The sequence below is a fragment of the Haematospirillum sp. H1815 genome (assembly GCF_012102705.1).
In the GTDB taxonomy this organism is placed as follows: Bacteria; Pseudomonadota; Alphaproteobacteria; order Rhodospirillales; family Rhodospirillaceae; genus Haematospirillum.
The window spans coordinates 57,672-115,342 of the sequence record NZ_JAAVTA010000005.1 but is presented as its reverse complement, the minus strand read 5'-3'; the positions used below and the strand labels follow the sequence as shown (position 1 = coordinate 115,342).

The 57,671-nt window shown below is 52.4% G+C and carries 46 protein-coding genes and 1 riboswitch (2 of these 47 cut by a window edge); of the genes, 22 read left to right on the top strand and 24 right to left on the bottom strand.

The window, feature by feature from the left end; translation table 11 throughout:
- The 6 genes from HEQ60_RS06145 to HEQ60_RS06120 all read right to left on the bottom strand — a co-directional run.
- Positions 1 to 211 carry the start of a glutaminase gene (locus HEQ60_RS06145; protein WP_168070622.1) on the bottom strand. It extends 704 nt beyond the left edge of the window, so 211 of the gene's 915 nt are visible here — the first part of the coding sequence; it begins with the start codon at positions 209 to 211; the stop codon falls past the left edge of the window.
- A gap of 50 nt (positions 212 to 261) precedes the next feature.
- Positions 262 to 885: an HAD family hydrolase gene (locus HEQ60_RS06140; RefSeq protein WP_168070620.1), complete on the bottom strand. Its 624-nt coding sequence runs from the start codon at positions 883 to 885 to the stop codon at positions 262 to 264.
- 167 nt (positions 886 to 1,052) lie between these two features.
- Positions 1,053 to 1,868, bottom strand: coding sequence for an ABC transporter ATP-binding protein (locus HEQ60_RS06135; RefSeq protein WP_168070618.1), 816 nt, complete (start codon positions 1,866 to 1,868; stop codon positions 1,053 to 1,055).
- Entirely contained in the window at positions 1,865 to 2,860 is a 996-nt protein-coding gene (locus HEQ60_RS06130; RefSeq protein WP_322099301.1) for an iron ABC transporter permease, read from the bottom strand. Before HEQ60_RS06130 ends, HEQ60_RS06135 begins: the two co-directional genes overlap by 4 nt.
- Complete coding sequence (locus HEQ60_RS06125) at positions 2,851 to 3,726, bottom strand: ABC transporter substrate-binding protein (protein ID WP_168070614.1); 876 nt, start codon at positions 3,724 to 3,726, stop codon at positions 2,851 to 2,853. Before HEQ60_RS06125 ends, HEQ60_RS06130 begins: the two co-directional genes overlap by 10 nt.
- Positions 3,727 to 3,736: 10 nt before the next feature.
- Positions 3,737 to 5,671, bottom strand: a complete 1,935-nt coding sequence (locus HEQ60_RS06120; protein WP_168070611.1) for a TonB-dependent receptor plug domain-containing protein — start codon at positions 5,669 to 5,671, stop codon at positions 3,737 to 3,739.
- Between the two features lie 82 nt (positions 5,672 to 5,753).
- A riboswitch (cobalamin riboswitch) is annotated at positions 5,754 to 5,980 on the bottom strand.
- Positions 5,981 to 6,119: 139 nt separating this feature from the next.
- Here HEQ60_RS06120 and HEQ60_RS06115 point away from each other — a divergent pair.
- Positions 6,120 to 6,518 (top strand): YbaN family protein, encoded by a 399-nt coding sequence (locus HEQ60_RS06115; RefSeq protein WP_168070609.1) that lies wholly within the window; start codon positions 6,120 to 6,122, stop codon positions 6,516 to 6,518.
- A 22-nt stretch (positions 6,519 to 6,540) separates the two neighbouring features.
- On the opposite strand, the gene HEQ60_RS06110 is transcribed toward HEQ60_RS06115, so the two are convergent.
- The 10 genes from HEQ60_RS06110 to HEQ60_RS06065 all read right to left on the bottom strand — a co-directional run bounded on the left by HEQ60_RS06110 (position 6,541) and on the right by HEQ60_RS06065 (position 17,239).
- Positions 6,541 to 7,824 (bottom strand): trypsin-like serine protease, encoded by a 1,284-nt coding sequence (locus HEQ60_RS06110; RefSeq protein WP_168070607.1) that lies wholly within the window; start codon positions 7,822 to 7,824, stop codon positions 6,541 to 6,543.
- A gap of 332 nt (positions 7,825 to 8,156) precedes the next feature.
- A complete protein-coding gene (locus tag HEQ60_RS06105; protein WP_168070605.1) occupies positions 8,157 to 9,920 on the bottom strand; it encodes an efflux transporter outer membrane subunit in 1,764 nt (587 codons plus the stop codon).
- 136 nt (positions 9,921 to 10,056) lie between these two features.
- Positions 10,057 to 10,401 carry a RidA family protein gene (locus tag HEQ60_RS06100; protein WP_168070603.1) on the bottom strand — a complete coding sequence of 115 codons (345 nt, stop codon included), beginning with the start codon at positions 10,399 to 10,401 and terminating at the stop codon, positions 10,057 to 10,059.
- 181 nt (positions 10,402 to 10,582) lie between these two features.
- Complete coding sequence (locus HEQ60_RS06095; RefSeq protein WP_168070601.1) at positions 10,583 to 11,881, bottom strand: hypothetical protein; 1,299 nt, start codon at positions 11,879 to 11,881, stop codon at positions 10,583 to 10,585.
- Positions 11,882 to 12,338: 457 nt separating this feature from the next.
- Positions 12,339 to 13,481, bottom strand: coding sequence for a ribosome-inactivating family protein (locus HEQ60_RS06090; protein WP_168070599.1), 1,143 nt, complete (start codon positions 13,479 to 13,481; stop codon positions 12,339 to 12,341).
- 96 nt (positions 13,482 to 13,577) lie between these two features.
- Entirely contained in the window at positions 13,578 to 13,889 is a 312-nt protein-coding gene (locus HEQ60_RS06085; protein WP_168070597.1) for a hypothetical protein, read from the bottom strand.
- Between the two features lie 17 nt (positions 13,890 to 13,906).
- Positions 13,907 to 14,242 carry a hypothetical protein gene (locus tag HEQ60_RS06080; protein WP_168070595.1) on the bottom strand — a complete coding sequence of 112 codons (336 nt, stop codon included), beginning with the start codon at positions 14,240 to 14,242 and terminating at the stop codon, positions 13,907 to 13,909.
- A 14-nt stretch (positions 14,243 to 14,256) separates the two neighbouring features.
- The gene (locus tag HEQ60_RS06075; protein ID WP_168070593.1) at positions 14,257 to 15,294 is read right to left on the bottom strand and encodes a ribosome-inactivating family protein; all 1,038 of its coding nucleotides are present in this window, start codon (positions 15,292 to 15,294) and stop codon (positions 14,257 to 14,259) included.
- 582 nt (positions 15,295 to 15,876) lie between these two features.
- Positions 15,877 to 16,230: a hypothetical protein gene (locus tag HEQ60_RS06070; protein ID WP_168070591.1), complete on the bottom strand. Its 354-nt coding sequence runs from the start codon at positions 16,228 to 16,230 to the stop codon at positions 15,877 to 15,879.
- Between the two features lie 199 nt (positions 16,231 to 16,429).
- Positions 16,430 to 17,239, bottom strand: a complete 810-nt coding sequence (locus HEQ60_RS06065) for an oxepin-CoA hydrolase, alternative type (protein ID WP_168070589.1) — start codon at positions 17,237 to 17,239, stop codon at positions 16,430 to 16,432.
- Between the two features lie 310 nt (positions 17,240 to 17,549).
- Here HEQ60_RS06065 and HEQ60_RS06060 point away from each other — a divergent pair, with 310 nt between their 5' ends.
- Positions 17,550 to 18,308, top strand: coding sequence for an SDR family oxidoreductase (locus HEQ60_RS06060; RefSeq protein WP_168070587.1), 759 nt, complete (start codon positions 17,550 to 17,552; stop codon positions 18,306 to 18,308).
- Positions 18,309 to 18,354: 46 nt separating this feature from the next.
- Here HEQ60_RS06060 and HEQ60_RS06055 read toward each other — a convergent pair whose 3' ends face one another.
- Entirely contained in the window at positions 18,355 to 19,866 is a 1,512-nt protein-coding gene (locus HEQ60_RS06055) for an aldehyde dehydrogenase (RefSeq protein ID WP_168070585.1), read from the bottom strand.
- Positions 19,867 to 20,066: 200 nt separating this feature from the next.
- Between HEQ60_RS06055 and speB the strand changes: the two genes are divergently transcribed.
- The 15 genes from speB (at position 20,067) to HEQ60_RS05980 (ending at position 42,413) form a co-directional block, all read left to right on the top strand.
- Positions 20,067 to 21,044, top strand: coding sequence for an agmatinase (gene speB / locus HEQ60_RS06050; RefSeq protein WP_168070583.1), 978 nt, complete (start codon positions 20,067 to 20,069; stop codon positions 21,042 to 21,044).
- Positions 21,045 to 21,047: 3 nt separating this feature from the next.
- Entirely contained in the window at positions 21,048 to 21,767 is a 720-nt protein-coding gene (locus tag HEQ60_RS06045; RefSeq protein WP_168070581.1) for a type 1 glutamine amidotransferase, read from the top strand.
- Between the two features lie 803 nt (positions 21,768 to 22,570).
- Entirely contained in the window at positions 22,571 to 23,902 is a 1,332-nt protein-coding gene (locus HEQ60_RS06040; protein ID WP_168070579.1) for a helix-turn-helix domain-containing protein, read from the top strand.
- 85 nt (positions 23,903 to 23,987) lie between these two features.
- Positions 23,988 to 25,868, top strand: a complete 1,881-nt coding sequence (locus HEQ60_RS06035; RefSeq protein ID WP_209315436.1) for a helix-turn-helix domain-containing protein — start codon at positions 23,988 to 23,990, stop codon at positions 25,866 to 25,868.
- Between the two features lie 137 nt (positions 25,869 to 26,005).
- On the top strand, positions 26,006 to 27,532 hold the full coding sequence (locus tag HEQ60_RS06030; protein ID WP_168070576.1) for a VWA domain-containing protein: 1,527 nt from the start codon (positions 26,006 to 26,008) through the stop codon (positions 27,530 to 27,532).
- 1 nt (position 27,533) lies between these two features.
- Complete coding sequence (locus HEQ60_RS06025; protein ID WP_168070573.1) at positions 27,534 to 28,940, top strand: SrfA family protein; 1,407 nt, start codon at positions 27,534 to 27,536, stop codon at positions 28,938 to 28,940.
- A 57-nt stretch (positions 28,941 to 28,997) separates the two neighbouring features.
- A complete protein-coding gene (locus HEQ60_RS06020; RefSeq protein WP_168070571.1) occupies positions 28,998 to 32,006 on the top strand; it encodes a virulence factor SrfB in 3,009 nt (1,002 codons plus the stop codon).
- A gap of 12 nt (positions 32,007 to 32,018) precedes the next feature.
- Positions 32,019 to 34,703 (top strand): putative virulence factor, encoded by a 2,685-nt coding sequence (locus HEQ60_RS06015; RefSeq protein ID WP_168070568.1) that lies wholly within the window; start codon positions 32,019 to 32,021, stop codon positions 34,701 to 34,703.
- An 18-nt stretch (positions 34,704 to 34,721) separates the two neighbouring features.
- On the top strand, positions 34,722 to 35,759 hold the full coding sequence (locus tag HEQ60_RS06010) for a tetratricopeptide repeat protein (RefSeq protein ID WP_168070565.1): 1,038 nt from the start codon (positions 34,722 to 34,724) through the stop codon (positions 35,757 to 35,759).
- Position 35,760: 1 nt separating this feature from the next.
- A complete protein-coding gene (locus HEQ60_RS06005) occupies positions 35,761 to 37,758 on the top strand; it encodes a vWA domain-containing protein (RefSeq protein ID WP_245183793.1) in 1,998 nt (665 codons plus the stop codon).
- Positions 37,755 to 38,465, top strand: coding sequence for an ABC transporter ATP-binding protein (locus HEQ60_RS06000; RefSeq protein ID WP_168070562.1), 711 nt, complete (start codon positions 37,755 to 37,757; stop codon positions 38,463 to 38,465). Before HEQ60_RS06005 ends, HEQ60_RS06000 begins: the two co-directional genes overlap by 4 nt.
- A complete protein-coding gene (locus HEQ60_RS05995; protein ID WP_168070559.1) occupies positions 38,465 to 39,658 on the top strand; it encodes an ABC transporter permease in 1,194 nt (397 codons plus the stop codon). Before HEQ60_RS06000 ends, HEQ60_RS05995 begins: the two co-directional genes overlap by 1 nt.
- Positions 39,651 to 41,174, top strand: coding sequence for a formylglycine-generating enzyme family protein (locus HEQ60_RS05990; RefSeq protein ID WP_168070556.1), 1,524 nt, complete (start codon positions 39,651 to 39,653; stop codon positions 41,172 to 41,174). The genes HEQ60_RS05995 and HEQ60_RS05990 overlap by 8 nt, the downstream gene beginning before the upstream one ends.
- Before the next feature lie 20 nt (positions 41,175 to 41,194).
- Entirely contained in the window at positions 41,195 to 41,902 is a 708-nt protein-coding gene (locus tag HEQ60_RS05985; protein WP_168070553.1) for a hypothetical protein, read from the top strand.
- Between the two features lie 16 nt (positions 41,903 to 41,918).
- The gene (locus HEQ60_RS05980) at positions 41,919 to 42,413 is read left to right on the top strand and encodes a hypothetical protein (RefSeq protein ID WP_168070551.1); all 495 of its coding nucleotides are present in this window, start codon (positions 41,919 to 41,921) and stop codon (positions 42,411 to 42,413) included.
- 7 nt (positions 42,414 to 42,420) lie between these two features.
- Here HEQ60_RS05980 and HEQ60_RS05975 read toward each other — a convergent pair whose 3' ends face one another.
- Positions 42,421 to 43,314, bottom strand: coding sequence for a S1 family peptidase (locus tag HEQ60_RS05975; protein WP_168070548.1), 894 nt, complete (start codon positions 43,312 to 43,314; stop codon positions 42,421 to 42,423).
- Positions 43,315 to 43,695: 381 nt separating this feature from the next.
- Here HEQ60_RS05975 and HEQ60_RS05970 point away from each other — a divergent pair, with 381 nt between their 5' ends.
- Positions 43,696 to 44,451, top strand: coding sequence for a 5'-methylthioadenosine/adenosylhomocysteine nucleosidase (locus HEQ60_RS05970; protein ID WP_168070545.1), 756 nt, complete (start codon positions 43,696 to 43,698; stop codon positions 44,449 to 44,451).
- Positions 44,452 to 44,453: 2 nt separating this feature from the next.
- On the opposite strand, the gene HEQ60_RS05965 is transcribed toward HEQ60_RS05970, so the two are convergent.
- The 4 genes from HEQ60_RS05965 to HEQ60_RS05950 form a co-directional block, all read right to left on the bottom strand.
- Positions 44,454 to 45,566 (bottom strand): HDOD domain-containing protein, encoded by a 1,113-nt coding sequence (locus HEQ60_RS05965; protein WP_168070542.1) that lies wholly within the window; start codon positions 45,564 to 45,566, stop codon positions 44,454 to 44,456.
- Positions 45,563 to 47,272, bottom strand: a complete 1,710-nt coding sequence (locus HEQ60_RS05960; RefSeq protein WP_168070539.1) for an ATP-binding protein — start codon at positions 47,270 to 47,272, stop codon at positions 45,563 to 45,565. The genes HEQ60_RS05965 and HEQ60_RS05960 overlap by 4 nt, the downstream gene beginning before the upstream one ends.
- 17 nt (positions 47,273 to 47,289) lie before the next feature.
- Complete coding sequence (locus HEQ60_RS05955) at positions 47,290 to 47,907, bottom strand: response regulator (RefSeq protein WP_168070537.1); 618 nt, start codon at positions 47,905 to 47,907, stop codon at positions 47,290 to 47,292.
- 204 nt (positions 47,908 to 48,111) lie between these two features.
- A complete protein-coding gene (locus HEQ60_RS05950) occupies positions 48,112 to 48,879 on the bottom strand; it encodes a hypothetical protein (RefSeq protein ID WP_168070535.1) in 768 nt (255 codons plus the stop codon).
- 937 nt (positions 48,880 to 49,816) lie between these two features.
- Here HEQ60_RS05950 and HEQ60_RS05945 point away from each other — a divergent pair.
- The gene (locus HEQ60_RS05945; protein ID WP_168070533.1) at positions 49,817 to 51,832 is read left to right on the top strand and encodes a methyl-accepting chemotaxis protein; all 2,016 of its coding nucleotides are present in this window, start codon (positions 49,817 to 49,819) and stop codon (positions 51,830 to 51,832) included.
- Positions 51,833 to 51,898: 66 nt separating this feature from the next.
- Here HEQ60_RS05945 and HEQ60_RS05940 read toward each other — a convergent pair whose 3' ends face one another.
- Complete coding sequence (locus HEQ60_RS05940) at positions 51,899 to 52,723, bottom strand: SapC family protein (protein WP_168070531.1); 825 nt, start codon at positions 52,721 to 52,723, stop codon at positions 51,899 to 51,901.
- Between the two features lie 173 nt (positions 52,724 to 52,896).
- Here HEQ60_RS05940 and HEQ60_RS10870 point away from each other — a divergent pair, with 173 nt between their 5' ends.
- Genes HEQ60_RS10870 through HEQ60_RS05925 form a run of 3 tightly spaced genes read left to right on the top strand, consistent with a single transcriptional unit; the run spans position 52,897 to position 56,227 of the window.
- Positions 52,897 to 53,496, top strand: a complete 600-nt coding sequence (locus HEQ60_RS10870) for a GDP-mannose 4,6-dehydratase (protein ID WP_322099300.1) — start codon at positions 52,897 to 52,899, stop codon at positions 53,494 to 53,496.
- Complete coding sequence (locus HEQ60_RS05930) at positions 53,400 to 54,854, top strand: NAD-dependent succinate-semialdehyde dehydrogenase (protein ID WP_322099302.1); 1,455 nt, start codon at positions 53,400 to 53,402, stop codon at positions 54,852 to 54,854. Before HEQ60_RS10870 ends, HEQ60_RS05930 begins: the two co-directional genes overlap by 97 nt.
- Complete coding sequence (locus HEQ60_RS05925; RefSeq protein ID WP_168070526.1) at positions 54,851 to 56,227, top strand: aminotransferase; 1,377 nt, start codon at positions 54,851 to 54,853, stop codon at positions 56,225 to 56,227. Before HEQ60_RS05930 ends, HEQ60_RS05925 begins: the two co-directional genes overlap by 4 nt.
- On the opposite strand, the gene betA is transcribed toward HEQ60_RS05925, so the two are convergent.
- A protein-coding gene (gene betA, locus HEQ60_RS05920) for a choline dehydrogenase (protein WP_168070524.1) crosses the window boundary here: on the bottom strand, positions 56,136 to 57,671 show its 3' portion. Its footprint extends 210 nt past the window's final position; 1,536 of the gene's 1,746 nt are visible here — the last part of the coding sequence; its start codon lies beyond the right edge, outside the window; the stop codon is at positions 56,136 to 56,138. The genes HEQ60_RS05925 and betA overlap by 92 nt on opposite strands.

Sequence of the window (57,671 nt, the reverse complement as noted above, 5' to 3'; positions counted from 1 at the left end):
GAGAAAACAGTTTGGATATACTCTGGATTGAGAAAGGGGAGAAGGCGTCGCCGGCTGTTGCCAGGCGTCCATCCAGCATTTGAAGCGCGATACCGAATCGATCCGGCGCAACACAGGCCAAGGCTGGTATATAATCAGCGACCTTGCCTTCCAGGGGTTCTGCCAGAATGCGATTATAAACGCGGTCAACAACGACCTGAAGCTCATCCACCGGATATGCTCCTGCCAAGGGGGCAAAGCCTCCCGCGATAGCGCCTTGTCCTAGCCGACAGAATTCCCTGCTGATAATTGAATGCGCAGCAATGACTCAAGGGCAGACTCAAGGGCTTCGGGAGAGGTAAAGTGGATGGCATGCATGCCAACCCGACGGGCCCCGTCAACATTATGCTGGTTGTCATCAATAAAAACGCAATCCTCTGCCTTAAGGTCGTTTCGCTGTAGCAAGACCTGATAAATTTCAGGATCCGGTTTTACCTGATGTTCCTCTCCAGATACAACAATGTCCCGGAACAGATCCATGAACGGATAGTTCTTGCGCGTTGTTTCAAAAGTGTCTGCTGCCCAGTTGGTAATGGCATACAAAGGAATATTGGCTGCATGCAGACGTTCAAGGATGGAAACCGTGCCCGCAATTGCCCCGGTTATACTGATATCAAAATTATCATGGTACTGACCTATGATATGAGCATATTGTGGATGGTTCTCGCGGAAGTTTCGCTCGGCTTCTATCCACGAGCGACCACGGTCCTGCTCCATATTCCACGATTCAAAGTCAACATCGTTCAGAAAAGACCGCGTTGCTTCCTTATCCCCCGAGAAAGCCGGAAGAAAGGCACGCGCAGGGTCCCAGCCGATCAGCACGCCCCCCAAATCAAAGACAACCACCGAAGGTCTTTTCTTTTTTTTAGGCTTACCTGAAGACATGCACAGCCTCATAATCGATCATTGTCCCAGATTATGACGTCATCAGTGCGGAAACAAGACCCGTTTTCCCAAGATATGTCATGGGGTAATGTGATCGTGTGATGAGGCACTCCTAACCCGGGCGTTTGTTATTTCTGCGAGGAATCATCACCAATAATATTCGGCCCGCTCTGCGTCGTCAGGCTTCCTGCCAGGATGACCGGGAACGTTCCTATTTTTATGTTCGTGAATGAAACGCCGTAAACAGAATCTATGACAGATGGAACAAGAACATCTTCAGGAGTTCCTGAGAGGCCAAGGCAACCTTTGTCCATAATGGCAATGTGGTCACAAAAACGGGCCGCCAGGCACAGGTCGTGCAGAACAATGGTGACAGAGCGATTCTCGCGTCTTGCCAAGTCGGCCAGAAGCTCGCACACAGCAATCTGGTGCGCTGGGTCCAAGTTGGCTGTTGGTTCGTCGGCCAAGATAACAGGGGTCTCTGTGGCTAAAACTCGCGCCAACATGACCTTTGCCTTTTCTCCGCCGGACAAGGTTGTTGCATCACGTTCGCCAAGACCTTGGATTCCCATGCGCTCCATCGCACTGTCAACCGCTTTGCAATCGGTTTTGCCGGATCTCCAGCGACCGGCCCACGGCAGGCGCCCCAATTCAACAACCTGCCGCACACTGAGTGACCAATGCAGGGTATGGCCCTGCGGTAAATACCCGACAAGACGTGCGCGTGACCTGGTTTCTGGTTCCGGTAATGATATACCACCCAGCGTAAAGGCTCCGCGGGCAGGAACAATGCCGGCGATGGCTTTCAGCAGTGTGCTTTTGCCAGCCCCGTTCGGGCCAATCAAACCGGTTAGCGCCCCTTTTGGTGCCTCAAATTGGTCAGCTTGTATTGTGACAGTGTGCCCCGGGGTGACAAGGACGGAGCAAGCCAGAAGGGATGTCATGCCTGAGAAACACCTTGCCGATACCGTAAGACAAGCGCGATGAAGAAGGGTGTCCCGACCAAGGCTGTCACAACGCCGATCATCATTTCCTGACGTGTTGGTATAATCCGGACCAAGCAGTCAGCAAGAACCAGCAACAAGGCCCCGCCAAGAGCCGAAGGAAGAAGAAGGTGGCTCGGTTTGCGGGATACCAAAGGACGAAGGAGATGGGGCACAACAAGGCCAACAAAGCCAATAGCACCCGTTACAGCGACAGCACCACCGACAGATGCAGCAATGCCGATAATAACAAGAGTATGAAGCCGTGCTATTTTTATACCCAAGCTTGATGCTGTTTCCAGCCCCAGAGAAAGAGCATCAAGTGCTCGACCGGTTGACAGGGCAATCAGGGATCCAACCAGAATAAATGGCGTACACAGAAGTACGTCATCCATCGAGCGATCTTTCAGGGATCCCATCAGCCACAGCACCATTTCACTGACAGCCCATGGATTGGGAGCCAGATTCAGGGCAACAGCCGTCAGGGCAACCGCAACACCGGAAATGGCCATGCCGCCCAGAACCAGATCCGTTCCATCCCGCCCTTTGCGGGCCAGTAAAGCCAGTACCAATGTCGCAATAGCCGCTGCTCCCAAGGCAAATAGGGGCACAGCCCATCCAGATGCAGACGACAGGCCATGGTAGAGGGCGACAACGGCACCGAGCCCTGCCGCTGGTGAAATACCTGTCAAGCCGGGTTCTGCCAGTGGATTGCGTAAAAGTCCCTGTAGTGTTGCCCCCGACAAACCAAGAGCGGCCCCAACCTCCAGCCCAAGCAGGAGTCTGGGGACTCGTATATCCTGAATCACCATGGTGATGCGTGGATCTCCCTTCCCAAGTATCCCTGCAAGGACATCGGCTAATGGCAACGATGTGGATCCGATACATAGACTGATAAGCGAAACAACGCCCAGAAGAACAGTCAAGGTGACAGAGAGTGGGATTATTCGCACTGTCCATCCTCCACTGTCCGGGGTGGCAGTGTCAGTAGCGCAGATGAAAGGTGTTCCGCTGCTTCCATGACGGTCCAGGTTGAACATGCCCACATGGCTCCGGGAACTGTAATGGCGGGAATTTTCTTCTCTCCTGACAGGTGTTGTAATTGCCGTGATGAAATATCCATTCCCCGCGAGTAATAGGGGGCATCGAAAAAGCTGGCCAGAAGAAGATCTGGGGGATCAAGCAGAAGGAGCTCGGGATCATGACGTGGCCATCCCTCAGCTTGTGTGACATTACGCAGGCCATTGAGAGCCATGATCGTATCAATGATGGTGCCCGGACCCGCGCTGTATCCACCCGGCGTTTGGTACAGGGCACGGCGATCAGCCCCGTTCCGTTGGTAGGCAGCAGCATCCAAGGAACGCTTCATGGCCTGTTTCAGCATCGTACCGCGCTCATGCTGACCAAGAGCCTCAGCGGCAAGATCAATTTGGTGGTCTATGCCTTCTACTGTCTCTGTCATGGGAAGGCGGACCACGCGAACGCCCGATCTTTCAAGGAGAGAGGCCATACGGTGATGGCTCCAAGCGTCTGTTATAACGACATCGGCACCAAGCTGGATGTAGGCTTCTGCCGACGGGGTTGGCCGCGGATATCCGGCACCTTTCCGGGCCATCCAGGATACATGAGGATCCGCCGCATCAGGCGATACAGCAACAATCTGATCTGGATCAGCCAGTTTCAGAATAACCTGATCGGCACACAGGGTGGCTGAAGCCACATGGGGTTTATGTGCAAAAACCCGCAAGGGAAAGCAGAACAAAAGGACGCTGACGGCCAATACAAGCATGCTGCTGTTATTGGGACGAGAAAAGGTCACCGGCGTATCCTCAATACTGAACCGTTAGACCAGCAAAGACAGAGCGCCCTGGTGTTCCGCGCCCATATTGTTCTTCATAACGACGGTTCAGCACATTCTCCATACGGCCATGTATGCGGAGGGTCTCGTTTACGGTCCACGCCAGTTTTAGGTCTGTAGCCCAATATTCACTTGCCCGCTGTCCAAACTGTGAAGCTTGGTCGCGGTACCGGAGGTTTGTTTGGGCATGCAGGGCAGGCGTTATGGCCCAGCCCAGTGACCCTGTTGCTTGATGAAGGGGCACGTCGCGCAGGCGTTCCCCGGTCAGTTGGTTTTCACTGATTTGCCATGTATGTGTACCACGTGCAGTCAAGGTGCTGGACAACTGCCATGAAAACTCGGTTTCTATACCGCGGGTTCGTACACGTGCCGTGTTTTCATAGCCGTCACTGTCAGAGCAGCCGGGACGGGTACCCTTCTTGGATGGCATGATCTGGTCTTTGATCATATTGTTGAACCAGTCCACATTCAGGATCACACGACCTGAATTCAGACGTTGCTGGACCCCTGCATCCCATCCTCTCAAACTTTCCGATGTGAGGTTTGGGTTGCCGCGACATGTATCATAACGCTCGTACAGACTAGGTGTTTGCCATGCTGTACCATAACTGCCGCGCACGGTTGTTTCGGTAAGAGCAATATGATACGCGGTTCCCAATTTCCAGTTTTCGTCACCGCCATGATGCGTTTGATTGTCGGTGCGGCCAGAGGCTGTAAAATCCAGATTATCGAGCGGGGTTATCCCTAACGTTACAAAGGCCCCATGCTTGCGCATTGATACATCGGTATTGGGCGATGGCGAGGTATAGTTCGGTGCAGAAAGATTGATCGAATCACGGCCCACATCAGCGCCAAACTGGATGTTGACAGATGGGTTCAGTGTCCACGTTCCAAGATAGTCCAAGCGACTTCTTTGGCCCTCGTACGTATCAGGCAGAGGAAAGTCACGGACGATCGCGTGTTCCGTTTTGCTGTCTGAAATGGCAATGACCTGCGTCAGGCCAAGGGATGGGGTCTTGTGTGTACCGGCCAACCTAGCTTGGTGACTGGTAAGATCGACGCTGTCAAATCTATCCTGCGTATTCCAGTCATAAAAACGATCCTCACGGGTATAGCGGACGAAGCTGTCAGCTCGTGCTTGCTCTGTTGCCTGAATACCCAAGCGGGCTGCTCCTCCCCACTGACGGTATCCATCACGCTCTGTGCCACCCCTGCGCCTATTATAGTCGGAGTAACCGCCCCTGTTCTCACCATGCAAGGACACACGGTAGTCTATGGGGCCAGACAGACCGGATATCATGGATTGTCCCCTACGAGTCTTATAGCTACCCAACTCCACAGCAGATTTTCCACTGAAAGGGGTATTCGCGCGCTTTGTTGTGATATTGATGACACCTCCGCCGGTATCAGCACCAAAACGTCCGGCCTGTGGGCCTCGCAGAACATCCACACTCTCAATATCGTCCATGTTCATACCAGAAACATAGAACTGGGACTGGGCCCTTGATGTGTCACTTACCTCTATCCCGTCGATAAAAACCCGTACGTTGCGGGCGCCTGCACCACGTAGCCTTAACTGTGCTTGGTCACCATATCCATTGGTATGACTGAGCGACAAGCCCGGTATGTGCTGGAAGACTTCATCCAGACGCGTGATCTGGTTACGCTGAATGTCTTCGGCCGTTACTGTGGACTGGCTGATGGTTGTCTGTTCTTGGGGAACGCCTGCCATGGCCGGAATTGTTTCACTGACCGTCAGCTGGGGAAGGGTGGATGATGCCGCTGCCAAGGTTGCCGGAAACAAGCATGAAATACTGAAAACAAGGAGACATGCTTTCAAAACGTTGCCCTCGATGTGGCGGGCACACCGTTCCCGGAGCAAGCCCGACAGAAAACCCGGCGTCACCAAGGAGCACCCCTGGTGACACTTTTCTTGGTGCTGCGCCACAACAACGAAAAGCTGCCACCGATACTACCCCGGTATCGGATGACGTGACGCTGTCTGTGGCAGGTCTCCTGGCTTGCGGGTCAACATCCTGTGCCACCTTCCCATCAGGCAAAACGCCGCCCTGACAGTGGTATGTCGGCACAGACTCTCCGCTTACAGTTGCGGGGACAGCCACATCAGGGAAGACCCCATAGAGAGGTTTTCCATCCGTTGTTCCCTTTTCATCCGGATACACGCGCATCCGGAACCACAGACGCAATGAAATCGCTAAACAAATGACACGTTTCTGTCAAGGGATGACGTTGAGCATCACCGGACGATTATGCCATCAGATTTTGAATTACTGTGTATGAAGATCTCTTTTTATGGGACATATAAGAGCATGTCTGTATCAGGGAGGAGCAGATTGCTGCGCTATGTTTGGATTGTTATCGGCATCCTGATGATAGGGATTGGTGCTGTTGGTATCCTGCTTCCGGGGGTACCAACAACCGTTTTCGTCTTGGTTGCCGTCTGGGCTTTTACGAAGGGCAATCCGGAATGGGCTGCACGTCTGGAAACCCACCCTGTTTTTGGTCCCTTGATCGAAGATTGGCGCCGGCACCGTGCCATTCCGTTATCAGCAAAGATAATGGCGGTTTCAATGATGGCAACCTCTCTTCTTGCTCTCTTTTTATGGTCACCCCTGCCATTTTACGGCATCGTCTTTATTGGTATTGTCATGGGACTTGTGGCTGCCTGGATTTTGTGCTGCCCTACGGCCCGCCCCTCAGATCGTTCTGCGGCGTCCGATCATCGGTCATGATGTCGGACACCGCAGAGTACGATCAGGCCAATTCGTTCCCCATCGTGAACAAGGCCGTCGTGCTGATTGCCGGGGATGGGGATGAACCTTGGTAAATACCTGTTTCAAGGTAATGAGTTACCGGATCAAGGCCGGCTTCTGCAAGTTGTGGATTCTGTTCTACGTACCACGAAACATCAAATAATGGATTGGGATCACGACCTTCCATCCATCCCTGTTCCTGAAAATGAGTCCATGGGTCGATACCAGCAGCGGCAACATCCGGATTCTGTTGCAGATAGAAACCAGCATCAAAACCAATGTTCATACTGGCCATGACCGTTGGATCACTTGTGATCTCAAGACTGGTGTCAAGGAATACAAGTCGTTCAATATCAAAGGCGACAATTTTCCCTTCAGGTGTATCAATTCGAATGCCAAGCCCGAAGTTTGTTACCTGAACATCTGACAGCGGGACGACAAAGGCTATGGAGTCAACGCCCTGCCCACCAACGACAAGATCAAAACCATGCGATGCATGAAATACATCATCTCCATCGCTTCCGTAGATCGCATCACTGCCGGATGTGCCAGCGATGATATCAGAGCCATCTGTACCACGAATAACTCTGGCATCTGATTTATTGACAAAAATAACACGGTCTGGCTGGCTAGCATCTTTGTAGGTGCTGTAATTATTTCCTTCCATCCAGTTCTTTATGGAGCGGAAATTGGTACCAATATCTGCCGCAGCCATACGCGTAGATACAACTCCGACCACATGCGGATCATCATCGCCTCCGCGCCACAAAGGTCCCCCGCTGTTGCCTGGGTACACCGCGTGTTCGTTGATATTGATGAAGCTGGTCGCGAAATTGTAGCTTGCCTTTGCGACGTTATCGATCATTTCCCCGTGGTATACGTCCGGGAAACCCGTGACATGCGTTAGGCCTTGGTAGAAAGTGTGGTCCATCTTCATGGTATCGCCCACGGAGGATACTTTCTGTTCGAATCCAAGAATGGCAACATCACGCCGCATTTCTTCGTAACCCATACGGCCGTCACCATCATCATCCACTCTGTTGCTTTGTACGGATGATGCCTTGAAAAACCCGAGCGGTGCACGGCCGGTGTCATATCCTGGTGCAACGCGAACCTCCGTCGCATAGCCTAGTTCTCCTCTGTATACGCAGTGAGCTGCTGTGAGAACATCATTTTCACCGACAATGACGCCGCTTCCCGTTGCGGCTACCCCTCCCGGCCATTTGGAATATACAAAGACAACCGATTTCCAAGGGGCATCTGTTGTGTTGTAGACCCTGGACATTTCCACCTCCCCCGAATTGTTCTCTCCAAGCATCCAGTCTTGTTGGTATACATACAAGATGCGTTCCGTTGGTGGGGCGATAAAATATTCGTGCAAGAGTCATATATGCCTTGTATAGGCGGGCTCAAGGCAACAGAGGCAGCAATATATATCAACAGATTATAACTATAAGCACTTGATAACCATATTTTTATTGTATGTTTACGTCTATTGCATATGGATGTATCTGTCCGGCGAACAAATAGCCTTTCGGGCGATAAGTTATGCGAAATATATTTACCCAGAGTTGACGTTTTATCTTTCGGAAGGCGTCATGCCAGAGACCTATTATTCTAATCTACCTTACAACGTAGACCTGCCTTGCGTAGGGTCTGACAGACGGCTTCCGCCTTGTCCTTGTCAGGAAACCCGCCAAGGCGGGCCCGGAACCAGTGGCGCTGACGTTTCCCCTTTTTCAGTTTTCCTGTTTCCTTTGGCCATAACTTGACTGTGTCTGCATCCACAAGGCGTTCGCGGGTCAGGCGGCGCCACAGAGCATCCAGTGCCGGTTTCTCGTACAGGCCTGCAAGGATAATCAGATATCCCTCTGGCTTCTCATCCGTATCCAGCATAATACCGGCAGGAATGGCTGGTCTTTTTCGTGCCAATGCGGGGAGGGTTTCTTCAACCGTCAGGCCGCCGCCCAAGGCGGAGAACAAGTCAATAACATACCGCGCTTGGTCAAGGCGGGCTTTGTGAATCTCATCCTGATCCCGCCGAAAGGTTCTTTCTGTATCGAGAAGAGTCATATAGTCGCTGGCACCAACAGTATATGACTGCTGGCTGAATTCCCAAGCGGTTCGTGAGGCATTCAGGGCTGCCTCTTGCGCCTTGTATCGCAGGGCACTGAAGTAAATTCCCGAAAGGGCATCTTCAACATCCCGCACGCCATCAACAAGAGCCTGGCCATAATTCTCGATCAACTCTTCATGACGTGCCTTTGCTAGATCGATCTGGCTGTTACGTTTGCCATAATCAAACAAGGTTGCCGTCAGATTGGCCGCCGCATTCCACATCAGGGTGTGTGGCCTGAACAGCGTGTCCATCGTCTTGCTTCCCGTACTTCCGCCAGCTGAAAGGTCAAGAGAAGGCAAGAGCCGTGCGCGGGCTGCATCGATATCGGCTTCCGCAGCAAGGAGTTCGGCCTCAGCTGCTTTTATGTCGGGACGCAGCAACAAAAGTTTTGGTGGTACGGCAGGAATATCTGCCGGGATAACCACATTATTCAGGCTGCTGGAAGACAGGGGAAGTTTGTCCGGTGTTGTACCGATCAGCCGTGCCAAACGGTGAACAAGCTCTGCCCTTGCCAACTCAAGAGATGGGATGGTAGCCCGCACGCTGCTGACAGCTGCTCGTTGCTGCTGGACTTCTATACCGGATGCGTCCCCTTCCTGTTGGCGCTTCAAAACAGAGGCAAGCAGCCTGTCCAGTGCTCGTTCAGTATCAACGGTAACGCGAACGCGGTCGCTCATGGAAAGGTATTCCATCCACGTACGAACAACCGATGCAACAACAGTTCGTTTGGTATTCTCCAGATTGAAGGCTGCTTGCCATATCCGCCGACCAGCCGCTTCGGCTGCGCTGTTGCGTTCACCCCATAGATCAATCCGCCAATCAACGCGGGCCCCAATGCGGAAACTGCGTTCTGAACGAGGATTTCCGCCTTTTGGAACCGAGCCAAGGCCATCAAGCGGGCTTTCAACATTGGCCTGCAAAGGCGCGGTCAACACGGGCAATTCGTCAGCGTAAATTGCTGCGGCGCGTGCTCTTTCCTGTTCCAGCTTGTAGAGCGCAATGCGAATATCGTGGTTCTGCACCAGGGCATGATCAACCAGCTGATTCAGCTCTTCAGAATCAAAAAGCAGCCACCATTCAGGAAGAGCTTCGTCCACAGGTACAGGAGCTGGCGCTTGGCGTGCCGTATCACTGATAAAAATGGTGGGTAGGGGAATGTCGGGGGTTTCACGGTCACCGCCCGGAAGAGCGCACCCGGACACAAGCAGAGGAAATACAAGACAACAGATAGTCCGTGCATTCCCTGTATATCCAAGCCACATTGTCCCTGATTCCCGATATCATTTCTGTATGCCAGCCGCGGTCATTATCTGGAAAAACATTTTTTCTGCAAGTGAAGGCGTGCCTCGGAGCCAAACATAATGCGATGATATCAGCATTGCAGGAGGCAGTATTTTGTTATCTTGATGCTGTTACAATAATTTCAACAAGATATTCAGGTGTTGCCAGACGTGATTCCCCGGTTGCACGCGCAGGGGCATATCCTTCTGGTACCCAAGTATCCCAAATTTGGTTCATTGCTTCAAAGTCAGCTATATCCGCGAGCCAGATCTGGGCAAACAGGATCTTGTTTTTGTTGCTACCTGCCAGTGCAAGCAACCTGTCAATCTCAGCCAAGGCCTGAGTCGTTTGCTCGGCAACGGTATATCCCGGTTCACCGACCTGTCCTGATAAATATATGGTCTCTCCATGAATAACGGCTTGACTCATGCGTTGGTCTGTTTCAATGCGGACAAGGGACATGTGGTATGATCCTCTGCAGAGTCTTGTCTGTTATTCATATATGAGGCCCGCAGGTGTAATACGTTCACTATGCGTTGGTCTATAGTGAACCGGATGTGTGGGGTGATTGATGTGTCCTTATTCAAACGGGATACCCCGGCACGCAGTGTGATGCCGGGGTGCGTGATTCCAGACAGAGCGCCTAGACTGCCTTGATATAGGGTCTCGCAAGCCCATGGACGGGCAGGGATGGTACAGAGAAGTATTTGTTCCTGTCGTAGCGTCGTTTGATCGTATCCTGGAAGGCAGGCAGCGTAATCAGCGTAGCTTCTGTGCCTGCTGCCAGAAGTTTTCCTTTGGCACATGCAAGGGCATAAACGGAAACGCTGTGAAATGCAGCATCAAATGCTGGAACAAATGTCCAGGTTCTCCCATCTTCCGATACTGCCAATTTGTTTGGCCCATAACCAGCGACGAGAAAAAGATTCTTGTTTTGGGAGGCAGGTACACACAAGGTAGAAAAAGCCCGCTTCAAGCCTGTGTTATACCCTGACCAAGTACGCCCATCAGTTGACATAGCAACCATACCATTATCGCCGGCGGCAAGAAAAACGCCTTTCCTCTCGCCTGTTTGCCCCCATGTGATGGAGCGGACCTGGAAATCGGCATCAAGTCCGGCGTCTGTGTTCGAGAAGGTGGTCCATGTGATGCCATCATGAGACACCGCAAAGCGGCCGCCCCAGTCTCCGGCAACAAACATGCCTTCTCCCGTATCTGTATAACCCCAGGCTAACGGGTTCCCTGTGATTGAATCTGACCCAATGTAGCATCTTGTGGGAGTAGCCCAGTGGAGTGCATCCTGTGACGTTGATGCGTTTCCGAGTGAATCCAGAACAACCAGGATATGCCGGTCGGGATCAAAAGCGATGCCCTGTACGACACCGATCAGGCCTGTATCCCGCCGTGTCCACAGCACACCATCGGGTGATGTTGCCAGCACACCGTCACGTCCACCGGCAATAAACGTCGAGCGTCCGTTTGGCAGTGGAGCCCAGAGTAGATCATATACCCGACTTTCCCCGAAGATATCTCGGGCGGCAGGTTGCTCTGTCCAGAATATCCCGTCCGGGGATGTTGCGATAATCCCTTGATATGTGCCTCGATGATAGCGCATACCCGTTGCAACCAGTACGTTTTCCCCTTCTGCTATCGTGTATATTGTACCTTCGTGAAAGATATCGGTTGCATTGCTCTGCTGCCACAGTGTTGGCAGGAGCTGCCCTGCCTGCTTGGATGTGTCCAGTTCCAGGGGGGCAAGATAGTCTGCCAGAGACGCCCATTCCTGCCGTTTGTAAATTCTTCCGTCTGCTGGTAGCCAGTCTGGTGTTACAGCTTTCAGCGACCAGCGTATATCGCCGACATTCCACGGGCTGAATTGTCCTACAGCCTCACTCCTGTTCTTCTTTTTATCTGAGTAATGAAGGTCAACTGATCTTCTCATTATTATTCTCTCTTATACGTTTCCAATGATTATATTTTATTATTATATGAGATCCAGCATTAGCGTGATGCGCGAATATAGGCACTCAAGCCATATGTTGGCTCTATGTAGGGTGTTATAGATTTGGTCTCAGGGTCATGGTGGGCCAAAGAAGGATATGATCTGGCCAACGATGTGATCGGAGCTTCTGATGCGGCAAAGTCGCTGCCACCCCCGACGAGGAGATTACCATTTACATGCACTCAGAGCGGTTATGTTGCAGATGTTCTTCCACGTCCATCTGTCTGTACGGACAGCCAGCGAACTTTTAACATATCTACCAATAACAAAAATTCAGCCTCCATTGTTAATATAATTACGTAACATTATTATTATTTAATTTATCAATAATATTCCCACTTGCTTGGTGGCCCCGCAAGTGGGACCACCAAGCGTTTAATGCAATGGAGGGAGGAAATTATTTGTCTTCTAGAATGGTAGAAATAATCCCAAAACCACGTGCTTTGTCGAAGTAGGTATTACCAACGCGAACCAGCAGTGTGGAGCAGAAATCATCAGCAAGATCAGAAAAATGATCTAGTACAGAGTCCGTGTCGCGTGGTGTGCGGTGACCGATGCGGGATGGACAACTCCCACGACGACTGAGAGCCCACCGGCTGGAAAGCGCAACAGCAAGAACAGAGCGCCAATCGATAGCATTGTCACTCATGCTGGAGGCGATATAAAGACGCGATCCATACGGGCTGTTTCTGCTGTGAGAGAGCTCCAGGCGCGGCGAGCCTTCGCGGCTGCTGCTGTCCAGGGACATCTGTGACCCGAAGTCACTCAAGGTGCGCCAGCTGTTTGTAATCAAGGCTTCTTCTTGTGTCATGGTCCATGTGCGACCACTGTCAAAGCCCGCGTCGTGGATGCTTTGTGCTAGATTGTGGAATCGCATGCCCTCAAAGTATGTTACGATAATTCTCAGAAGGGCGCGGGCAACGTCGGCTGTGCTGTCCTCGTCGTTGTTGGCAGCATTGTGTTCTGCAAGCGTTGCAATAGCGGAGCGTACCGTTCGCATGGAGGAGCGAAAGTTACCGCGATAGCGTTGCATATTGGCTTTATGCTCCAAGCTTGGATAGTCATAAGACATGTTCAGGTTTCTGGCGATGGTGTCTGGGATGGTCAAGTCCAGAGGTACGGCTGATGTATCGGCAGATGCGTAACGGTATGGTGGTGGTTCATACATTCTGTGGAACACACGGTGACCTGGTCGACCGTTGATGAAACCCAGGACGTAGAGGTCGTTGTTGCGTACAACCAGATCAACTTGTTGCAAGACGCTACTGTTGTCTTCGTTCAGAGCCGCCATGCTGACGATCGAGTACCCCCTGTCCCGTCGGGTGATACGCACGGCTTCTTCACCAGTGCTTTCCTGGTCCATTTCTTCCTGTGCCAGGGGGCTGGGTATCGTTTCCTGAGGCCCCTCTGGTACGGGCGCAATTTCGGTCAGGCTATCTCTCAGGCGCTGCACTTCCTGAAGGTAGGAATGATCTTGGGCCGACCCGGCTTCTGGCTGAGCCTCTGCATTCGGGTGAGCAACGTAAGTCGTATGATGCACAATGGCGTTTGCTGTGTGCGTGAATCCAAGAACTCCGCTGAAAGCAATGCTGATTGGAATAATCAAACATCTTCTTAAATTTACATTATTCATAGTTTATTGCCCTGCCTCTAAAGTCAGGCTCTTTATCCTGTCTTTATTGCAATCATACTGGGAGTCTGTTGCTCCACTTATCTTCATGCCTGTTGCCATTGACAAGAGAAGAAGCTTATACTCAGCTCTTCCTCCCTCTGTTTTTGCATTGTCCATCAGCTCATAGTACTTATTGTTGCTGAGCGTAAAATTTATATGCCCACTACCATGTGCCTTTACGCTTTTCACGTTCTCATTGTAAAAACATGCATGCGATACTCCATTAATTCCAAATATAATAAATGAAGATGCTGCAAATATTATTATTTTTTTCATTTATAATTCACTTATAACTAGCTGTTATATGCAACAATGCTTTTAACAAGACTACCACTACAGTGAGCATCATCACTATGACCAGTTACTCGTGTACCGCTGGCCATTGAAAGCATAAGCATCTGATGCATAGATTTTCCGCTTGTGGTGTTTGTGCCATCAATGAGCTTATAGCGCGTCTCGTTTCCCTCCACTTTGAATATTACTTCATTATTCCCATGAACTTTTACAAATTCTATGGGCTTCAATTCGAAGCATGTACCATATGTTGTAGCGTTAGCGCTAGATATGTACAGAGAAGACATTGCTGCAATAGAAATAAAAGATACAACTTTAGTGATTTTAGATTTCATTTTAATATCCAGTTTTATTGATTTATGATGTAAAGAGCTGATCCAAGTCCATTCTCATAGTAAGAATTTCCAATCCGGATCAGGGTATTCTTTGCTGCATTCTTTTCAGTCGGATCCTCGCAAGGATCTGTATACAGAGATAAGTCGCGAGGACGGCGCCTGACGGCCGGAGGGCAACTGTTGTGCCTAGCCAGATGCCATTGGGTTGCCAAGACAACAGCTGTTGTTCTATACCATGATTCATGCTGCAAATTGTTGAGGCTGGCAGAGAACCGATACATTCCCCCCTGAGCACGTAAGGCAAGGGTTTGTGTATTTGTGTCGTTCAATGCGTTAAGAGAGCCAAACTGTGTCAATTCGCGCCAAGCATTGGTGATCCGGGCCTCCCGTGGTGTTACGACCCATTCTTGCCCATTATCAAAACCCGCTTGTTCTATTGCTTGTGAAATGCTGCGAAAGCGTGCTCCTTCAAAATAGGCTACAATGATGCGGAGTATAGCTCCGGCCAGTCTTTTTTGGGCTCTCTCTGCTGTAGAACCTGAATATTCGGAGAGAGTCATGACCGCAGCACGCAGGGCTTCAAGAGAGATATCAAGATTCCCCATGTAGCGCCCTATACCAGCTGTATACTCCAGGTTTGGATAGTCATAGTTGAGATTGAGGTCTATTGTTCGATGTGTGGTCCAGCGTATGTCTGAGGGAGTGCCAAGTATTGATGGTAAAACAGGAACATGCGGTTCTCGTCTTTCCGGGGGGGTGCGCAGGCGATAGAAGGTCCTTTGTGTTGAAGGACCGTTTATGAACCCCATCACATAAAGGTCGCGGTCTCTTACAATCAGATCAACGCTTTGCTGTGTGCTCCTGTTATCCTCTGACAAGTTAATAAGTGTAATTGCAGAGTGATTGCGTGTTGTCCGTGTGATGCGTAAACTCATGGGTATGGCTTGCGCTATCCGCGCCAATGCATGGGGTAGATGGTTGCCCGTTGTTGATGTAGCCGTCGCAGGATTTGTCTGCACAACATATTCATGGACTGGCAACGCATCGGTCATAGCCCCCCGGAGACGCTCTATTTCGTGTGCATAGGTATGTTCTCCAGAGATTGATATAGCATTCGGATGTGCAAGATAAACGTTGTGCGATACTGCTCTTGCAGGATTGCACAGGATCAGGCAGGAAAGGGAGATGGTGACATAGGCTACTATGCTCATCTTCCATACTGCGGCAGTGCGTGCTGTTCCCATAGATGTCATTCTGTATGAAGAGCAATGCCCGTTACCACTTCTTGCGAGAAGTCTGAGCCGCGTTGATAAGATCTTATATTTTCTCTTGCAAGATGATATAAATACTTATTTGATTCAATGCTGTCATATTTGAATAATCTTTCCCAAGATATATGCCATGCATTATATCTGTGGCTGTATTTTTCCTCTAATTTGGCGTATATGGTATTCATAGAAAGAGAGTATTTATCATTATATTTATATTCTCCATAGACCACTTTTATGCCTCTTTTAATGTAAAAAATACAATTAAATTTTTTGTAAAAATATTTGGTTATTGCGCGGCGCGACAATTATTATGTATAATATAATAATTATAATTTATATTTAATTATGACTATAATTCTCTAATCAAGAATCATGCAGATTGATTCTTGAAACAGTACTTGAGGCACAGCTTGATGTGCCGTATCCAGCTGAAATTGTGTTTCCTGTGAGGAGAGAAGCAAGTAGTGTTTTATAGGCTGCCTGTGCATCTGCACGACTTATGTAATTGTAGTATTTAAACCAATTATCTTTAACCTTGAAGTGTATGTATTCATCTGATCCTATAGTAACCTGTCTTACTACTTCTTCTTTTATGCATGATCCATTATTGTAGTCATGGCTATCCTTCGGTGCGACTTCTGCATATGCTGGACTCATTGATATTATAGATACGGCAAAAAAAGTTACAAAAGCGGATTTCTTATTTTTTTTATACATGAAATATATGACCATTGATATTCAGTTCTAAGTGAGCAATAAATATACAATTTATTGCTTTTATGTCAAAAAATTTATTATTATCGTTATGATGAGAAATATATTTGTGATTAATCTTAGTTCTTATTATATAGAATTAGTTATGTAATTTAATCCATTATCTTCTGAAAAAAGATAACGTATTGGGCACTCAGACGCGTCATGTGTAACGTGGCGGCTTTTTTTCCATAAATGCACGCATTCCTTCGATGCTCTCTGGGTGATGCAGGGCTTCGCCAAAGTTCTGGGCTTCCAGATCCAGTTGGGTATCCAGCATGTTGTTGGCTGCAGCTTGTAAAAGCTTTTTCCCTCTCTCCATCGCGCATCTGGGGCCAAGGGCAATGAGCATGGCAAAGGTTCGCGCCGCTTCCGTCACTTCACCCTCGGGAACTATTTGCCGGATCAGGCCATAGTGATCAAGTTCGCGTGCCCATATCGGTTCCCCCAGAATGACCAGCCTAGAAGCCAGTGCGTGAGGTAACGACCGTGTCAGGAACCATGATCCGCCGCCGTCTGGGGTCAATCCAACCTGGACATATGCCATGGTGAAGCGAGCTGTTTCTGAAGCAATGATAAAGTCACATGCCAAGGCCATGCTGAAACCAGCCCCTGCGGCATCGCCCTCAACGGCAGCAATAACGGGTACAGGAGCGGATCGAATGGCCTTGATAAAGCCATGGAAGCTTTCAAACGCTGCTTGTGTTCTTTCCTGTGGCTGCTGACGCAATGTGGTCAGCATGCTTAAGTTACCACCTGAACAGAACGTACCTCCCGCACCTGTCAGGATAACAGATCGTATAGAGGTGTCATGCTTGATCTCTTCCAAGGCTTCGCGGCCTTTTTGGAATAAAACCTCTCCTACGGCATTCCGTGTTGCTGGGTCGTGCATGGTAATGACAAGAGCAGAATGCTCGCGCCGGATATCAACCGGAACATCAAGTTTAGGTATCTTTGTGGATGGTGTTGTCATATTCAATGCTCCCCTTCTCTTTCTAAAAGGGGGTGATAATAAACGTATTAATGGAATAGAGAAGTCGGTATTTTATACAATATATAATAATGTCATTTCTGTAAACGATACGGGTTTTTTGTAGTGGTCGCGTCATTCTACCTATTATTTGTTTCTTGCTCCTATCTGGCCTTATGTCTGAAATTTTTGCACGTTATATTGCTGTTTTCTATCAGTGATATTTAACTTGCACAGACATCCAGTGTTGTTTATCTGCATATACCTTGCTAAGGTACCTCAACTTATAGGATAAGTTGAGGGCCTTATGTCCATGGGAAAAACAATTGTTATTACAGGTGCAACATCAGGCATTGGCTTGGCGGTTGCCAAACATTTTGTTCAGGCCGGATGGAAGGCTGTGCTGATTGGGCGTCGTGCGGAACGTCTAGAAGAAGTACAACATCAGCTTGGTGGTCATGAGTGGGTTTGGCCTTTGTGTGTCGATATCCGCGATTCTGTGGCCATTGAAAAAGCATTGGCAGCCTTACCTAGTCGTTTTTCTGACATCACAACCTTGGTGAATAATGCCGGGTTGGCACTGGGCATGGAGCCTGCCCAGTCCTGTCGTCTTGAAGAGTGGCAAACGATGATCGATACCAATATAACAGGTCTTGTTCATGTTACACATAGCCTTCTACCTCGACTTGTTGCAGCGGGCAGCCGCGCCATCATTGTCAATATGGGGTCTATTGCCGGTACATACCCATATCCAGGCGGGAATGTATATGGTGCGACCAAGGCTTTTGTGCACCAGTTCAGCCTTAATTTACGCACGGACCTGCACGGTACCGGTGTGCGCGTCGCATGTATTGAGCCGGGAATGGTTGAAACCGAGTTTTCAGCGGTTCGCTTCCGTGATGACCTCGAACAAGCACGTTCCGTCTATGAAGGAGCAGCGGCCTTGCAGCCAGAGGATATAGCCGGGGCCATTCATTGGGTTGTCAGTCAACCCCCGCATGTCAATATTAACCGTATTGAAATCATGCCGACTACCCAGTCTTCGGCACCTTTACGGGTTTATCGATCATAAAAGGGTAGAAACCAGCCTGCGGATAACAGGCTGGTTTCCCCGACTGTCAACGGATCTGAAGCCAAGTTGTCTTCATTTCCGTATATTTGTCAAACGCATGCAAGGATTTGTCGCGGCCAATACCAGATTGGCGGTACCCCCCAAAGGGTACAGTGATATCGTCGGCATCATAGCAGTTTGCGTAAACAACTCCCGCTCTCAGAGAGCGGGAAACGGTGTGTATGGTGTTGACATTGTCACTCCACACGGCTGCAGCAAGACCATAGGTGCTGTCGTTGGCAATTCTCACAGCTTCCTCGACACTGTCGATGGTTATGATGGACAGGACAGGGCCAAAGATCTCTTCGCGAGCGATGCGCATCGAGTTATTTACGTTATCAAAAATGGTGGGTTCGATATAACAACCACCGTCAACAGGGTTGGCACGTCCTCCCCCCTTGATCACAAGACCACCTTCACGGCGTCCGGCATCAATATACCCCATGACCCGCTCGGTGTGGGTTTCATCAACCATGGCGCCAAGGCGGCAGGCAGGATCCAGAGGATCCATGGGTTGCATGGTGTCAGCATGTGCCAGAATCATACCTACAATTTGGTCCTTGATACGTCGGTCGACAACAAGACGGGAGCCTGCTGTGCACATTTCCCCCTGATTAAAGAAAATGGCTTCTGCGGCAGCCCGGGCCGCTTCATCCAGTACAGAACAGTCGCCCAGAATGATGTGAGCCGACTTGCCGCCACATTCCAACCCGACTTTCTTCATGTTGGAGCGGCCCGAATATTCCAGGAAATGCTTGCCTACTTCTGTGGAGCCGGTAAAGAAAACCCCGTCAACATCCATGTGAAGACCCAAAGCCTTGCCCGCTACGGTTCCATAACCAGGCACCACATTGAACACTCCGTCAGGAATGCCGGCTTCTGCTGCCAGAACAGCAAGCCGAATGGCGGTCAGGCTGGATTGTTCTGCAGGCTTGAGGATGACCGAATTTCCGGCCGCCAAGGCAGGGGCGATTTTCCAGGCGGCCATAATCATGGGGAAGTTCCATGGAACAACCGCAGCCACAACGCCCAAGGGTTCCCGTGTAATCATGGCTAGGGCGGATGTTGGAGCTGGTGCAATCTCGTCATACACCTTGTCAACGGCTTCGGCATACCAGCGGAATGTTCGTGCTGTTGCCCGGACATCACAATGAAGGCTGTCTGTAATGGGTTTACCCATATCAAGGGTTTCCAGCAGCGCTAGCTCCTCACGGTGATGCTCGATTTTCTCGGCAAAAGTCAGCAGGACTCTCTTGCGCTCTGATGGGTCAAGGCTGGACCATCGCCGATCCTGGAAAGCGGCCCGTGCGGAATCAACCGCCATATTAACGTCCGCAACCCCGCATGATGCCACGTCAGCCAATGGGCGGCCGTCGATCGGGCTATAAGATGTGAATACGTCCCCGGAAGCCGAATCCGTCAACTTGCCTCCGATAAAAGCTCTCCCTTCTATTCCTCGTGCCAAGGCAAGATCGGCCCGCGTTGCCCAGGTGGCACGATCAAGAATTTGCTTGTTCATCACAGTATCCTTTGTATCCGGCATAGAGCGCCAATCATCCTGACAGTTGCGAGTAACCAGAATTCTGTTGGTTGTTGATGCAGTGGGTCGACAAAAACAGGGGCCCAGGTGATGCTTCGAGGGTGCTGTAGCGCCCTGTGGATTAATACTATTATATTCTGGCTGGCCACGAAATATCTGGTCTTGCGGGAAGGAATAAAATGGATCCATGTCAGCCAGTTGGCGATCAGGCTTTTCGCCGCGAAGATCCTTATGGACGGTGGCCCGAGATGACCTATGGTGGCGCCCTCAGCTTTTTGAGGCGGCCCTATACGCGCAATTTGCAGGGCGTTGATGTTGCCGTTATGGGAATTCCCTTTGATGGTGCAGTTACCTATCGGCCAGGAGCCAGGCTTGGTCCACGAGCCATCCGAGCTGCATCGGTTTCCTTGGCTGAGCTGAAAGCTTTTCCGTTTGGCTTTGATCCTTTTACACGCTTGTCGGTGATTGATTACGGCGATTGTTTCCTGGATCCACATCATCCGGACGGCATTGTCGGAACGATTGAATGTGAGGCGCGCGCTATTCTGGACACAGGTACGCAACTTGTCAGTCTCGGGGGAGATCACTTTGTGACCTATCCCCTCTTGAGGGCTCATGCCGCAGTCCATGGCCCCTTGGCCTTGGTGCATTTTGATGCACATAGTGACACTTGGGATGATGATGGGTGTCGCGTGGACCATGGCACCATGTTTGCCCGTGCTGTACAGGAAGGACTGGTCGATGTGGCCCGTTCCGTTCAGCTTGGCATACGGACCCATAATGACCGGGATTATGGTTTTCGTGTCCTGACCGCACCATGGATCCATCGGGAAGGGCCGGGCAAGGCGTCTCAGATTGTCCGCGATCGTGTTGGTGGTGCGCCATGCTATGTTACGGTCGATATGGATTGTATGGATCCTGCATTTGCGCCTGGAACGGGTACCCCTGTTGTTGGCGGACTGTCCTCATACCAGTTCCTGGATATTTTACGGGGACTGAGCGGCCTGAAAATCGTCGGCGTTGATGTTGTTGAGGTGGCTCCTGCCTATGATATATCGGACATAACAGCACTGCTTGCTGCAACCGCCGCGCATGACTGTTTATGCCTGATGGCGGCAGACAGACCTGAATATGCTCCCGGTCGGCAAGAGAGGTGAAGCGTGCACATTGGTATTCTGGAAACCGGACGACCACCGGATGAACTGGTGAAACAGCATGGATCTTATGCGGACATGATCCGGGTCTTTCTGGCCCGTGAGGAACCGGATTGGTCGTTCTCCGTCTACCCGGTCATTGATGATGTGTTCCCGCAAGATGTATCGCTCTGCCAAGCATGGGTTATCAGTGGGTCTCGTCACGGTGTTTACGAGAATTTACCATGGATGGTTCGCCTGAAAACATTCCTTGGGCAGGCCATTGCAAAGTCTGTTCCCGTTGCAGGGATTTGTTTCGGACACCAAATCCTGGCTGAGGTCATGGGCGGTGTTGTCCGCAAATCCGAGCGGGGGTGGGGCATCGGTGTACAGGAGTATATGTTACAAACAGCTGACTCTTCTGGGAGCAGCTTGCAGTTACACGCCATCCATCAGGATCAGGTTGTGGTGTGTCCCCCTGGAGCAACGGTTCTTGCTTCTTCCTCTTTTTGTCCCTATGCGATGCTAGCTTATGGCAACAAAGCCCTCGGGATTCAGGCTCACCCGGAATTTTCCCGTGATTTCGAGGAAGATCTTTTGCTTCTGCGTCGAGGGCACACCCTGCCTCCAGATCTTGTTGATCAAGCGCTTACTCGTTTGGGGACGGAAAAAGTAAAGGCTGATTCTGCGGCACTTGCCCGTCATATCAGTACCTTTATCAAGGCTGGGATCTGTCAGACGTCATAATGACGATCCATCAGGCAGAGTCATCATGGAATAGCCGTCTGCATCGGTGTGTACGGTGTATGCATAGATACTCGTATATGATTCCTCCCGCGGTATGCCTTTTTCTACGGCGTGGGTATGTTACCTATAACCTCGACAAGAGGTATATTCATGGATGTGGTCATGGGAATATGGTCGGGTCCATCAAGACCATTATCACTTTTTCTCTTATATATCAGATCACTCCATATATTCCTTGAAGGAATAATGTTGGGGTTATCGTTACCGTATGTGACAGGATGTTAAGCTCCGGCTTTTTATGAATCGGGGTTATATGTGGAGAGAGTCGGGGTAATCATGCCCTAAGATCGGGGACAAACCTCACGTAGGCTGTTTCTGCTGTATCCAGAATTAATTATATATAGCAACACATTAAGCATATGCTCTGGTGCAGAATATTCCTTCCTAAAACATTTATTAATTTTACGAGGCCGAGCCGTTCGAAGTCTATAAGGGCAGGTATGTTACTTCCTACATTGCAATAGAGCCGCGTTAGCAGCCTGATCTGGAGCCATTGCGCAGGGTAGGGAGAAAGAGATGATTCAAGAACATATATGACGGGTGGTTGACGTCTTGCACACGTCAACCACCCGAATATCCCCTCACACAAAGCCGCAGACAAAGAGCGTGCTGCATGCTTAATCAGGGCTCACACACTTCCCTTGTAGCACAAGGAAGAGCTGTTAGGTACTGCCTTCCTGGTTATGTCAAAACTAAGCAGCCTCTTGGCGTCCTTGCGGGTAAAGACGACAAGGAGTTGAGACGTGAACGTTGCACAATATCGTTCAGCTGGTTGTGCCAAGCCAGCACCAACGGGGCATGTCCGCAAGGCCTATGGTCATTTTGATGCAGCTGTTGCTGTAGCAACCTGGAAAGGTCTTCCTGAAAGTATTTATCATCCGAAACAACTGCTAGAGCCTTTCCGCCGTTGCGGGAATCATCTTCCATTTCCCCGTGAAGCGCTCTCAACACTGGAGCTTTTGTTTGATTATTCCTCGCCAAAGGATTGGGAGCCCGGATGTTCGCCACTCGTTTTTCCTGGTAATGCAGAATTGGCCGGGTGCCTAGGCGTTAGTGAACGGACGATACGTAATCACCTGTCAGCACTCGAAAAAGCAGGATTTGTTTCTATCGAGAGGGGACCTGGAAATCGTCGTACCCCTGTGAGAGCTGCGGATGGATCAATTATCTCGGCGTATGGAATAAATTTGGCCTCTGTTGTTGAGAAATATACAGAGTTTCAAGGCGTCGCCCAGGAGTTGAAGGCGCAACGTCACAGATTGAAAAGTCAAAGGCGTTCTATTGGTGCTGCTTTGCAAGATATTCGTACTGCTGTTGACGCGTTGGATGTCCTGCTGTGGGAGCATCCTGAAAATACCTTTCTTCAGAAGGCACTAGATGCGGCCCAGCCCCTCCTTTTACAAGCAGAGGAACTTTTTAATCAGTTCTTGTGTCTTTACAATCGATTTTCATCAGCACCGGCTAATGAACAAATTTATTTTGAGCAAGATATTGCCAACATCGAAAAAAGAATGACTGACTATGCTGGGCATACGCATATGCTGACATTATCATGTATGCATAGATTTTATGAAGGTAATTCCGGTCAGCAGGAAACACATTTCCACCATATATCTACAAAAGAAAACAAAACAAAAAACAGCTCTCCAAAAAAAGTAGCCCGCTGCTCGGGATTTTCCGTTGCTCCTCTCTTCCCCAACCTTATAGAGGTAAAACCATTAACGTCTCTCCAGAAACCACAAACGGATCTCCTTAAGGATTTCTGTGCCCCCTTGTCGGCTGTTATTATTTCTCAGTTTCTTGAGAATCCAAAAGACGCAAATCCTGATAGCTGGTTTCATGCGGCAAGGATTTTAGCCCATCAGTTAGGAATATCCGAATGGGCTTGGGAAACGGGCTGCAAACAACATGGTCCTTTACAGGTAACGTTTGCTGTTGCTGTTGCTGCTATGAAACCGCAAGAATATATTTATAAAAGCAGGCAGGCTTTGTTGGCAGGTATGCTTCTGCGACCATCAGGGCAACTGAATGCTCTTGCCAGTTTCCATGCACTGCGTAAAAGAGAAAAAGTCTGATAGAAAACATACAGGGGAATTGTTCCTTTGTATCCAGCCGTTCATTGTCGTAAAGAGTGTTATTGGCAACTGGAAGGATAGAATTGTGAGGGATACAGCTGAAGCCGAGTCCTTGAAGATTACACTTCATGACGGTCGCCGAGTTGTTATTGACAGTTCTGCCATGCGTCCTGATGGCCAGACGCTTTATCCCGTTACAGCTGTAATTGCCAGTTTTGTTCTTGCACCTAATCATTGCGATGATGACAAGGAACAGCTGACAAGGGATGTATGTGACGCTCTTGAAAAAAGCACAAATGGGATTCTTGATGTTCTTGAGGCAGTTATACAGAAAAGCCTAATTGAATGTTATATCAAGGAAACACACGGAGCTCCGGAAGAAAGAGAAATTAATTTCAAAAGCACTCAACTTGTATGTCGGCGCATGGCTGAAGATATGGTCCGTGAAAAGGCATACCTGTCAAAACTTGCACGTTGGCTTGTCTTGAATGCCTCATCCTGGAAGGCAGAGGATGAAAGGCGTTCTGTCCCTGTTACATCAGACATGATAGGAAGCCTGATCGGTGTTTATGCCGAGGAAGCCGCACAGGCTATCGCTGAGTTGCTGTCTCCCCCTCATAAGCCATTGCCATATCTGGAAGAAATACTGGGTATCCGGGACCCTGGACATGATATGCGTCCGGGACTTCCCCGTGATATGCTTGTGGTTCTGTCTTCTGGCCACTTTCAAGGGCTGCGGGAGGCCCTCTATAAAAACACCTTTCGTCGGGTCGATGGTACCCCTTGGCCCACGGCCGAGTTAACCCGTGGCGGATCAACAGGATATGCCCAGCTGCGTCCTCCTGTTGTTGAACATGACCCTCATTTGCCTCGTGACCAGGTTCAGGCGTGGGCGCAAACAATGTGGAAGCAACAGTCCGAGTTATCAGATATTGACGCGGATGCACTGGATGCCTTGTGTGCTATTTACCTGAATCAAGCCAGAACCCCTGAAGATGGGGCGATTGCTGATGTTGATGAGATTCTCTCCATGCGCGGCCTGAAGCCCAAGCGAGGTGGGCAAGGCCGGCGAGGCGGATATGAACCCGAACAACGGGAAGAAATTATTCGGGCTTTAAGTCATATTCAGAACATTTGGCTCAATATTGCCGAAGTCAAAGTTTATGAGAGTGACCCCAAGGGAGGACGGTCAAAAAAGCCGGTAACCAAGACGTTGCAGAGCCGTCCTTTTATTATTACGGATCGTATGGGCCAAATCAGGCTGGACGGTTATATGGACGTTGAGCGGTTTATATTCCGTCCGGGCAAGGCATTTGCCAGCTTCTTATTCGGGTCTGGTCGGCAGACAGGATTATTGTTTCGCAAGGCGTTACAGTATGATCCATACAGGCGGAAGTGGGAAAAACGGCTGACCCGCTATGTTTCATGGCATTGGCGGGCTATTGCCAGAACGGGCCAGTTTGTTCAGGTCTATCGTGTTCAGACTCTTCTTGATGCTGTAGGAGAAGTTGTCAACGAGCGCTATCCATCAAAAACACGGGCTCGGCTCGAAAAGGCACTGGAGCAGTTGCAAGCTGATGGTGTGATTGCCGGGTGGCAGTATGACCGCTGGAACGAAAAAATTATTGAAAAGCGTGGATGGGGACAGGAGTGGGTTTTTGCAACCATAGCAATAGAAGCCCCGGATGAGGTCAAGGACTATTACAGGCAATTGTCCCGTGATGTTCCGCCCAACAAAGCTCTTCAGGTTATTTCCCCGCTTGCTGCCAAACACAAGGTGTCCCCCGATGGGTTGGCTGAAGCGATTAAGTCCCATCGTAAGAGAACAGGACAAAGCCAAATGCAGGTTGCAGAAATTCTGGGCATAAAGCAGGGTTATTTATCCAAGCTGGAACGCGGTAAGGCCTTGGCATCACCAAAGCTACAGAAGGCCATAGATAATTGGTTGGCCTCGGAAGCGGGATAAGCGATATTCCTGAATGATCAGGATAACCCCGACACGAATCCTGAATTATAACTAATACGAAACAGGCTGGAGTGTTGTGTGTGACGGAGTTTCCCCATAAATCTGCGATCGTTGCAAAACGAGAAAGCTGAGTTAGCATGTCAGTACGCGTGCGATTATGTCGTTGTGAGACAACGAGTTGGATTGTCGGGGGGGAGCCTGATACATTATCTTATCGCCAACGTGCTTGGCTGGAGTTAACAGGGATCCTTTCACCGGCATTTCCCGATACCATTCCGGGATTGTTTGCCGAGCCGTTGTTATCAAATGATGGGAAACATCTGGAATGGTGGTCATCTCTTCCGGGGCAGCCTGTCCCGTTGTCCTCGTTAACGTTGCCTGAACAAAATCGGGCTCGTGACCTCTTGTTCCAGAGGTTGGAGCTTGTACGGCGGTTAGGGGAACGTTATCAGCTTGCTGGCAATATTGCCCTTGCGGACTTGATTCAAAAAGCAACTGTAACTCCCGGATTTGACCAAGTTCTGGTACAGAATGGTCAACCGGTTATTATCGGATGGGGGTATGCGGGTTCTGGATTAAATCCACCTGTACCTCATGATACAGATTTTGTTGCTTCAGGACGTCGCTGGTGGCTGTGGTTGCTTGCTGTCCTGCTATTGTTGCTTTTGATCAGTTTTTTTCTGCACCGGTGTGATGATCTTCTTCCCTCGACAGGTGAAGAGGTAGAGCAGGCACCTGTAGCAGAAGAAGATCATAACGCATTGATTGCAGATATTCTTGATGCTGAACGCGAGGTTATGCGCCGTTTGGCTGAGTGTCGTGTATCAGATCAAAATGCGATGCTGGATTTGCCTGCCCCGGCCCCTGCTACTCCTCCTTCCGGTGATCTGAATCCGGTTGAAGAGGTTGTAAAACCGCCTGTTCCAGCTGTGAAACCACCCGTATTACCCGTCAAGCCAGCTGACACCCCGCCACAACAGGCAAACAAGGATGCACGGCCTGCCTCTTGTCCTCCCAAACCAAAAGCGTGGGAGAACCCCGAAGTGGCTGTTTTGCTTGATGCGTCGGGCAGTATGGGCTTGTCAGCAGATTTGAAACCCTCGCAGGTTCAGAGGCTCATGCGGCAGGTTATGGGTGGGAACAGCTCTGCGCTCTCGAAGCTACAGGGCGGCAGGTCGCGTCTTGATGCAGCCAAGGATGCTGTGGCAGATCTGACCAAGACACTACCCCGTCATATTGATCTTGGTCTTCTGGTTTTCGGGCGCTGCGAGGGAACAGATAATTACAAGTTCTTCAAAGCTGACGAGAGAACGCGCTTGCTGGAACAGCTGCGTTCGATCACACCCCGTCAGGGTACGCCCTTGGCCCGTGGTCTGGAGCGCGCCGGAACCATGCTTGATGGGGTCAGGGTACCCGGCACTATTGTTGTTGTTACTGACGGTGAAGATAGTTGCGGGGGCGATCCTTGTGCCGTTGCCCGTGCCTTGAAAGCACGGAAGCCCAACATCCGTATTAATGTTATCAGTGTTGATGGTTCTGGTGATGGGCGATGTATGGCCGAAACAACGGGGGGAAAGCTGATCCTTCCAAAGGACGGCCAAAGCTGGGATGATTTGTTCCGCGCCGCAAGTGGCCATGCACCTGTACCGCAGGGGTGTGAATGAGATGACAACATTGAAAGCTGACAGAGCCCGGGGCAGGGATACAATGGCACATGATCAGAACGGTACAGGTCCGCTGTTGCGAACGGGTTCCCTGCGTGATTTTTGTATGCTGGGTATTTCGGGAACCTCTTTGTTTTCGACAGCCTTGCAAATGCGGTCAACCATCAGACGCCAGATCGGAGATGATGTTGCCTCCCTGATGGCTATCCCTCAAATCAGGGCTGATGGTGTGACAATCGACTGGTATGCGCCTTCAGGGTCAAGGGTTATACCTTGGTCCGCTGCGACGTTGCAGGAACAGAAAGCAGTCCTTCCGAGGCTTCAGTCTGCACGTCACTGTGTTTCATCTCACGCTGGTCTTTTGGCGGATCGGCCCGCCATGTCCAGAGACTTTGAGCTGTTTGCCCGCTTGTTGCCGTTTGCCCTGTTTATTCCGGATGAAACACATATTTATCTGGTGGATGGACAGCCTGTGGTGACATTCTGGGGTTTCTCGCCATTGGCTGTACCGGGTGGGATAGATGTCTTGACCGGTCTTTCCTTGTCTTCTGCGCAGACCCCGATATCGCCTGTACAAATAGCCCAGCCATCCGGGTGGCCATGGTGGTTGTGGTTTCTGCTGGCGGTTCCTCTTGTTTTGCTGTTTCTGCTGCTTCTGATCTGGTTTATGCGTTGGTGGGCGTTGTCCCTTCCTGAGGAAAAGAGGGGCTTGTTGCCGTCTTGGCTGTCAGGGCCCCTTCTTGAAGATCAACACTCCATTATTCCGTTTCTTCCATTCCGGCAGGCTGTTGTCGTTGATGGTGCCAGCGGAAAAGCGGTTGCCCTTGATTCGGGACAAGGTGACATGACAGCCCCGTCCCCATCCGGCGGGACAGAACAGCTTGTGGAACCAGATAAAGGACAGAGTGATTCTCCCCCTGAATCCTCGCCTGCAGACAGAGCGGATGAGACCGACAAATCCGGATCATCACCAGAGGAGGGAAGTTCACCGCCGCCTGTTTCGCCCGATGAGGCTTCCTCTGCTGCAGAGGCCCTGCATATTCCACCTGAGGCGCTGCAAAGCGGACAGACTGATTTCCTCAATGGAACATGGCGTTCCCATACTGGTCTGGTTGATGGTGCTACCAGTTTACCTCTGGACGTGGAATATTCTTTTGACAAAGGTGCTGGAACCATGACCATTCGTCGCGGTGACGGCGTGGTTTGTACAGGTCCCGGAAATGCTCGCATGGACCAAGGGCGTCTGCACATCGATCAGGCAGAATCTGTCCGCTGTCCCGATGGTCGCGAGTTCGCGCCGTCACAGGTTGTGTGTGATCGTGATACAAACGGCAAAGCCCGGTGTCAGGGCGTTAATCCCGATGGAGCACGGTACCATGTTGATATAGGGCGTCAGTCCGGTCACTGATCAAGTTGCCCGAATGTTTATAGAAATATGGCCCTGAGTTTCTGAGAAAGGATAGTCATGCTGGCGGATGTTACCCGGCGGTCGGAAGAGGAAATCACGCTGATCATGCGAACCGGGATCCAGTTTGTGGATTTTGGTTTGACGCTTGATGCCCGCCGTGAGGCCCCCGGTCGTTTCGCCCGGGTGGCGGAAAGCCCGGTACCTGTTCGGCTGGAGAATGATCCTGTTCGGGATGCAACACTTCATCCTCGGTCGCGTTTGCCAATGCAGGACCATTCGGAACTTGAGACATCTGTGGGAGACAGTTTTGCTCTGCTGTCTGATGCATGGCTTCCTGTTCCGTTCCTGCGCCAGCAGGCCACAACGTTTGTTCAAGGGCCGGCTAATTGGGCCCGTGCACGCCTTTTCCCCCTTGAGTCTGGACAGGATCGCAATGGATATACACATCGTCTTGTTCTGGCCTTTGATACCAGTGTAACAGAGGAACGCGTGGGGACGGCCTATCTGGCGCCGACACTGGGTGATGTCGAAGGGGGTGTGCGTTTTGCCTTGGCCTGGCAGGGTGAGGATCCTGCTTGGTTTATGGCCCAGAGGTGGGTTTCCGGCTGGCTGGAGCAGGAGTTTTCGGACAGTGCGGCCACCCGGCTGCGCCTGTCGCGTGAGGATATTGAGGCGGGTATCAAGGCTGGTCTGCACTATACCCATTATCTGAATATCATAAGTTTGATTGGATCCTTGGTTCGTCCTCCGCGCATCAAGATCCTGTCCAATCGTTTCGATGATGTTTTGCCGTCCATTCCGGTTGATATGGTTCTGGATGTTGGTAATTCACGCACCTGCGGCATTCTGATCGAGGATCATCCCCAGCAGGCAAACGGCCTGAAATTGAGCTATACGCTTGAACTGCGGGATCTGGGGCGTGCCCATCAGGTGTGTACAGATCCTTTCGAAAGCCGTCTGGAGTTTGCCGAGGCAAGTTTTGGCCGGGTTGATCAATCGGTTCTCTCGGGCCGTAACGATGCATTCCTGTGGCCAACCCTTGCCCGCGTCGGGCCCGAGGCAGCACGGTTGGCTGCGCGACGCAAGGGCAGTGAGGGATCGACCGGCCTTTCAAGCCCCAAGAGGTATCTGTGGGATGACGAACGCTATGAGTCTGGCTGGCGTTTCAACGATGCTTTCAACCGCTCTGAAACAGAACCTCTTGCAACGGCGGCTCCCTTCGGGAACCTGATCAATGAAGAAGGAAAGGCGCTGTTTACCCTGCTGCCAGAGGAGCAGATCCAGGTTTTTGTGCCGCACTACAGTCGCAGTGCGCTGATGACATTCATGTTGGCTGAGGTGCTGGTTCAGGCTCTGGTGCAGATGAACAGTACCGGCCAACGCCTGAAGATGAGCCATGCCAACCTGCCACGCCGTCTCCGTTCTGTTATTCTGACGGTTCCTCCCTCCATGCCCCGTCCGGAACAACAGATTTTTCACGATGCCCTGGAACAGGCCGTTGGTCTTGTTTGGCGTTCCATGGGATGGTTCCCGGGAGACCCGGACACCAATACCCGGGAGCAGCAGGATGCATGCTGGCCGCCCTTGCCAGAGCGGCGTATCCAGTGGGATGAGGCCACTTGTGCGCAGGCCGTGTGGCTGTATTCGGAAACGGTCAACAATTTCGGTGGCAGACCGGAAGACTTCTTCCACGTCATGCGTAAGCCCCGTGCCGATGATCCGGGACGTCGCCTGCGGGTTGCAACAATCGATATTGGTGGCGGTACCACTGATCTTGTGGTGACTGACTACACCTTGGATGATGGCCGTGGGGGCAATGTTTATATCCTGCCGGAACAGCGGTTCCGCGATGGCTTTAAGATCGCCGGCGACGATATTGTTCTTGATGTGATTCGTAAGGTGATTCTTCCTGCCTTTGAGCAGGCTCTGAAGGATCACGGTGTTGTAACGCCGGCTGTTGTCCTGTCGCGTCTTGCCGGGAATGAGGCTGTTCCGGTTCCCGATCAGGTCAAGCGCCAGCAGCTGACACTCCAGGTTCTTTATCCTTTGGCCTTGCAGGTTCTGAAAAGGTGTGAGGCCCATGACCCCGTTGTCGGGGCAGATGTACAGTCTTTGACAGTAGCAGAACTGTTGGCAGACGGAGGACAGGGTGATCCTTCTGTGCCTGAAGATTTGCTTGGCTGGTTTGCCGCCGGTGTTGCACGTGCAGAAGGGGGAGGAGGGCTACCCTTCAACTTCTTGGCCGTTCGTCTTGTTGTCGACCCGGGGCGTCTGCACCGTTTGTTCCTGAGCGGCGGTATGGAGATTTGCAAGCCGGTGCAGGCTTTGTGTGAACTTGTTTATGCATATGACTGTGATGTCTTTCTTTTGTCAGGGCGTCCATCCCGCTTGCCGGGCGTGCAGGCCCTGTTCCGCAGTCTGCTTGCGTTGCCTCCGGATCGTCTGGTGGTTCTGCATGGTTATCGGACGGGAACGTGGTATCCCTTCCACCGTAATGCCCGCATCGATGATCCCAAGACAACGGCAGCTGTCGGGGCCATGCTTTGTGTTCTGGGGCAGGGGCGTATTCCCGGCTTCTTCTTCCGTTCCAATGTATTCCGTTTGTATTCCACTGTGCGTCATGTTGGCTTGATGGACAGCAATCGTCTTATCAAGGACGAGGATATCTATTATCGCGATATTGACTGGGATAATCCTGACTATCAGTTGCCCGAGGATGTCAGTTTTGAAATTCGGGGGCGGACCCTTCTTGGTTTCCGCCAGCTTTCGGCTCCTCGTTGGGGAGCAAGTCCATTATACCTGATTGATTTCAACAGAAATAATCGCAAGGCTGATACGGCTTTATATGGTGGTGGCCAAGGCGATGCTACGGTGCTGGATGTTACCTTGCGCCCCGGTCGCGGTCGGGCTGAAAAACTGGAAATCGGCCGGATTTCAGTGAGAGGAGGTGACCGCGACGGGCAGACATTCAGTCGGGATGCCCTGAAGATCCGCCTTTTCACCTTGTTGACACAGGGAATTGGTGAAGACAGCTATTGGCTGGATACTGGCAGTGTTGTTGGTTGATGGAGGCAGACGGTGAGTAAAGGGCCCGCAGTTGTGACGGCTACTCCCGAGGGATTGGTTGAGGCCTGCAAGGCACTTGCCGATGGCGTGGACGAAGGAATTTCTTGGGTTCGGGACGTGCGGCCGGACAGTGCGCGGCTTGACCGGGAGGCAGATGGAATCAGTATTCATCTGCACCGCGAGGGTGGTCGTGCCAGAAGATTGGCTGCCGCTGTGGCACAGCCCGTGGCTGTTGGCTTTTTCGGTCTGTCCCAAGCGGGGAAATCTTATCTGATATCGGCCTTGGCCCGTGGAAAGGGCGGGGCCCTTGAAACAGATATGGATGGTCAGCGACTGAACTTCATTGCCCATATTAATCCACCAGGAGGAGGCAAGGAAGCAACCGGCATCGTCACCCGCTTCACGCGCCGTCGTCTGCCAACACCAGCGGGTTTTCCTGTTGCCTTGCGTCTTTTCAGCGAAGCGGATCTGGTCCGGATTATTGGTAACAGCTTCTTTATGGACTTTGATCGTCAGAAGGTCAGCGTCTGTTCGGATCCGGCTGTTATCGCCCTGCGCTTGGATGCTGTTGCCCGTAAGTCATCACCTAGTCCAACAGGGGGGATGGGAGCTTCTGATGTTGTTGATCTGATGGATTATTTCAACAGTCGTTTTCCGCGTGACATGGAGCCGTACAAGGCTGGATTTTGGTTGCGGGCTGTAGATCTTGCCCCCCGCTTGGATACACGGGGTCGGGCGGAGCTATTCTCTCTGTTGTGGGGTGATATTCCGGAATTAACAGCTGTCTGGGTCCATCTGGCAGAGACGTTGCGGTCAATCGGTCATGCTCCACGGGTCTTTGCCGCACTGGATGCCTTGGTTGTGCCGGATGGAGCGGGTGGATTCAGCCAGAAAAACAGCATCATGAATGTTGATATGTTGGCAGGGCTCGGGCGAGATGGCATGGGGATGGTTCAGGTTGTAACCCATCAGGACTCGGCGAAAGAAAGTGCTGTTGCTGTTGCTCGTCCCGTTCTGGCGACCTTGGCCTGCGAGATGATTTTTTGCTTGGCGGACCCACCGCAGGCTTCCCTGCTTGAACAGGTTGATCTGCTTGATTTTCCCGGGTACCGCGGTCGCCTGAATGTGGGGCGTCTGGCCGATGTGGCAGAGCGTCTTGAAGGCCGTGACCCGGTTGCGGAACTTGTTCTGCGTGGCAAGGTTGCCTACCTTTTTGAACGGTATACCGAAGATCAGGAAATGAATGCCTTGGTCTTGTGCACACCTTGCCACAAGCAGTCCGATGTCAATGATCTGGGGCCGGCGTTGCAGGCATGGATCGAGTCAACGCAGGGGGCGACACCAGAAGAACGTTCCCGCCGGGATTCCGGGTTGGTGTGGACAATCACCATGTTTGATGAGCGTCTGAAACCTCGCCCTGATGAAACCATGGATCTGATCCGCGAGGGATGGGGCGGGATGATGCGCCTGACGTTGTTGGAGAAGTTCGAACAGTTTGAATGGGTCAACACTTGGGCCCCGAATCAGCCCTTTGACACGGTGTTTCTTGTGCGTAAACCCGGAATGGCTCCGGGCGTTATTGAAATGGAGGGACGGCAGGAAGTTGCCCTTGCCAAAGGACAGGAGCAACGTCTTGCGGCCATGCGTGGTACCTTTGTTGAGGATGCCAGCGTCAGGCGCCATGTCCGTGAACCTGCTACGGCGTGGGATTCGGCTTTGACGCTTGATGATGGAGGTATGGCGCGTCTGGCGGCCTATCTGGGTACGGTGGCAAAACCGGATGTAAAGCTGGGACGTATTGCCGAGCAGGTGTCCGATATCCGTGGGCGTCTGGTCTCATCTGTTCTTGGTCCTTTCTATCAGGTTGATGGTGAGGGCGCCGTTGCTCACAAACAGGAGCTGGCTCGTCAGGTGCAGATTGCCTTGCAGCAGCGGCTTGACCGTTTTGGCGAGCTTCTTCATGCCTTGCAGCCAACACATGAACGGCTGCGTACGTTGTATTACGACCTGGAAGAAACAGGTGCTGACGAAGGGCAGGATCATGCTGATCTGGAGACAGGGAGTCTGTTCAGCCTTGATCTGTCTGGTTTCGGCCCGGTTGTCACCGACCCTGCCCCCGCCTCCTCACCCGGGAAGGGGGGGCGGGCAGCTCGCTATGCCCGTGCTGTCATGTCTGACTGGATGCGGAGTATACGCGATATTCCCGCCAATATGCAGATGCACCGTTTTCTGGGTATGACCGGGGACACCCTGCAAATTCTGGTCGATGAGCTAATAACAGGTATGACACGGTGTCGCCTGGAGGCTCAGCTGATCGATGCCCTGCGGGAAGCCGAGGAAAGGGCTTCGACAACCCGTGGGCAACTGGCAGATCGGCAGACATTGGTTGCGGCAACATGTCTTGGATCTTGGCTAGACTGGCTTGGCTTTGGGGGTATCCCTACCGACAAGCGGCCTGTTTCCTCTCATATTGCGGGGCGTCGTCTGTTCTCTGCCCCTGCTCCTGTGGCTGATCCTCCTGATCTGCCAGACGCACCGATCAACTATCCAGCGCTGTATTTGGTCGACTGGATAGATGCATTTCGTGAAATGGCTGTGTCCAATGCCGGTCATCTTGCCGGCAGCGAGATTGGGCCGGAGCATAATCGTCGTTTGGGACGCCTTCTGGATCGTATGAAGGGGGCGCCTGTCTCCTGAGAGATGGAACCGTTGTTTATGGTGTCAAAAGCTGAACTTGTCCCCGATATCGAGCGTGGGCCAGGGTATACTGTTCTCAAGGTGTCCGGGCTGCCAGCGGGAAATGGGCGTTTGCAGATCCTGCGTAACCAGGGTCAGGATTTTCTGAACTCCTGCGGGGGTTGGCAGGCCGAGCAGTGCTGGCACGATGTGCATTTTGACAGCACGGGAAGAGCCTTTTTTGGTCCGCTTATTACGGATTGTCTTGCTGTCTTGCCGCCAAATGCCCGTATTCAGCTGACGGTCGAAAGCTCGGGGATTATGGCCCGTGGTGTGCAGGGCGTGACAGGTCTGTATCCATCACATGCTGCTGTTGCGGATGCTCCGGCTCCGCATGTAGAGCAGCTATTACCTGAGCCGATAGTGATGGAGCCGGTAGTCCTGTCTGATCCGGCTCCCGATATTCCTGCCAAAGAATCGCTCCCGGTCTCCGGTTCGGGTTCTTCTCTGGCAAAGTTCCTGCTGCCCGCAGCTCTTGTTCTGGCCTTGTGTGTCGTTGCCGGTGGTTTCTGGTACTGGGATGATTCTCATACCCCGTCAGATTCTTTTGTTCTTCAGCCTGCACAGGATGGGGGGCACCGTACCGCGCCAGCGGATGTAAAAACGCGCGAGGATCTGGCCGCATTTCTTGGCAGCTCACCTTCTGTGGATGAGGCCGTAGATTTAGCGGATGACCTGATGCGCCGTGAAAAGGCTGATCTGGCGATGTTGGCCTACCGGTACGCTGCACGGTCGGGGCACCCTGGTGCATCTCTGGCCTTGGGGCGGTTTTATGATCCCGAAACACATCAGCCAGGTTCCAGCCCGATTGAAAAGCCGGATGCGGAAACAGCAGCTTATTGGTACGAGCCGGCTGCGCTGTCCGGTCATGCAGAAGCCCAAAGAAGGCTGGGCCAGATTCTTCTTGCTCTTGATCCGAATGGTTATGGTCGCGCAAAAGGTCTGGACTGGTTGCGCAAGGCTGCGGCCTCTGGTGATGACGTGGCGAAGTCTGTTCTGCGTGATCTGGGAGAGTAGGATGGTGCGGGCCAAAGTTGCCATTTATCGCGCGTCAGTTCGCATGCTGATGTTCTTTACCGTGATCCTGTGTGTTGGTCAGGCACTTACCGCATACGCACGTTCTCCCCTGATCATGCCGGGCAAGACAACCCTTTATGAAAGGGTGCTGACCCGTCCGGGTACTGTCCTCAAGCGCAGTCCGGGTGATGGGCCGGGCATGCAACAGCCGGCCCTGACCCGTTTCTATGTTTATGACCGCAAGATAATAGGCGATGTTCCCTGGCTTGAAGTTGGCCTGACAGCCAACGGCCAGGTCGATGGCTGGGTTGAGGCTGGATTTACATTACCTTGGAAACAGCAGCTGACATTGGCCTTCACCAATCCGTCCGGGCGCGAGCGGGCGTTGTTGTTCCGGGACAGGGACAGCCTTGCCTCCGTTGTTGAAGCCGATCAACCGGCCCTGCGCATCGATCCCTTGCGCAAGGCGGTGCTGGCAGGTGGGCATGATCCCCATATCGTGTCTGTAGAGCCTGAAAACTACGTTGACCTTGCCAGTCATTTTTACCTTCTTCCCATCCTTCAGGCGGAGGAAACCTTCAGCGGCCATGGGCACCGTGTTCGGATGCTGGAAATTGCTTCCGTCAGTCGTGATGGGGGCAAGGCTGTTGCCGCGCCAACACCTTCTCCCGGGGGTGTCAGCGCGTTGCGGAACTTTACGGCCGCTGTTGTTTTTGTGATTGATTCCACAGTTTCAATGGGCCCCTACATTGACCGTACTCGTGAAGCGGTGCGGCGAATTTACGGTCATATCGAGAAGGCAGGGCTTCTGGATCAGGTGCGATTCGGCATGATTGCCTTTCGTTCCAATGTCGATCGCACCCCGGAACTGGACTATGTATCCAAGGTGTTTGCCGATCCATCCGAGGTGCGCAGCGGTAAAGAATTCCTGGATCGTGTTGCGGACTTGAAGGCGGCAACTGTGTCTTCTGCGCGTTTTTCCGAAGATGCCTATGCCGGTATCATGACGGCAGTGGAGCGTATCCAATGGTCTTCTTTCGGTGGGCGGTATGTGATCCTTATCACCGATGCCGGTGCCTTGCGGGGTCAGGATCCCCTGTCGTCAACCCGACTGGATGCGGCCCAGGTTCGGCTTGAGGCCCAGCACCGCGGGCTTGCCGTTTATGCCCTTCACCTGAAAACCCCGGCCGGGAAAGCCAATCATGCTGAAGCGGAGGCCCAGTACAAGGATCTGACCCGTCATCCCCTTTTGCAGCGTCCACTGTATTATCCTGTTGAATCAGGGGCTGTGGATGTTTTTGGTGCAATGGTGGATGCCTTGGGTGATGCGATTGTCGAGCAGGTTGGTGCTGCCCGGCGCGGTGAGTCGGTTCCGGGTGCTGCCCGGACAGCAGATCCCGGCTATGTGCAATCAGGAGGTAGTCTGTCGCGTGTTCGTCAGGACGCGGCCATGTTGGGGCATGCCATGCAGCTGGCCTGGCTTGGTCGTACGGAAGGAACACAGGCTCCGCCTCTCTTTTCGGCATGGATTGCCGACCGTGACCTTGAACATCCTGAGATACCAACAACTGAAGTTCGCGTTCTGCTGACCCGGAACCAGCTTTCGGATTTGCGGCAGGTGTTGCAGACAATCAGTACGGCAGGGCAGGCGGCGCAACTGTCACCGGGCGATTTCTTTGCCCAACTGCGGTCTGTTGCGGCAACGCTGGGTCGCGATCCCAACATTGTGAAACGTGACAAGGCTCGTCGGTTGGCGGATCTGGGGTTGCTTGGTGAATATCTGGACGACCTGCCCTATAGGTCCAAGGTTCTGGACCTTGACCAACAGACATGGTCAAGCTGGAGCATAAGCCAGCAACAGGCTTTCCTTGACGAAATAGAACGGAAACTCCGCCTGTACCAGGTGTATAATGATGATGTCAGCCGCTGGGTTTCCTTGGATGGCGGTCTTGATCCCGGAGAGGCGGTGTATCCGGTTCCTCTGGATGCTATGCCGTGAGCACGCGTGTTCTTGATATCCAGTCCCTGGAAGGGTCTCGCGGGGGATTTCGTTTCGTCCTTCCGTCCCTGACCTTGTCTTCCGGGCAGGCAATGATTGTGACAGGGCCAAGTGGTTGTGGCAAAAGTACCTTGCTGGATATCCTTGGCTTGGTTCTGCAACCGGGATCGGCAGGCACCTTCCAGGTCCGGGGTGTTGATATCCCAGCTTTGTGGGCGCTGGGGCAGGAGGATGTCTTGGCCCGGCTTAGGGCCGAACGTCTTGGTTATATTCTCCAGACCGGGGGATTGCTGCCTTTCGTGGATGTCTTGGCCAACATACGGCTTTCAGCGCGAGAGGCGTTTGTCTTGGATCCTGCGTGGGAAGGTTATCTGCTTGATGTGCTTGGTTTGCGCTCCCTTGTATCCCTGATGCCCTCGGCTCTGTCCATTGGTGAGCGCCAACGGGTGGCAGTGGCCCGCGCTCTTTTGTATCGCCCTGATCTAGTGCTTGCTGACGAGCCAACGGCAGCGCTTGATCCGGCTCGTGCTGCTGATGTCATGGCCCTGTTGCTGGAATTGGCGAAAGCATCCGGATCTGCCTTGGTTTTTGTCAGTCACGACCAGTCCCTTGTTGGCAGTATGGAGTTGCCAACACTGGTTGGATCTTCCGCTCAGGATACATCTGGTTCCCGGACCCTTTTTACATGGAAAGGAGCTCCCCCGTGATGGCCTGGCGTATTATCCGGTTATCGTGGGCCGATTGCCGCCATGACTGGCGTGTGGCGATGTGCCAAATCTTGGCGCTTGCTGCGGTTATGGCGCCGCTTCTGGTTCTTCTGGGTCTGAAAACCGGTATTGTCGAGACCCTGCGATTCCGTCTTCTCCAGGATCCTCGGAATTTGGAGATTCTGCTTGTCGGGAACTATCGGCTGGGTCCGGACTGGTTCGGGAAATTGAAGGCGCTGCCAGAGGTTGGATTTGTGATACCGCGGACCCGTTCCCTGTCGGCAACGCTGGATGTGCGTACAGCTTCTGGTCGCTCTGTCGAAGGGATGGAGCTTGTGCCTTCTGGCCCCGGTGATCCATTGTTTTTGCCGGTTGGGCCTTTTCCATCCGGCTTTGACCGGATCGTTCTGAGCCGGGCGGCAGCAGATCGGCTGGGTGCCAAGGAAGAGGATACCTTGACAGGGTTTTTGACCCGTACGGTATCCGGAGAACGGCAGGTCATACAGTTGCCGCTGGTTGTTACCGCTATACTGCCCGAAGATCGTTTCCCAAGGCCTGCTGCCTTTGTTGCCTTGTCCTTGCTGGTTGCCGCCGAGGACTGGCGTGACGGACGAGCAGATACACTGTCAGACCCCGCGAATATGGATACACGCTCTTTTGCCAGTGCACGGCTTTTTGCGCGTGATCTTGATGGTGTTGTTACCTTGGCGGCTCGTCTTCGTGCGGAGGGGATGGAAGTCAGAACACGTGCCAATGATATCGAGATGGTGCAGGCTGTGGACCGGGTCCTGACCTATATTTTTTCTGTTCTCGCATTGCTGGCAACGGGTGGGTTTGTCTTGTCCATGGCAGCAGGGTTATGGGCCGATGTCGAGCGGCGAAAGCGTGATCTGGCCCTGTTGCGTCTTGTCGGCTTTGATGGTCGTTCTGCAGCACTGTTCCCGGTAACGCGGGCGCTTCTGGTGGCGGCATGTGGTATTGCTGTGTCACTTGTGTTGTATGCCATTGTGGCCGCTTTGTTCAACAGAACCTTGACGACCAATCTGTCGGGAGAGGGGTTCGTGTGTGATCTTGATCTTTGGTCCGTTGTGATTGCTGCCCTTCTGACCTTAGTTTTGTCCGCCTTGTCGGCAGCGGTTGCGATGCTTCGGATTCTGGCGCTTGAGCCAGCGGAGAGTCTGCGTGATGTCTAGGTCCTTTTTTGTTTTCCTGCTCTTCTTGTGTTCCTCATCGGCAACGTGGGCACGATGGGATGAGAAGTACTATAATCCGAAGCCTATGCAGGATGATGTCATCATTCCATTGCCATGTGACGGAGCCATGGTCTTCCGAAAGGTGGCGATACCGGTTGATGGCCCCTTGGGTGACAGGCGGCTTGTCCTTGGCAGTACCGCCGGCGGTCCCGGCTATCTTGAGGGCACACGAACCGAATGGTTGGCGGGGGGATTTCGTGATAGCCCGGTTCAGACCTACTTCCTGATGGCGCGTTATGAAACCAATGTTCTTCAATATCAGTCTGTCATGGGGTCCGGCTGTCCTGTTCCCGGACCTCAGGGCCGGTTGCCCCAGGGGGCTGTTGGCTGGTTCGATGCGCTGTCTTTTACCGAGAAGTTGACCACTTGGTTGCGCAAGACACAGCCCGACTCTCTTCCGCGTCAGGGAGATGAGGCTGGCTTTGTCCGTCTGCCTACCGAGACCGAATGGGAATATGCGGCCAAGGGTGGTGCATCCGTATCCCCTGCGGATTTTAACGAGCCTGTTTTTCCCATCAAGGAATCGCTGTCTCGCCATGCCTGGTATGCCGGCACGCAATCTGCCAACGGTAAGCCACAGTTTGTCGGCCTTCTTGAGCCAGGTCCGTTGGGCTTGCATGACATGCTGGGTAATCTGGATGAGATTGTGCTGGATACGTTTCATTTGGTTCGACCTGGACGGTATCATGGTCAGCCGGGAGGTTTTGTCGTCCGTGGGGGGCACTACATGACTGCAGAAGCAGACATCCGCACGTCTCTGCGTTCCGAGATTCCTTTCTTTGATGCGTCAGGACCACGCCGGGTAGCAACAACAGGTTTCCGTGTTGTGATGTCCGTTCCGGCCCTGACGTCCCGGGCCACCGCAAAATCAGTCCAGGAGGCGTGGAACCATTTGGGATCAGAAGCAGGCGGGGATGAGGGGCCACGAGCTAAAACACCGTCTGCGGATTTGTCTCTTCTGGCTGACACAGTCGCCGACCCGGTTCTGGAACGTCGTCTGCGCGAGATAGGGAACAGGCTGAAAGCTGATCTGGCCGCCCGTGATGAGGCTCGTGACCGGGCTGTACGCACTACGCTCAGGATGGGAGCCTTTTTGGGGCAGAAACTATCCGATGATGGACAGTGGGTTGCCCAGCTTGAATCAATCTGGAAGAACCAGCACAATAGTGAACCCGAGGGTGAGCGGGCATCAAGCTACCGTCAACAGCTTGATGAAAATACTGCGGCCTTGCAGGATAATCTGAGGTATTACGCTGATACGGTTGTTCGTACAGCAGAAGAGTATGACGAGGCCACTTTGTCACGGCAAAAGAGTATTCTGGTTGTCGAGATGAAGAATCTGGGCTTGTCTCACCTGTTACCGTATATCGATCGCCATCTATCACACGTTCTGGTATATCGTACGAACCAGCAGATTCGCCGAAAGGCTTGGCTTGAGGACTTTGTTAAACTGTAGCAGTCGGCAAGAGGTTATGTATGAGGGTAGCGGGGAAAGTAACGGCCTTTATTCTTGGGATCAGCCTGTTGTTGTCCGGATGTGCGACAACACGGGATGAGTCATCCATGACGCCGGCTGAGAAGCGCATGCGTGAGCAGGCTGCAACGTTTAATCAAACGATTGCGGAAGGTGCGGCCTTGGGCTGCGTGGCGGGCATGTTGATTGGCGTGCTGGCTTCCGGTCGCGGGGGTGGTGAGCGTGGTCGTGGCATTGCCTTCGGCTGTGCAGCCGGTGCAGCTGTTGGTGGTGCGGCAGGATACTATGTTGCAGACAAGCAGGAGGAGTATGCTTCGACAGAAGAGCGTCTGGAAGCCATGACCACCGATGTTCGTGCTGACAACCAGCGGCTTGCTGATTTGATTGATGCCAGCCGCCAGGTTATTGCAACAGATACAAAAACGATCGAGCGTCTGGAGAAGCAGATTGCAGCCGGGCAGATCAGTCGCGAGAAGGCCCGTACCCAGCTTGCAGATGTTGATGACAATACCAAGTATCTGGAACAGACGGTCGCAAACCTGAAGAAGAGACACGAGGAATATGCCATTGCCCGTGGGAAGACACAGGGTTCAAAACAGAAACTGGCGACAATGGATGCTGAAATATCGCGTCTGGAGCAGCAGATCTCTGTTCTTGAGAAAGACCTGGATGGTCTTGTGCAACGTCGCAAGGTATCCCGTATTGGCTAGGGCAGGAGAGAAGACAGTGTTTTCCCGGTTGGTATGTCGTGGACTGGTTGTGTCCTTTGGTGTTGTTTTGTTGGCGGGGTGCGCATCCAACACAGATCCTGCCCAAGGCGGCTTTTTGTCCGGCGTTCGTCATTTAGCATCCGGGGGCTATGAGGAACGGGTCAAGGAGAGGCAGGAAGCCCTGGAGAATGAGCAGGACCTCAACACGCAGAAGAAACGCGAATACGACCGGACACAGCAGGAACAAGCATCTGTTGCGGAAGATCGTGCCGCTGCAGAGAAGCGCTATGCCCAGCTTGAGAAAGAGCTGCGTACGTTAAAGGGTAGGCTGGAGAAAGCCAAGGGGCGTAACAATGACCTGAAGGCAGAGATAGCGTCCCTGGAAGCAAAGATTGCCCAGCTGCGGAGCGATCCGGTAACACCAGTCCCGGAAAAGAAACGGCGTCTTGATGCCCTGCAGCGTCAAAAAGAAGATTTGAACCGACAGGTAGACCGGGCTCTGGGGCAGTAAGGTTTGATTAGTTGCTAGTGCAGGGTGTTGTCTGGATTGTTGGTTGGATACCCTGTCCTTTTAGAAACTGAATCAGGGGCCCGGCCGGTATGGCGTACCCGGTATTGCTGGCCTGTTTGACATCAACACGAATAAACGTGTTGATGCCTATGGCCCGTCCGCAGGCATCAACAAGGGGGCCGCCGCTGCTTCCCCCTGAGATGGAAGCGGAATGTGCGATGCTGGGTGCTGCTGTCTTGCGGTTCTGGATAGCCATGATAGAGCCACGGGATAGGATGACATCGGGCAGTGTGGATAGATCGCCTTTCATAAAACGACGAAACCCAACGTCGTTGCCAAGTACAAGTGCGGGAAAGCCTGCTGCAATGACGTGATCCAGTTCTGCAGCACCCTCGGCAAGTGGCAGAAAGCCGGGGGAGGGTGATCCGTTTACTTTTAGCAAGGCGAAGTCGGAAGCGGTCTCCCCTTCTCCGGAAAGGGTTGCAACAATCTCGGCCCGCTGTATCCCCGCCGATCCTGGACCGACTACAAAAACCCCCTCGGGGCCGGCAGAAGAGACGACGTGATAGTTGGTCACAATGTGATGCTTGTCTACGAAGAATCCGGAGCCACTGTCTGCTGGAGTTACCACCATGACAACAGCCTGTTTCAGGCGTTGCGCCAAGCTGCCTTCAGGGATGGACACGGGATTGTTCGGTTGTGATACAGGGCTTCCGGCAAGGAGATTGCGTGCCTCATCCTCATGTGTACAGAGATCAGTTTGCAAGAGCGCATGGACTTCGTGCAAATAGCGTTCCAAGGCAGCGCGATCCTGTGCCATTACGTGTCCTGCCGACAGGCTCCACAGATAGAGTGTGCCAAGGATAAGCTGAAGAGAGCGAACAACGCGGCGTGCGACCATGTATGGGCCCGGTCAAAGTGGGAAAGTGTTTCCAGCTTCAATTATACTGCTTGCTTTACATCAGGCTAGATAATCATTGGTTTTTGTTTTGCAGATGAGAGAGTTGTAACATACCTCGCTGCATATCGTACCCCTTGCGCGTCGTCGCCTTACGGCTTGGGATATTGGTGTGCACGGCGCAGATGGTTCTGGTATGATCTTGTATGCTGATACAGATGGCGATACGGATACTGAAGAACTCAGTATTACCTTGCTTGGTGTTTTTGAACTCAGTCCGGATGCAATTACGCTATAGATTTTACATATAATGTGCTTATTTTCTTGATAAGAAATGTAATTTTGCGTATTTCATCCTCAATCCTTTCTAGATTGGGAGCGTACATGACCTCGATCGGCATTATGAGTGCGATGCACGAAGAGTTGGCAGCTGTTCTGGACGGTTTGCCCGATAAGCAGTGTGTGCGGGTGGCTGGGCGAGACTTCTGGCTTGGAAATTGGCATGGTCATTCGCTAGTCGTGGTGCTTTCACGCATTGGTAAGGTGGCTGCAGCAACGACGGCAACCGTTTTGATTGAACGTTTTGGTGTGCAGAAGATTGTCTTTACGGGGGTTGCAGGTGGTATAGGAACAGGGCTGAGGGTTGGTGATGTTGTGTTGGCACATAGTTTTGTGCAGCATGACATGGATGCCTCGCCTCTGTTCCCACGGCATGAAGTGCCTCTGTATGGTCTGAGTCATTTTGAGACTGACAAGGCGCTGTCTGCGCGTCTGGGGAGTGCGGCCCAAACCATTCTTGCCGACGTTGGCGGGCATGTCGGTACTGATGCTGTTGATACATTTGCCTTGCAGGCGCCTCGTTTGCATGAGGGGCTGATCGCCAGTGGTGACCAGTTTGTTTCTGATGCATCAAGGAGTCACGGCCTGAGAAAAGATCTTCCTGATGCTCTTGCTGTTGAAATGGAAGGTGCTGCTGTGGCACAGGTCTGTGCGGATTACGAGATTCCGTTCGCAGCGCTTCGTACCATATCAGATTGTGCTGATGATAATGCTTCCGCTGACTTCAGTCGTTTTATTCGTGAAGTAGCCAGCCTCTATAGTCAGGCGATGTTGTCTGAATGGTTGAGGTCCGGTGCGTGATGTCAGGCTGGTGTGGCCAATGACTGTGTGGTGTATTCAAGTGGATCTTCAGAAAGAAGATTTTGCAGGATAGGGGCAATCGGGCCGGGATCGTGCCCGGCCGGTGCACAGGGTGAGAGTGCGGTTAAAGCCCACACAATATCATCCTGAAAGCCCCATAATCCCAAGAGATAGGCCCCGAGTTCAGCGTGGTTGATGCCCATGGTCTCCTGCTCTGCATCCAGAAGGCGGAGCCGGGTGCCTGCCGTATCGCATGCTAGTTTTGTGTAGGACTGGGGCATGTCGTTCAACAGAACAAGAACGCCGATTTCACATAGCATGCCGGCAATACGTGCCATCTGCACCTTTGTGCTGGGTAATCCCGCATCGGCCGCACGTCCTGCACATTCCGTAGATAACCGCATGGCCCGTGCTTGCAAGTCACTCATAAGGATTGCAGCAGGACCGGTCAGTTTGAAGCTGCTGAATATACCGACATTGAAAACAAGCATGCGTATGATATCGGTGCCAAGAAGCCGGATTGCCTGCTCGATACTCGTTGCTGTGTTTGTCAGGGCAAAGTACTGGCTGTTTGTCAGCTTCAGAACCTCGGCGACCATGGCAATGTCGTCTTTCATGACGGTCGCAAGTGCATCGGTTGATGTAAGCGGTGACTCCAGAAGTGCGAGAAGCCGCGTGTATCGTTCTGATGGAGAGGGAAGGGCGTGAAGTTTGCCGGCGATACTGTGCAGGGCCGTTCTTGAAAACGACTGTCGCAGGGCCAAGGCCCGGACGATAACCCCCATGAGCTGTTCAAAAGAACATGGCTTGGCCAGATATTGGTGCGCTGATCCCGCGACAGAAACAATGCTCTCTATGTGTGAATAGCCTGATAGTACAATGCGTACGGATTGCGGGGACAGGATACGAACCTGCTCCAGGAATTCTGCACCATTCATGCGCGGCATTTGCATATCGCTGATAACAATATCGTAGGCACCCTGACGCAGAAGATTCATGCCTTCTGTCCCCGAAAGGGCAAAGTCACAGTGCCATGTGCTGCCCCGGCTTATGGTCAGGCGCTTGAGCCCTTGCAGGAGTCTTGGGTCATCATCAACAAACAGGATGCGACTCATCGCCAGTGTCCTTCTTCCGAGAAGGTCTCAACAGACTCCCCATAATTCTGGGACAATGGAGGGTCAAAGGGAATTCGCACAACGAAGATTGTACCACCTCCCTCACGGTTTTGGATATCAATCCGGCCCTTGTGCTTGCGCACCACAATGTCATGAGCAATCGCCAGCCCTTGTCCGGTTCCTCGACCCACATCCTTTGTTGTGAAGAAAGGCTCAAAAATTTTGTTGCGTATATCATCGGGAATACCGCACCCGGTATCTGCAATTCTAACCTCGACAAAATCACCGTCCTGACGGGTTGAAACCGTGATCTTCCCCATTTGGGTATCATTATGATCCGTAATGGCATGTGCGGCGTTGACGATCAGGTTCAGGAAAACCTGATTGAGATCACCAGGCAAACCAGTTACAGGGGGCAGGTTATTTTCAAAATCTGTTTCCACTTCGGCAACGAGTTTCCATTCATTGCGTGATATGGTGATGGTACTTTGCAGATTATGATTCAGGTCAAAGGGGACGGGATCTTTCAAGCTTGGGTGTGAGAACTCCTTCATTGCCATGACGATCCTGCTGACCGCCTCTATACCCTCCAATGCCTGCTCAAGAGCCAAGGGGGCTTCCGGCCCAATAAAGCCAAGATCCAGCTTCCTGCATCTTTCTGTTGCCGCTTGTACGGACGTATCATTGTTTGTACCGTCTGCCACATCTATAGCGATGGCAATGAGTTCCGGCAGCACGCCGGCCACAAAACGAACATTGTCGCCTATGTATTGAATTGGTGTGTTGATTTCATGAGCTATGCCGCCGGCAAGTGTTCCGATTGCTTCGAGCTTCTGGGCCTGTCGTCGCTCTTCCTCCAGACGCTTTTCTGCATCTTGGGCCCGTTGCTGTTCCGTGACGTCGCCCACAGTGACCAGCAGGTTGTTGTCCGGAGTGATCTGCAAGCGGACAAGGTAGTACTGTCCGTTCAGGCAGCGGAATGTTACCGGTCTCATGATGCGTGTAAACCAGTTGTCCAGCAGATCCCGTACATCGGCAGGGTTCTCCGCACATGACGAGAGTGCATCATGCAAGGTGAACGCACTGTTGAAGCGCCCCCCTGCCTTTTCAATCATCTGCCGCAATCGTCTGTTGCGTAACGTGATGGTACCGTCGGTCTGGCACAGGGCAAAGCCCTCGGCGATTCCCTCTATTGCGATGTGAAGGCGTGCTTCAGCAGACTGAACAGCTTCCCGGGCTGCAACATCGGCGGTGATGTTTTTCCCGATGCCACGGTAGCCTTTCCAGTGACCGTGACGATCCAGAATGGGTGCCCCGCTGATGCTGATGTGCATCATCTGTTGTTCTGGTGTGGGGATGGTAAAGGTCAGGTTTGAGAATGGTGCACGTGTGCGGAATGCTTTTTCCAAGCCGGGAGGGGAATTTTTGCTGGGTCGCCCGAGAATCTCCCTTCGCGTTCTTCCGATAACATCGGATACGGGGATTCTGGTTATATCCGTGAACGATGGCGTGATGGTTGTGATGCGTCCCCGGCGATCTGTTTCCCAAACCCAGTCTGCAGCAATATTGATGACGCTGGCCATGCGTTTCTGTTCGGCGGCACTTTTCTGATTCTCGGTGTAGAGCCGTGCATTCCGGCGCAGAAGAGCAAGAACTATGGCCGTTGAAATACCAAGAGCAATATAAAAACCTGTCAGCTCCACCATAGGACTGGTTCCATTTCTCAGTGGGTGCTGTAAATGGTCAGGTTTTCTCCTATACGGCCTTCTTCCAGAAGCTTTCTGAGTTTGCTCAGGAGGTCCTGGTCAAGAACGGTGCCACTGGTAACAAGAACCCGTCCATCCCGATCCAGGACGCTGGCTGCTACCTCATCCCCGTTGCGCAAACGATAAACTTGGGTTTGTCGTGCATGGCGCGATTCTGCTGCTGGGGTATCAAAATGCCGTGCATTGTTATTGCGCCGGTTGGCTTGTTCATAGGAAACAATGCCCTCGCGAATAATATCACGCAGTTTTGCAGGTGTGCAGGGTTTGAGGAGGTAGCGGAAAACCAAGCCGTCTGACAGAAGCTGTGTTGCGGCATCGGCGTTCGGCTTTCCTGTCAGGACAATACGGCAGGTACGCGGAGAATGTTTCCGCACCTGCTCAAGGAGCTGCAAGCCGTTGACAGCTGGCATGTCCATATCTGTTACCATGACAGCGAAGCGTTCTCCATCTAGGAAAAGGCGCATGGCTTCAACGGCGTTCTCTGCTGTCTCCAGCTCGAACTCTCCGTGGAATGTGCGGCGAAGGGCAGACAGAACGTTTTGTTCGTCGTCAACAAACAGAACTCGCGAAACCATGTGGTTTTTCCGATGGTCAAGGTTCAGGGTGTATACGTGGGGCAATTCCGACGGTATGCACTGAGGTACGGTGATTTCTCCCGAAGGTCCTATATATGGTCCTGAATATTATTTGACAAGTGAAATGTGTGGATGGGTTTTCTGCATTCTATTTGAAATGGATTTTCATGTAAGTATGATTATCTCTCGTTGTTGTTTATTGTACTATATATTGTCTTTTTTTATAGGAACCCATTCATTAAAATAATCCTTTTTATTTGTTTTATGATTTATGGGTACGAGCTGTATGCTTTCTTTCCGGCCCTTATGTTTCATGGCTCGCCACTTTGGGTTATACTGACTTAGCTTGTTATTTTTATCGATTGTGCTGATCTCATTGTCGTGCCTGCCTGTTTCACGGTCTATAGGGGACCACTCAGGGTCATCGCTGTCGGATGAAGTAATCGAAATGAAGAAGTCTGTGCTGTCTTGCCCCGTTCTCGCGCTAGAATCGGCATCGTTAACAGCCGCAGATTCTGCCAGCGGCGTTGCTTCTGTTTCCATGGCAAGGATCGTCTGCTCTTTGAAATCTCCTTGGGCATCAAGAAGGCTGTTTCCCTTGTTGGATGCAAGGCAAACAAGCGGAGCAGACATGCCATCTCCTACAATACGGAATCGGGCGCCAACCAGCTTCTGTCCAACGGCAATCGCAGCTTCAGTTGCGCGCCGGCGTCCTTCAAGTTCTGAAAGGCGTGGGAATGCCAAGAGAAAAACGCCCTCTTCGCTAAAAACGCGTACAGGGTTCCCGTGTCCTGCAACTTTACGCAGAGTTGCTTCTGCAAGCATAATAGCCTTTGCGCCAACCCGGTCCCATGTGTCTCCAATGGCTTGGCGAAACTGGGTTAGGCTAACGAGATGAACCTCCAGTTCCGGTTTGCGTTGCAGTATTTCTTCCAGCGTAAGGTCTACCCAGTGATCTTCTTCGCCTTTCATGGGCTCCATGTGGAGGGGTGCAGAGTCCGTTGATGTAGACGAAGGGATCGCTACCTGCGAGAAGAAGCCGCGTAGGCTGCCCCAAAGGCCTCTTTTCTTGCTTTGTGTGTTGTTCTGTGGCGTGTCGTCGCTGTCTGCCATCCTGTAGCCGCCGTTCCAGAAATACCTAAGGCCTTTACTATATCATTCTGTTGGGCTTTACCTTCAAGGCATGCTGTCTTCTTTATAGTCATAACGAATATTATGCGACTTTATGGCGTAAGGCCACCAAAACCATCCATGTGTGGGATGTTACGTGTCATATTCAGGCCGTTTTGTTATATGGCTTCGCTCTTTTGTTTTTGTCTCTGCGAGGTAGAGTGCGTGCTCTATGGCTTTTATATCTTCGCACTCTAAGACGCCTGTTTGCAGAATGCGACGCAAGAGTGCTTTAAGGAGGGCCATCTTGGATCCCGGGCTTGCGTGTCGTTTGTCCAAGTCTATAGGGATTTCCGTAAGTTTTCTGGTACGTTGCGTTGTGCTGATGTGTATGGGTGCCATGGATTCTGTCGCTTTTCCTAAGGGCTGCCATAGCACGTATGGGCATGGATCATGCCATCTAGGCTGGGTGTACACTTTTCTTGTCGGACACTCCTTTCGCATATCTTTTGTATATCTTTGGTTATATTTATCTATGTATTGAGCTGCTTGGAATGTTCATTTATATATTGTTCTGATCGATATATCTCGTGAAATCATAAGCATCAATAAATTGATATAATTCAAATGCTCAACTCTTGATCCACATTTCTTTCTTTATTTCCACCCCCTAATCTCAATAGTTTTATTTTGTTATTATTGAAGCCCCTGGTAGCAGAATATATTCTGTGTTTCAGTCACGTTCCGCAGATTCCAGATCTGCCAGAGTGACTGTTGCTATTGGGGGAGAGACTCTGTCATGTTCAAGGCGATGTCGCAGTTCCGGGTTTCAACGCGCATTTTTACGGGTTTCTCTGTTTTGTTGCTTGTAATAGCTGGTTTTGCTTCAGCCTTGTGGTGGAGCGGACGGGAATCAGCGCGTTCCCTGAGTGCTATTACGTTTGGGGCTGAGCTGACCGTCAGAAGTACTGCGGCAGATGCCGATCTGCAGACCATGAGGCGTTTGGTAACAGCGTTCTTCTATACCAATGACTTGTCGCATGTTGATCCTGTGCGGCGCCAGGCGGCTGTTGTCAGGCAACATTTTGACAACTTGATTCTGGATACCCAGGATCCCTATGTGCAAGACCAGCTCCGGCAGGCTGTAAAGCAGATTGCTTCTTATCTGGAAAGTTTCGAGAAGCGGGCAGCGCTGACCGAGGAACGCAACAAGATGGTCCAGGAGACCATTGATCGCTTCGGGCCGGATACCCTGTCCTTGCTTAACAAGATACGTGCAGATGCAGAGGCTGCGGGGCAGGCTTCTGTGGCTTTTCGCGCAGCAGAGATTTCCGAGAAATTTACAGCGGCGCGTTTTGCTGCCCGCGGTTTCTTGGTTGATGACCGACAAGATCCTGTCACGACCGTCATTCCGGCCTTGGATGAGGCTCTTGCTGGTGCAGCTTCTTTGCGTCAGCAATTGGCGCGCGTTGGGAAAGCTGATGTGGGTGCTCGCCTTGTTGGTTTGATTACGGGATACAGAGCCTCTTTCAGCCGCGTCGCCGAGATTTCCCTGTATAACAGGGATGTTATTCAGCCCCAGATGGCAGAGCGCGGTGCAGCCTTGGTGCGTATGGCGGAAGATATTCGTATTGCCGGGGTTCGTGGTTTCCACGAGCAATCCACTGCAGCGCTTGATGTTCTTGCCAGTACCCGGACAACAGCCAGCATTATTGCTGTTTTTGTTTTGCTGGCCGGTATCTTGTTTGCGTCTGTGGTAGCGCTTGGCATCAGTCACCCCCTCAAGTCCATTACCGCGGCCATTCGCAGACTTGCCGAGCGTGATGTGACGGTTGCTATTCCAGCTTTGGACTACAAGGACGAGATTGGGGAAATTGCAGCGGCTCTTGAAGTGTTCCGGCACAATATGATCCAGAATGAGGCCCTGCAGGCTGAACGCCAGGCCGATGCTGAAGCCAGGGCCGCCAGAGGTGTTCGCCTGGGTGAGCTGATGCAGATTTTTGACCGTGATGTTGGAACTCTTCTGCAAACGGTGGCCAGTGCGACAGATGAACTGAATGCAACGGCACAGTCCATGTCGGCCATTGCCGAGGAAACCAGTTCTCAAGCCCTGTCAGTTGCTCAATCCTCTGAGCAGGTATCGACCAATGTTCAAATGGTTGCCAGTGCTTCTGAACAGCTGGGGGCTTCAATTCAGGAAATCAGTCGTCAGGTTCACGAGTCTTCCGAGCTTTCGCGTTCGGCCATGATGCGTGCCCATGATGCAACTCATGCTGTGCTGGGGCTTAAATCCACAGCGGTGGAAATTGGGGCTGTTGTCAACCTGATTACCGACATAGCGGGACAAACCAACATGCTGGCCCTGAATGCCACCATAGAAGCGGCGCGTGCTGGCGAGTATGGAAAGGGCTTTGCCGTTGTAGCCAGTGAAGTGAAGGATCTGGCCTCGCAAACAGCAAGGGCTACAGAAGAAATACGGCAACGGATCGATGCCATTCAGACGGCTGTCGGGAACGCAGCAGATGCCATCGAGATGATCGTATCATCTGTTGATGAGGCAACCAATGCTGCAGCCGCCATTGCCAGTGCGGTGGAAGAACAAAGCGCCGCCACCCGTGATATTTCGGCCAATGTCAGCCAGGCTGCGACGGTAACAACCGCTGTGACATCGACTATTTCCGGGGTCAGCGATGCGGCCCAAGAGACCGGGGCTGCTTCCGGGAAGGTTTTGAACGCATCGCAGACACTGACAGAAGACGCACGACAGTTACGTTCGCTTGTCGAACGTTTTCTTGCCAATGTCAGAGCCGCCTGAGGGCGCTGTTATCCGGAGCCAGACACCTTGGTTTGGCTCCGGTTGGAAGTCTCTTCTGATTCTTTCTCAGAACTTCAGTTCGATATCCTGATTCTGTCCCATGTCCAGCATGTCTTCCAGTTTTGGCTTCTTGTCTTGCTGGCGAGCTATCTGGTCCTGAATGGTTGCGGCGCGTTGCAGGTTCTCGGTTTGCGCAAGACTGCTCAGATGGTTGTAGATCAGGGGCAGTGCGCCAACCTTGCGCAGACCAAGGAATACCTCATCCGACAGGGCATCAAGGGCCTCGGCATCAACCTGATACAGGTTTTTCATGTGCAGGGGCTTGTTATTTTTATTGATTGTCAGGCTCCAGGGTCTGAGGAGTCCGGCTTTGGAAATTGCGGATAACTTGGCCCGTGTGTTGCCGTGATCGTTAGCAACCGCCGTCAGGAATTCAAGGCGTGTCTTCATGTCGGCCGACAAGCTGCCGTCCTTCTCGAACAGCGGGCGAGCCTTGGGATCTTTGGTGGTGTCCGTCAGAAGCGGGCTGTTTTCGTCAATGCATAAAACCAACTGGTCCTGTGCATCCGGGGCGCGCATCAACCGGAAGGGTACGGCACGCAAGACAGCAGGGATATAGCCAGCCAGCCACCGCCCATCCGGGGCGACAAACCAGTTCTCTCCTGCCGATACGGAATGAATGCTGACCAGTTCAAATTCTTGTTGATCTTCGGGCGCATCCTTGGCCGATACTTGCATGATGGCCACAGGAAAAAAGGCGGCGCAGCGGTGTGCCTCGGCGCTGACAATGGTCAGGATCGGGCTGCTGGCCGCAAAGGACCATCCCCTGTTTGTAATCAGTCCCAAGTTTCTGTGGTTCTCGACGCTGAGCGGGATCAGGGATTGGTGCATGATGGTGGTTCCGGCAAATGCAGTGGGTTGATGGTGATGTACCGTATCAACATTCTACACGAGTTGTCTGGCTGCAAAGAACGACAAATTTCATGATCTAAGATAGAGAAATGCGAGTATTTTCGCGTTACTATGATTGCGTTATTGTGTTGGTGCAAAAAGGAAAGATGCGAGTGGTCCGTCGTATCGGAGCAAGACGAGTTCTGGTAACCGGAGGAGCCGGATTTCTGGGAGTGCATCTGTGTACACAGTTGTTGCGACAAGGCTGCGAGGTCTTGTGTGTAGACAGTTTTCTAACCGGGCACCGCCCTGCTGTTGATCATATTCTGGGTGATCTGCATTTCACGGTTATGCACCATGATATTACGTTGCCTCTGTCTGTTGATGTCGACGAGATCTACAATCTTGCATGCCCTGCCTCGCCTGTTTATTACCAGCGCGATCCTGTGCTCACGATCAAGGCCTGTGTGCTGGGGGCAATCAGCCAGAATATTACGCGGGCCCGAAACATTCTGGGGTGGGAGCCTACGGTATCTCTTGAGGATGGGTTGCGTGAGACCATAGACTGGTTCCGTCACTCTCTGGATTATAACCAATCCCGGTGCCTCGGGTGGGTCAGTGTTTGTTCCGGTAGACGAGAAAGCGCATGGTGGTTCCAACTCTTCATAATCCAGGCCTGCTTCGCCGTAATGGCTTTATTGGTGGTGCCTGGAAGCCTTCGATCAGTGGCCGTGTGTTCCCTGTCGTTGATCCGGCAGATCAGTCTGTTCTAGTTGAGGTCGCGGATATGGGGGCTCAGGATGCGCTTGACGCTATCACTGCTGCCCAAGATGCGCAGGAGGCATGGAAGCAACACCCTGCTGCCGAGCGTGCCGACGTGCTGCGTGCATGGTTTGAGCTGATCATCCGTTCCCGCGACGATTTGGCTCTGTTGATGACAGCAGAGCAGGGAAAGCCTGTGGCTGAGGCGCGGGGTGAGGTAAACTATGCCGCCAGTTTTGTCCAATGGTTTGCCGAGGAAGCGCGCCGGGCCTATGGAGATATTATCCCCTCTCCGTTGCGTGATCGGCGTCTTCTTGTTCTGAAGGAACCGATTGGTGTTGTGGCCGCCATTACACCGTGGAATTTTCCGGCTGCGATGATAACCCGCAAATGTGCGCCAGCCTTGGCAGCCGGCTGTTCTGTGGTGATCAAGCCTGCCGGTGAGACCCCCCTTTCGGCACTGGCATTGGCTGCGCTGGCTGAGCAAGCTGGTTTCCCACCCGGCGTCCTGAATGTTCTCCCCTCTTCACGCAGTGCCGAGATCGGGGCCGTCCTGACCCGCGATTCTCGTGTGCGAAAGTTGTCGTTTACGGGCTCAACCAGGATTGGAAAGATTCTGATGCAGCAGTGTGCAGAGACGGTGAAGAAGGTATCGCTGGAGCTGGGTGGAAATGCTCCGTTCATCGTGTTTGATGACGCGAATCTGGATGCTGCTGTTGCAGGTGCCTTGGCATCAAAGTATCGTAATACAGGCCAAACCTGTGTGTGTGCCAACCGTTTCCTGGTCCAGGAGGGGATCTATCCATCTTTTGCGGAGCGCTTTGCAAAGGCTGTTGGGGGTTTGCGTGTCGGGCCTGGTACGGCAGAGGGAGTATCCCAAGGACCTCTGATTACGATGGAGGCCCTGCAGAAGGTTGAAGGCTTGGTCAATGAAGCCAAGGCCCAAGGGGCCCGCGTTCTGGTTGGTGGTGCGCGCCATGCCTTGGGAGGAACATTCTTCGAGCCTACCGTTCTGGGTGATGTCCAGCCTTCCATGCGTGCTGTATCCGAGGAAATCTTCGGGCCCGTTGCCTCCTTGATCCGGTTCCGGGACGAGATGGAGGCCATTCGTATGGCCAATGACACGCCCTTTGGGCTTGCAGCCTATTTTTATACTCGCGATATCGGGCGCATCTGGCGTGTGTCCGAAGCTCTGGAGTACGGTATCATTGGTATCAACGAGGGGATTGTCTCGACCGAAGTGGCACCGTTTGGCGGGATGAAAGAGTCTGGTATCGGGCGTGAGGGGTCGCGTTATGGTCTGGATGAATTCATGGAGATCAAGTACCTCTGCCTTGGTGGCTTACAGGGCCAGGGGGACCTGCCATGATTTCCAATACCTTGCGTGATGCGGATCTGCGTCACGTTCTGCACCCCTATACCAATCTGGTTGTACATGAAAAGAAGGGGCCCTTTGTCATTGTCCGTGGCGAGGGTGTCCGCGTGTTTGACGAGGCGGGGAAGGAATATATTGAGGGAATGTCAGGGTTATGGTGCGCTTCCCTCGGGTTTACCCAGCCCCGGCTTCGTGATGCAGCTGTGCGCCAAATGGATACCCTGCCCTTCTTCCATCAGTTTGCATCCAAGTCCCATCCTCCTGGTATCCGTCTTGCGGAACGCCTGGTTACCATGGCTCCGGTTCCGATGGCGCGGGTTTTCTTTGCCAATTCTGGCTCCGAGGCCAACGATACGGTTGTCAAGATTGTTCGCTACATCAACTATGTCATGGGACGTCCGCACAAGAAGAAGATGATATCCCGCCATCGCGCCTATCATGGTGTGACGCTGGCATCTGCTAGTCTGACCGGCCTGCCCGCGAATCACCGGGCTTTTGACCTGCCCATGCCCGGTGTTTTGCATGCCACGTGCCCGCACTTTTACCGCGAAGCCTCCCCTGACGAGGATGAAGGCCGGTTTGTTGAGCGGCTGGGGATGGAGCTGGAGCAGATGATCCAGTCTGAAGGGCCGGATACCATTGCTGCTTTCTTTGCCGAGCCTGTGATGGGGGCCGGCGGTGTTATTATTCCGCCGGCTGGATACTTTCCCAGAATCCAGGCCATTCTCGACAAGTACGATATTTTGTTGGTTGCTGACGAGGTTATCTGTGGTTTTGGCCGTACCGGGAACCCGTGGGGCAGCCAAACTTTTGGTCTGAAGCCCGACATCATCACATCGGCCAAGGCGCTGTCGGCGGCGTGGATGCCTATAGCGGCCGTCATGGTCAGCCAGAAAGTTTGGGAGCCCCTGCAACGCGGTGCCGGAGAGATTGGCACCTTTGGCCATGGCTTCACATATTCGGGGCACCCCGTTGCAGCGGCCGTTGCGCTTGAGGCACTGGATATCTATGAGCAGGACGGTATTTTTGAGCGTGTTGGTTCTCTTTCAGGCCGTTTTCTTGCCCATCTGCACGCCTTTTCAGATCATCCTCTGATTGGTCACGTCCGGGGTGTTGGTTTGATTGGTGCCCTTGAACTGGTTGCGGACAAGGAGACTCGTATACCTTTCGATCCCGCTCATGCTATGGCTGCCTCTCTGGTTAATGCGTGTCAGGAGGAAGGGTTGATCCTGCGCGCTTTGGCGGGTGATATCGTTGCGTTCTGTCCGCCGCTGGTTATATCCCCGGATGATCTGGATGTGATGTTTGAACGATTCCGGCGGGCTCTGGATCGCTGGACCTTGCAGATCCGTCCATCGCCTTTCTGAGTTCGGGACAGGTGTGGAATGTGGCCTTGCTTGCGGGCAAAGCTGTTCTTCCCCGCATGCTGTCGGCGATCTTTTCCGCCATCATGATGGTTGTTGCGTTCAGGTTACCGGTGATGATCTGTGGCATGATCGATGCATCAACGACCCGCAGACCCTGTAGACCATGCACCCTGCCCTGCCCGTCCACCACGGCGAGATCATCGTTGCCCATACGGCAGGTTCCACACGGGTGATAGGCTGTTTCGGCATTCCTGCGTACGAAGTCATCCATGGAACGGTCATTGTCAACACCGGGTCCGGGGCTTATCTCTTCGCCCCGGCAGAAATCAAGGGCCGGCTGGCTCATGATATGGCGGGTAATTCGTATAGCGTCACGGAATTCCTCCCAATCCTGTTTTGAGCTCATGTAGTTGAAAACAATGCCGGGAGGTGCGACTGGATCTCTGGATGTAATGTATACCCTGCCCCGGCTGGGAGAGCGCATGGAGCCGACATGGGCCTGAAATCCATGTGCTTTGAATGCACTGCGGCCATCATAGCGGATGGCTAAGGGCAGAAAGTGGTACTGTATGTTTGGCCACAGGAATCCGGTGTTGGAGCGTATGAAACCCCCGGCTTCAAAGTGGTTGCTTGCACCAATCCCATCTCCCATGAAAAGCCAGCGTGCACCGATGCCCGGCCAGTTGCGCCATTGCAGAGCCGGGTACAGGGAGATGGGTTGGGTACAACTGTATTGCATGTATATCTCAAGATGGTCCTGAAGGTTTTCCCCTACGCCGGGAAGGTCCTCCACGACCGGAATACCGATGGAACCAAGCAGGGAAGAGGAGCCGACACCTGATCGCTGCAGGATCTGGGGGGATCCAATGGCGCCTGCACACACAACAATCTCACGCCGTGTCCTGATGGTAACAGGTGCGGGGTTCGTCTTGTGTAATAGCTGAATACCTACAGCCCGTTGACCGGAAAACAGGATGCGGTCGACCAGTGTTCCGGTCATGATGTGGAGGTTCCGGCGATGGCTTGCTTGATCCAGCCACCCCCGGGATGTGCTGCAGCGTCGGCCACGAGCGGTGACGGTCCGGTCCATTGGGCCGAAGCCTTCCTGCTGATACCCGTTCAGATCATCTGTTCGTGGATACCCTGCCTGTACGGCAGCTTCTACTATGGCGGCGAACAGGGGATTGTTGTCAGGCTTTGGCGTTGTGACATGCAGTGGACCTGCGTCACCATGGTAGTCATTGGCGCCTGTATCGCGGGTCTCGGACTTGCGAAAATACGGCAGACAGTGTTGGTATGACCAGTCAGCAAGTCCCGGTTGGCTGGCCCAGGTATTGAAATCCATTGGATTTCCGCGGATATAACACATGCCATTGATCAGGGATGATCCCCCCAAACCCTTGCCGCGACTGCAATCCATGCGACGGTCGTCCATGTATGGTTC

Excerpts from the sequence above, each read along its gene's own strand:
- HEQ60_RS06075 (WP_168070593.1), bottom strand. The coding sequence starts at position 15,294 with ATGACCGATGCGTTGCCAGTCCATGAATATGTTGTGCAGACAAATCCT.
- HEQ60_RS05945 (WP_168070533.1), top strand. The coding sequence starts at position 49,817 with ATGTTCAAGGCGATGTCGCAGTTCCGGGTTTCAACGCGCATTTTTACG.
- HEQ60_RS05995 (WP_168070559.1), top strand. The coding sequence starts at position 38,465 with ATGGCCTGGCGTATTATCCGGTTATCGTGGGCCGATTGCCGCCATGAC.
- HEQ60_RS06095 (WP_168070601.1), bottom strand. The coding sequence starts at position 11,881 with ATGAGAAGATCAGTTGACCTTCATTACTCAGATAAAAAGAAGAACAGG.
- HEQ60_RS06025 (WP_168070573.1), top strand. The coding sequence starts at position 27,534 with ATGACAACATTGAAAGCTGACAGAGCCCGGGGCAGGGATACAATGGCA.
- speB (WP_168070583.1), top strand. The coding sequence starts at position 20,067 with ATGGATCCATGTCAGCCAGTTGGCGATCAGGCTTTTCGCCGCGAAGAT.
- HEQ60_RS06065 (WP_168070589.1), bottom strand. The coding sequence starts at position 17,239 with ATGACAACACCATCCACAAAGATACCTAAACTTGATGTTCCGGTTGAT.
- HEQ60_RS06055 (WP_168070585.1), bottom strand. The coding sequence starts at position 19,866 with ATGAACAAGCAAATTCTTGATCGTGCCACCTGGGCAACGCGGGCCGAT.
- HEQ60_RS05925 (WP_168070526.1), top strand. The coding sequence starts at position 54,851 with ATGATTTCCAATACCTTGCGTGATGCGGATCTGCGTCACGTTCTGCAC.
- HEQ60_RS06135 (WP_168070618.1), bottom strand. The coding sequence starts at position 1,868 with ATGACATCCCTTCTGGCTTGCTCCGTCCTTGTCACCCCGGGGCACACT.
- HEQ60_RS06085 (WP_168070597.1), bottom strand. The coding sequence starts at position 13,889 with ATGAAAAAAATAATAATATTTGCAGCATCTTCATTTATTATATTTGGA.
- HEQ60_RS05985 (WP_168070553.1), top strand. The coding sequence starts at position 41,195 with ATGAGGGTAGCGGGGAAAGTAACGGCCTTTATTCTTGGGATCAGCCTG.
- HEQ60_RS05975 (WP_168070548.1), bottom strand. The coding sequence starts at position 43,314 with ATGGTCGCACGCCGCGTTGTTCGCTCTCTTCAGCTTATCCTTGGCACA.
- HEQ60_RS05990 (WP_168070556.1), top strand. The coding sequence starts at position 39,651 with ATGTCTAGGTCCTTTTTTGTTTTCCTGCTCTTCTTGTGTTCCTCATCG.
- HEQ60_RS06020 (WP_168070571.1), top strand. The coding sequence starts at position 28,998 with ATGCTGGCGGATGTTACCCGGCGGTCGGAAGAGGAAATCACGCTGATC.
- HEQ60_RS06010 (WP_168070565.1), top strand. The coding sequence starts at position 34,722 with ATGGTGTCAAAAGCTGAACTTGTCCCCGATATCGAGCGTGGGCCAGGG.
- HEQ60_RS06105 (WP_168070605.1), bottom strand. The coding sequence starts at position 9,920 with ATGTGGCTTGGATATACAGGGAATGCACGGACTATCTGTTGTCTTGTA.
- HEQ60_RS06100 (WP_168070603.1), bottom strand. The coding sequence starts at position 10,401 with ATGTCCCTTGTCCGCATTGAAACAGACCAACGCATGAGTCAAGCCGTT.
- HEQ60_RS06030 (WP_168070576.1), top strand. The coding sequence starts at position 26,006 with ATGTCAGTACGCGTGCGATTATGTCGTTGTGAGACAACGAGTTGGATT.
- HEQ60_RS06005 (WP_245183793.1), top strand. The coding sequence starts at position 35,761 with ATGGTGCGGGCCAAAGTTGCCATTTATCGCGCGTCAGTTCGCATGCTG.
- HEQ60_RS05965 (WP_168070542.1), bottom strand. The coding sequence starts at position 45,566 with ATGAGTCGCATCCTGTTTGTTGATGATGACCCAAGACTCCTGCAAGGG.
- HEQ60_RS05960 (WP_168070539.1), bottom strand. The coding sequence starts at position 47,272 with ATGGTGGAGCTGACAGGTTTTTATATTGCTCTTGGTATTTCAACGGCC.
- HEQ60_RS06070 (WP_168070591.1), bottom strand. The coding sequence starts at position 16,230 with ATGTATAAAAAAAATAAGAAATCCGCTTTTGTAACTTTTTTTGCCGTA.
- HEQ60_RS05955 (WP_168070537.1), bottom strand. The coding sequence starts at position 47,907 with ATGGTTTCGCGAGTTCTGTTTGTTGACGACGAACAAAACGTTCTGTCT.
- HEQ60_RS05940 (WP_168070531.1), bottom strand. The coding sequence starts at position 52,723 with ATGCACCAATCCCTGATCCCGCTCAGCGTCGAGAACCACAGAAACTTG.
- HEQ60_RS05950 (WP_168070535.1), bottom strand. The coding sequence starts at position 48,879 with ATGAAAGGCGAAGAAGATCACTGGGTAGACCTTACGCTGGAAGAAATA.
- HEQ60_RS06060 (WP_168070587.1), top strand. The coding sequence starts at position 17,550 with ATGGGAAAAACAATTGTTATTACAGGTGCAACATCAGGCATTGGCTTG.
- HEQ60_RS06110 (WP_168070607.1), bottom strand. The coding sequence starts at position 7,824 with ATGTCCAGGGTCTACAACACAACAGATGCCCCTTGGAAATCGGTTGTC.
- HEQ60_RS06080 (WP_168070595.1), bottom strand. The coding sequence starts at position 14,242 with ATGAAATCTAAAATCACTAAAGTTGTATCTTTTATTTCTATTGCAGCA.
- HEQ60_RS05970 (WP_168070545.1), top strand. The coding sequence starts at position 43,696 with ATGACCTCGATCGGCATTATGAGTGCGATGCACGAAGAGTTGGCAGCT.